This is a genomic window from Mesorhizobium sp. WSM3224, from assembly GCF_000427725.1.
GTDB lineage: Bacteria > Pseudomonadota > Alphaproteobacteria > Rhizobiales > Rhizobiaceae > Mesorhizobium.
The window spans coordinates 1-53,754 of the sequence record NZ_KE386577.1 but is presented as its reverse complement, the minus strand read 5'-3'; the positions used below and the strand labels follow the sequence as shown (position 1 = coordinate 53,754).

Genomic DNA, 53,754 nt, shown 5'->3' with positions numbered 1-53,754 from the left:
AGCTCGTCGGTCGCGACCAGGGCATGGCGATCCTGCGCCTCAACTCGGGAGAGCAGCGTGTCGTGCATGGCTCCTGCATGGCCACTGTCGGCGCGGTGTCGAACCCTGACCACGGCAACATCAACGACGGCAAGGCAGGCCGCACTGTCTGGCGCGGCAAGCGCCCGCACAATCGCGGCGTGACCATGAACCCGGTCGACCATCCGCACGGCGGCGGCGAAGGCCGCACCTCGGGCGGCCGGCATCCGGTTTCGCCCTGGGGCAAGCCGACCAAGGGCAAGAAGACGCGGTCCAACAAGGCGACCGACAAGTTCATCCTGCGCTCGCGCCATCAGCGCAAGAGCTAAGAAGAGGTAACGCCAAGTGACTCGTTCTATTTGGAAAGGCCCCTTCATCGACGGCTACCTTCTTAAGAAGGTGGACAAGGTTCGTGAAGGCGGTCGCAATGAGGTGATCAAGATGTGGAGCCGCCGCTCCACCATCCTGCCGCAGTTCGTCGGCCTCACCTTCGGTGTCTACAACGGCCAGAAGCACGTTCCCGTCTCGGTGAACGAGGACATGGTCGGTCACAAGTTCGGTGAGTTCGCTCCGACCCGGACCTATTACGGTCACGGCGCGGATAAGAAGGCGAAGAGGAAATAATCATGGGCAAGGCCAAAGCTCCGCGCAGGCTTGCTGATAACGAGGCGCGTGCCGTTCTGCGCACGATCCGTATCAGCCCGCAGAAGCTGAACCTGGTTGCCGCGCTGATCCGCGGCAAGAAGGTCGCGACCGCGCTTTCCGACCTCGAATTCTCGGCCAAGCGGATTTCCGGCACGGTCAAGAAGACGCTGGAATCGGCGATCGCCAACGCGGAAAACAATCACGACCTCGATGTCGACGCGCTGATCGTGGCGGAAGCCTATGTCGGCAAGTCGATCGTCATGAAGCGCTTTCACGCTCGTGGCCGCGGTCGCGCCAGCCGTATCGAGAAGCCGTTCTCGCACCTCACGATCGTCGTTCGTGAAGTCGAGGAAAAAGGGGAGGCCGCATAATGGGCCAGAAAGTCAATCCGATCGGGCTGCGTCTCGGCATCAACCGCACCTGGGATTCGCGCTGGTTCGCGAACACCGGCGAGTACGGCCAGCTGCTGCACGAGGACCTCAAGATCCGCAAGTATCTTGAGAAGGAACTCAAGCAGGCCGCGATCTCCAAGGTCGTGATCGAGCGTCCGCACAAGAAGTGCCGCGTCACCATCCACGCGGCGCGTCCGGGTCTCATCATCGGCAAGAAGGGCGCCGACATCGAGAAGCTTCGCAAGAAGCTGACCGAGATGACGAAGTCCGAAACGCACCTCAACATTGTCGAAGTGCGCAAGCCGGAGATCGACGCCACGCTGGTCGCCCAGTCGATCGCGCAGCAGCTCGAGCGCCGCATCGCGTTCCGCCGCGCCATGAAGCGCGCCGTTCAGTCGGCCATGCGTCTCGGCGCCGAAGGCATCCGCATCAACTGTGCCGGCCGTCTCGGCGGCGCCGAGATCGCGCGCATGGAGTGGTACCGCGAGGGCCGCGTGCCGCTGCATACACTGCGCGCCGATGTCGACTACGGCACGGCCGAGGCGAACACGGCTTATGGCATCTGCGGCGTCAAGGTGTGGGTGTTCAAGGGCGAGATCCTCGAGCACGACCCGATGGCTTCGGAGCGTCGCGCCACCGAAGGTGATGCCGCGCATGGCGGCGGTGGTGGTGAGCGTGAACGCGGCCGTCGTCGCGAGAACGCCTGAGACATTTGAGAATTTGGAGTTAGAACGATGCTGCAGCCAAAGCGCACAAAGTTCCGTAAGCAGTTCAAGGGCCGCATCCACGGTACCGCCAAGGGCGGCACCAACCTGGATTTCGGCGGTTTCGGGCTGAAGGCGCTTGAGCCGAACCGCGTCACCGCGCGCGAGATCGAGGCGGCCCGCCGCGCGATCACCCGCGAGATGAAGCGCGCCGGCCGCGTCTGGATCCGGGTGTTCCCGGACCTGCCGGTCACCTCGAAGCCGACCGAAGTCCGCATGGGTAAGGGCAAGGGCGCCGTCGACTACTGGGCGGCGCGCGTCAAGCCCGGCCGCATCATGTTCGAGATCGATGGCGTCAGCGAGGAGACGGCGCGTGAAGCGCTGCGTCTCGGCGCCGCCAAGCTCTCGGTCAAGACGCGCTTCGTACAGCGCATCGCAGAATAAGGACGGGCTGAATCATGAAAGCCGAAGACATCCGGACCAAGACCCAGGACCAGCTGACCGACGACCTGGCCAATCTGAAGAAGGAGCAGTTCAACCTGCGCTTCCAGAAGGCCACCGGCCAGCTCGAGAAGACCGCGCGCGTAAAGCAGGTCCGCAGGGACATCGCGCGCATCAAGACCATCGCCGCGCAAAAAGCCGCGGCCAAGAAGGGTTAAGACCATGCCAAAGCGCATTCTGCAGGGCACCGTCGTCAGCGACAAGAACGAGAAGACGGTCGTCGTCAAGGTCGAACGGCGCTTCACGCATCCCGTGATGAAGAAGACCGTGCGCATGACCAAGAAGTACAAGGCGCACGACGAGAACAACGCCCACAAGGTCGGCGACCAGGTGTTCATCCAGGAATCGAAGCCGATTTCCAAGGACAAGCGCTGGATCGTCGTCACTTCGGATCAGGCGTAAACAAACGAATTTTGGACAGACCGGGGAGGGGCTTTGCGCCTGTCCCGTTAGAAAAGAAGAAGGCGGCCAGTCATGATTCAGATGCAAACAAACCTCGACGTCGCGGACAATTCCGGCGCCCGTCGTGTCATGTGCATCAAGGTGCTGGGCGGCTCGAAGCGGAAGTATGCCTCCGTCGGCGACATCATCGTGGTGTCGATCAAGGAAGCCATTCCGCGCGGCCGCGTTAAGAAGGGCGATGTGATGAAGGCGGTCGTGGTTCGCACGGCCAAGGACATCCGCCGCCCGGACGGCAGCGTGATCCGTTTCGACAAGAACGCGGCCGTTCTCGTCGACAACAAGAAAGAGCCGATCGGCACCCGTATCTTCGGACCGGTTCCGCGCGAGCTTCGCGCCAAGAACCACATGAAGATCATCTCGCTCGCGCCTGAAGTGCTGTAAGGAGCCGGACCAATGCAAAAGATCAAAAAAGGCGACAAGGTCGTCGTGCTTGCCGGCAAGGACAAGGGCCGTTCGGGCGAAGTCCTGTCGGTGCAGCCGAAGGAAGACACCGCGCTCGTCCGCGGCGTGAACCTCATTCGCCGTCACCAGAAGCAGACCCAGGCCCAAGAGGGCGGGATCATCACCAAGGAAGCGCCGATCCACCTGTCGAACATCGCGCTGGCCGACCCCAAGGACGGCAAGCCGACCCGCGTCGGCTTCACCATCCAGAAGGATGGCAAGAAGGTGCGCGTCGCCAAGCGTTCGGGAGAAGTCATCAATGGCTAAGGCTGAAACCAAGCAGGCAACTGCCAAGAACGAGCCCCGCCTCAAGAAGGTCTACAACGAGACCATCCGCAAGGCGATGCAGGAGCAGTTCGGTTACGACAACGACATGCAGGTTCCGCGCATCGACAAGATCGTGCTGAACATGGGTGTCGGTGAGGCAACCGCAGACTCCAAGAAGCCCTCGGTCGCGGCCGAGGATCTCGCGATGATCGCCGGCCAGAAGGCCGTCGTCACCCGTGCCCGCAACTCGATTGCCGGGTTCAAGGTGCGCGAGAATATGCCGATCGGCGCCAAGGTCACGTTGCGCAAGGAACGCATGTACGAGTTCCTTGACCGCCTCGTGAACATCGCGCTGCCGCGCGTTCGCGACTTCCGCGGGCTGAACCCGAAGAGCTTTGACGGCCGTGGCAACTATGCCATGGGCATCAAGGAACACATCGTGTTCCCGGAGATCAACTACGACAAGGTTGATCAGGTCTGGGGCATGGACGTCATCGTTTGTACGACGGCGAAGACGGACGACGAGGCGAGAGCTCTGCTCAAGGCCTTCAACTTCCCCTTCCGCCAGTAACGGCAGCGAAAAAGGAAACATCTGAAATGGCAAAGACCAGCTCAGTCGAGAAGAACAACCGGCGCCGCAAGCTCGCCGATCAGTACGCCGCCAAGCGCACGGCGCTCAAGGCCATCATCATGGATCAGTCCCAGCCGATGGAAGAGCGTTTTCGCGCCCAGTTGAAGCTTTCGGCGCTGCCGCGCAACTCGGCCAAGATCCGTATCCGCAACCGCTGCGAAGTCACGGGCCGCCCGCGCGCCTATTATCGCAAGCTCAAAGTTTCGCGTATCGCGCTTCGCGATCTGGGCAATACCGGCCAGATCCCGGGCCTGGTCAAGTCGAGCTGGTAAGGAGACACTGAGATGTCATTGAGCGATCCTCTCGGCGATATGCTGACCCGCATCCGCAACGCCTATGGCCGTAAGAAGTCGAGCGTTTCGACCCCGGCCTCGCGTCTGCGCGCCCGCGTCCTCGAAGTGCTGAAGTCGGAAGGCTACATCCGCGACTACAGCCAGACCGATTTTGAAAACGGCAAGTCCGAAATCGAGATCGAGCTGAAGTATTTCGACGGCGCTCCGGTCGTGCGCGAAATTGCGCGCGTCTCGAAGCCTGGCCGCCGCGTCTATGTCTCGGCCAAGTCGATCCCGCACGTCGCCAACGGTCTCGGCATCGCCATTCTTTCGACGCCGAAGGGCGTCATGGCCGACCATGAGGCGCGCGAGCAGAATGTCGGCGGCGAGATCCTCTGCCAGATCTTCTGATCGGGCATGAGATTGAATGAATGGGCTTCGGTTCTTGGGACCGCGCCCGGGAACTGGAATTGAAACAAAAGAAGTGACGAGGACAACAAAATGTCTCGTATCGGAAAGAAACCCGTTTCGCTGCCGCAGGGTGTGACCGCGACCGTCAACGGCCAGACCGTGACGGCGAAGGGCCCCAAGGGTGAGCTGAAATTCGTGGTCAACGACGAAGTGCTGGTCAAGATGGAGGGCAGCGAGATTGCTGTCCAGCCGCGCGACCAGACCAAGGCGGCCCGCTCCAAGTGGGGCATGTCGCGCACGCAGATCGTCAACATCCTGCAGGGCGTGAAGGACGGCTTCGAGAAGAAGCTCGAGATCACCGGCGTCGGATATCGTGCGGCGCTGCAGGGCAAGAACCTGCAGCTCGCGCTCGGCTTCAGCCACGACGTGGTCTATGAGACGCCCCAGGGCATCACGATCACGGTGCCGAAGCCGACCGAAATCACGATCACCGGCATCGATAAGCAGCAGGTCGGCCAGGTCGCCGCCGAGATCCGCGAATATCGCGGTCCGGAGCCCTACAAGGGCAAGGGCGTGCGCTATGCCGGCGAGAAGATCGTCCGCAAGGAAGGCAAGAAGAAGTAATAGGCTTGGCCCCGAAAAGTTGCAGACTTTTCGGAAAGGGCCAGGCCAGAGAAGTGTAACGCCGCGGGGAGCGGCCGCGGGAGGCCTGGCCTACCGCACAGGGTTGCCCCCGTTTTCTGAAGGCAAGGAACTGACATTATGGCAAGCCCCAAAGAAACCATCCAGCGCCGCGCGCAGCGCGTGCGCCGCCAGCTGAAGAAGGTCGCCGGCGAGCGTCCGCGGCTTTCGGTGCACCGCACCTCGAAGAACATCTACGTTCAGGTCATCGACGATGCCAACGGCCACACGCTGGCCGCCGCCTCGACGCTCGAGAAGGACCTCAAGGGTTCGCTCAAGACCGGCGCTGACACCGCCGCCGCCGCAGCGGTCGGCAAGCTGATCGCCGAGCGCGCCACGAAGGCCGGCGTCAAGGAAGTCGTCTTCGACCGTGGCCCGTACATCTATCATGGCCGCGTCAAGGCGCTGGCCGAGGCTGCCCGCGAGGGTGGACTCAGCTTCTGATTTATCGCCGTCGGCGACCCGAATGAGGCGCCGGCAAACAGCAACCCGTGCTTCCGGAAAAGAACAAGGAACAGGATATGGCACAGGAACGTAGGGACGGCGGCCGCGGCCGCGAGCGTGAAGAGCGCGACGACGGCATGGTGGACAAGCTGGTCCACATCAACCGCGTCGCCAAGGTGGTGAAGGGTGGTCGTCGCTTCGGCTTCGCCGCTCTTGTCGTCGTCGGCGACCAGAAGGGCCGCGTCGGCTTCGGCCACGGCAAGGCGCGCGAAGTGCCGGAAGCGATCCGCAAGGCGACCGAGTCGGCCAAGCGCGACATGATCTTCGTGCCGCTGCGCTCGGGCCGTACGCTGCATCACGACGTCGAGGGCCGTTGGGGCGCTGGACGCGTTCTGCTGCGCGCTGCCAAGCAGGGTACCGGCATCATCGCCGGCGGCCCGATGCGCGCCGTCTTCGAGACGCTCGGCATGCATGACGTGGTCGCCAAGTCGATGGGTTCGTCGAACCCCTACAACATGGTTCGCGCCACCTTCGACGCGCTGAAGAGCCAGATGCATCCCAAGGATGTGGCTGCCGCGCGCGGCATCAAGTACTCGACCCTTCAGGCCCGCCGCGGCACCGCCGTTGCGGCTGAAGAATAGTCGACGCTGACCAGGGATTTCGACCATGGCCAAGAAAGCTACCAAGACCATCACCGTCGAGCAGATCGGCTCTCCGATCCGCCGGCCGAAAGAGCAGCGCGCGACGCTGGTCGGCCTCGGCCTGAACAAGATGCACAAGCGGCGCACGCTGGAAGATACCCCTTCCGTGCGTGGCATGATCGCTGCCGTCCAGCACCTCGTCCGCGTCGTGGACGAGGCCTGAACGGAAGCGCAGGAGAAGCAACATGAAACTCAACGATCTGCGTGACAAGGACGGCGCCACGCACTCCAAGAAGCGCCTCGGCCGCGGCATCGGCTCCGGCTCCGGCAAGACCGCCGGTCGCGGCGTCAAGGGCCAGAAGGCACGCTCGGGCGTTGCCATCAACGGCTTCGAGGGTGGCCAGATGCCGCTCTACCGGCGCCTGCCGAAGCGTGGCTTCAACAACATCTTCGCCAAGAGCTTCAACGTCGTGTCGCTGGCCAGGATCCAGGCGGCCATCGACGCCAAGAAGCTCGACGCCAAGGAGACAGTGACTGTCGAGGCGCTCATCGCTGCCGGCGTCATCCGCCGCGCCAAGGACGGCGTGCGCGTGCTGTCCGACGGCGAGCTCAAGGCCAAGCTCTCCTTCGACGTCGCCGGCGCCTCCAAGGCCGCGATCGAGAAGATCGAGAAGGCCGGCGGTTCGGTGAAGCTGCCGGAAGCGGCCGCCGCCGAGTAACGGCGATTTGAAGCGCGGCTGGCGGGAATGACTTCGCATTTTCCGTCGGAGCGCGCTTTGATCAGTTGAATTGGGCGGCCGCGTCGACGCGGCCGCTTGCATGTTCACGGTCCGGAGCTTATCTCGTGAGCTTCGGTGACACGCGCCGCCTGAGCTGCGGGCATCGAGCGTGATCTAGCGGAGAATCAGGCATGGCTTCGGCTGCTGAACAACTAGCCTCCAATCTGAATTTCGCGGCCTTCGCCAAGGCCGAGGATCTCAAGAAGCGCATCTGGTTCACCATCGGCGCGCTGCTTGTCTATCGCCTCGGCACCTATATCCCGCTTCCCGGCATCAACCCCGACGCTTTCGCCCAGGCCTTCTCCTCGCAGAGCAAGGGCGTACTCGGCATGTTCAACATGTTTGCCGGCGGCGCGGTGCAGCGCATGGCGATCTTTGCGCTGGGCATCATGCCCTACATCTCCGCCTCCATCATCATGCAGCTGATGACGTCGGTCATCCCGTCGCTGGAAGCGCTGAAGAAGGAAGGCGAGCAGGGCCGCAAGATCATCAATCAGTACACGCGCTACGGCACCGTGCTTCTGGCGCTGATCCAGGCCTACGGCATTTCGGTCGGCCTCGAAGGCGGCAACGGCATCGTCAACGATCCCGGCATGTTCTTCCGCATCTCGACCGTCGTCACGCTGGTCGGCGGCACCATGTTCCTGATGTGGCTCGGCGAGCAGATCACCGCGCGCGGCATCGGCAACGGCATTTCGCTGATCATCTTCTCCGGCATCGTCGCCGGCCTGCCGCGGGCGATCTCCGGAACGCTGGAGCTTGGCCGCACCGGCGCGCTGTCGACAGGCCTGATCCTGGCGATCATCGTGCTGGCGATCATCGTCATCGCGCTGATCGTTTTCTTCGAGCGCGCCCAGCGCCGCCTGCTCATCCAGTATCCGAAGCGCCAGGTCGGCAACCGCATGTTCCAGGGCGACACCTCGCACCTGCCGCTGAAGCTCAACACCTCGGGCGTCATCCCGCCGATCTTCGCGTCCTCGCTGCTGCTGCTGCCGGCGACGGTAGCGGGCTTCTCGCAGTCGACCAACCTGCCGGCCTGGGCAAGCACCATCCTGGCCTCGCTCGGCCACGGCCAGCCGCTCTACATGATCTTTTATGCAGGCATGATCGTCTTCTTCGCCTTCTTCTACACGGCGATCGTCTTCAACCCGAAGGACACGGCCGACCAGCTCAAGAAGCACTCCGGCTTCATCCCGGGCTATCGTCCGGGCGAGCGCACCGCCGACTATATCGACTATGTTCTGACGCGTATCACCGTCATCGGCGCCATCTACCTGGTGCTGGTCTGCCTGCTGCCGGAGTTCCTGATTTCGGCGACTGGCGTACCTTTCTACCTCGGTGGCACATCGCTTCTGATCGTGGTCAGTGTCACGCTCGACACGGTGGCGCAGATTCAGGGTCACCTGATCGCGCACCAGTATGAGGGCCTGATCAAGAAGTCGAAGTTGCGCGGGGGGAAGAGGAGCAGATGAGGCTGATATTGCTTGGGCCGCCAGGAGCGGGCAAGGGGACGCAAGCACAAAGACTGGTAGAAAAACATGGCATACCCCAGCTCTCGACGGGTGACATGCTGCGTGCCGCCGTCCAGGCCGGGACCGAGGTCGGCAAGCGCGCCAAGGCGGTGATGGATGCCGGTGAGCTGGTCTCGGATGCGATCGTCAACGCCATCGTCGCCGAACGCATCGATCAGCCGGATTGCGCCAGGGGTTTCATTCTCGACGGCTATCCGCGCACGCTGGTCCAGGCCGACGCGGTCGAAGCCATGCTCGCCGAGCGTGGCATCGCGCTCGACACCGTCATCGAGCTCGTCGTCGACGACAAGGCTCTGGTCGGGCGAATCGTCAAGCGCGCCGATGATGCCAAGGCCGCCGGCCAGCCGGTGCGCAAGGACGACAACCCGGCGGTGTTCGAAGGACGCCTGCGCGAATACTACAAGAAGACGGCGCCGCTGATTGGCTACTACTACGCCAAAGGCAAGCTCAAGACGGTCGATGGCATGGCGAGTATTGATGCCGTGACCGTCGAGATCGGCAAGGTGCTCGCGGCTGCGGTGAAGTAAGCCGGGCCGGCAATTAAAGATTGCGCTTGACTGGACTGGGCCGTTGGGGTATGGCGGCCCGTCTTCCTATCAGGCATGGACTTTGCTTGCCCTTGCGGGCAAAGCGGTCGCTTTGAACCAGGAAACCCTCGCAAGGGCCGGCCTCCACCGGACGCGGGGCAACTTCGATAGCGCCGGCATATCCGGCCCATATGGAGAAAGAGAAGAAAATGGCTCGTATAGCCGGCGTCAACATTCCGACCAACAAGCGCGTCGTCATTGCACTTCAGTACATTCACGGCATCGGCAAGAAGTTTGCCCAGGAGATCGTCGACAAGGTCGGCATCCCGGCGGACCGCCGCGTCAACCAGCTGACCGACGCGGAAGTGCTGCAGATCCGCGAGACGATCGACCGCGACTACCAGGTCGAGGGCGACCTGCGCCGCGAAGTCTCGATGAACATCAAGCGGCTCATGGACCTCGGCTGCTACCGCGGCCTGCGTCACCGCCGCTCGCTGCCGGTCCGCGGCCAGCGCACGCATACCAATGCGCGCACCCGCAAGGGCCCGGCCAAGGCGATCGCCGGCAAGAAGAAGTAATTTGGGGGAATAAGGGAGTAGGGGAGTAAGGCAGTAGGGAAAACCCGTAATCGGGTCGCACTTTCCCTACTCCCTTGCTGCCCTATTCCCCTGCTCCCTTACGAAGGGTGGAGCCGCTGGCATTACGGCGGTGTAGAGATCAACTGAAAGGACTATTATGGCCAAGGAAGCCGCTCGTGTTCGCCGTCGCGAACGCAAGAACATCTCGTCGGGCGTTGCCCACGTCAATTCGACCTTCAACAACACCATGATCACCATCACCGACGCGCAGGGCAATTCGATTGCCTGGTCGTCGGCCGGTGCGCAGGGCTTCAAGGGTTCGCGCAAGTCGACCCCGTTCGCTGCCCAGATGGCCGCCGAAGACGTTGCCAAGAAGGCGCAGGAACACGGCATGCGCATGCTCGAGGTCGAGGTCTGCGGACCCGGCTCCGGTCGTGAATCGGCGCTGCGCGCGCTGCAGGCCGCCGGCTTCACCATCACCTCGATCCGTGACGTGACGCCGATCCCGCACAATGGCTGCCGTCCGCGCAAGAAGCGTCGCGTCTAATTTTTAGAGCGCCGCGCGAACGCCAGGGCGTTCCTCCGCGGTTTTCCGTGTCGCTCGCCACGATTGGATGGTGGCGGGGCAAAGGAAGGAAACATTATGATCCAGAAAAATTGGCAAGAACTGATCAAGCCGAACAAGATCGAGTTCTCGTCGAAGAAGAAGACGCTGACCACGCTGGTGGCCGAGCCGCTCGAACGCGGCTTTGGCCTGACGCTGGGCAACGCGCTACGGCGCGTGCTTCTGTCTTCGCTGCGCGGCGCGGCTGTGACCGCCGTGCAGATCGACGGCGTGCTGCATGAATTCTCGTCCATCGCCGGCGTGCGCGAGGACGTGACCGACATCGTGCTAAACATCAAGGAAATCGCCATCCGCATGGAAGGCGATGGTCCCAAGCGCATGGTCGTGCGCAAGCAGGGCCCGGGCGCCGTGCTCGCTGGCGACATCCAGACCGTCGGCGACGTCGAGATCCTCAACCCCGACCACGTCATCTGCACGCTGGACGAGGGCGCCGAGATCCGCATGGAGTTCACCGTCGATACCGGCAAGGGCTATGTGCCGGCCGAGCGCAACCGCGCCGAGGACGCGCCGATCGGCCTGATCCCGGTCGATAGCCTCTACTCGCCGGTCAAGAAGGTCTCCTACAAGGTCGAGAACACCCGCGAGGGCCAGGTTCTCGACTACGACAAGCTGACCATGACCATCGAGACCAACGGCTCGATCTCGGGCGAGGACGCGGTGGCTTTTGCCGCCCGCATCCTGCAGGACCAGCTCGGCCTGTTCGTCAACTTCGACGAGCCGCAGAAGGAAGTCGCCACTGAGGCCGTCACCGAGCTCGCCTTCAACCCGGCGCTGCTCAAGAAGGTCGACGAGCTCGAGCTTTCTGTGCGTTCGGCCAACTGCCTCAAGAACGACAACATCGTCTATATCGGCGACCTGATCCAGAAGACCGAAGCCGAGATGCTGCGCACCCCGAACTTCGGCCGCAAGTCGCTGAACGAGATCAAGGAAGTGCTGGCGGCCATGGGCCTCCATCTCGGCATGGAAGTGCCGGACTGGCCGCCGGAAAACATCGAAGACCTCGCTAAGCGTTACGAAGACCAATATTGAGCATGAATTCCAAGGATCGGCGGCGCGAGCCGCTCGATCCGACGGTCATGCGGAAAACCATCAGAGGCGTGGCCTCTTGAACAACTGAAGAAGGAGAAGAGCCATGCGCCATGGTTTTAAGGGCCGCCGGTTCGCCCGCAGCATCAGCCATCGCAAGTCGATGTTCGCCAATCTCGCCGTCTCGCTGATCGAGCACGAGCAGATCGTCACCACCCTGCCGAAGGCGAAGGACCTGCGTCCGATCGTCGAGAAGCTGGTGACGCTCGGTAAGCGCGGCGACCTGCACGCCCGCCGCCAGGTGATCGCGCAGATCGGCAACGAAGGCGTCGTCAAGCGCCTGTTCGAGACCATTGCTCCGCGCTACGCCACCCGCAATGGCGGCTACCTGCGCATCATGAAGGCGGGCTTCCGCCATGGCGACAACGCCGCGATGGCCGTGATCGAGTTCGTCGACCGCGACACCTCGGCCAAAGGCGCCGGCGATCGCGCCCGCCTCGAAGCAGAAGGCGCCAATGAGGAAGCCGCGGCCGCCTAGGCCAAGCGTTTTCGTCAATGACTTCAAGGGGCCTACGGGCCCCTTTTGCGTTTATCGGAATAGGCGAGCAGCGGGCCGTTTTCGTCCTTGCGTGCATGCTTTTGCGCGACAAGTGTCGCATTTGTGTGCATTAGCCTTTCATTCTGCACAATCGTCGGGACAATGGCGCCCGATCTGGAAGGATTCGAAAAATGCACCTCAAACGACTGTTTCTTGTTGCGGTTTGCGCGCTGGCCGTCTTCGCCGCGGCACCGGCCGCAAGACAGGCGCTGGCAGAGGACGCCGCCAAGCCGGCCGATCCGGGCCTCTCCGATGTGCTGACCGATCTGCTGCATGGTGTGGAAGGCGAGAACGGCACGTCCGGCCCCGACAAGCGCGTGCCGTTCGGCCGCGAGGAGGTACAGCTCTCGTTTGCGCCGCTGGTCAAGCAGACGGCGCCGGCAGTCGTCAACGTCTATGCCTCGCAGACGGCAAAGGTGACTTCGCCCTTCGAAGGCGACCCGTTCTTCGAGGAATTCTTCGGCCGTGCCCAGCCCCGCGCGCAGTCTTCGCTGGGCTCGGGCGTGCTGGTCGATCCGAGCGGCGTGATCGTCACCAACTTCCACGTCATCAAGGACGCCGACGAGGTGAAGGTCGCGACCGCGGACGGACGTGAGTTCACCTCCAAAGTCATGCTCAAGGACGAGACGCTCGATCTGGCGGTGCTCAAGATTTCTGCCGACAAGCCGTTTCCGGTGATCGCGATCGGCGATTCAGACGCGCTCGAAGTCGGCGACCTTGTGCTGGCGATCGGCAATCCGTTCGGCGTCGGCCAGACCACCACCAGCGGCATTGTCTCGGCGCTCGCCCGCAGCCATATCGGCGTTTCGGATTCGGGCTATTTCGTCCAGACCGACGCTGCCATCAATCCCGGCAATTCCGGCGGCGCGCTGATCAACATGGGCGGCCAGCTGGTCGGCATCAATACGGCCATCTACAGCCGCAGCGGCGGCTCGATCGGCATCGGCTTCGCCATTCCCTCGAACATGGTGCGCGCCTTTGCCGACGCCGCCAAGGCCGGGCTCGATTTCTTCGAGCGGCCCTATATCGGTGCGGAATTCGAACTGGTGACGCCGCAGATCGCTGAATCGCTCGGCATGGAGAGGCCGACCGGCGCATTGGTGTCGGCCGTCGACGCCGCGGGACCTGCCGGCAAGGCTGGGCTGAAGGCCGGTGACGTCATCCTGTCGCTCAACAACACGCCCGTCGAAAGCATCGAAGCGCTCGACTATCGCATGGCGACGCTGTCGATCGGCACCAAGGCGACCTTCGCCGTGCTGAGCAAGGGTCAGCAGGCGACGCTGGAAATCCCGCTGGAGCGCGCGCCGGAAGGCGCCAAGCCCAGCGAGGTGATTTTGCGTGGCCGCAGCCCCTTTTCCGGCGCCAAGGTCGCGGAACTGTCGCCCAGGCTTGCCCAGCGGCTTGGCCTGCGCACCGATCTCAAGGGCGTCACGGTCGTCGACATCAACCGCGATTCGCCGGCCGCCGATTTCGGCTTCCAGTCCGGCGATATCGTGCGTGAGGTGAACGGGACCACCATCGACACCGCGGCAACGCTGGCACAGGTTGCCCAGCAGGACACGCGCTGGTGGCGCTTTACCGTCGAGCGCGGCGGGCAGATACTGCGCCAGGTACTGCGATATTGAGGCGATCCGAGCGATCGTCCTCCAGGTTCGAAGACGTGCATGGCCGATCTGTTCAGTTCCGATGAACCGGAGAAGGCGCCGCCCGGGCGGCCGCTGGCCGATCGCCTGCGCCCGAAGAACCTCGGCGAGGTCGTGGGGCAGGAGCATCTGACCGGCCCCGATGGCGCGCTGACCAGGCTGATCGATTCCGGCTCGCTCGGCTCGATGATCTTCTGGGGACCGCCCGGCACCGGTAAGACGACGGTGGCACGGCTCTTGGCCGGCGAGACCGATCTCGCCTTCGAGCAGATTTCGGCGGTATTTTCAGGCGTCGCGGATCTCAAGAAAGTCTTCGAGGCCGCCAAGCTGAGACGCACCAACGGCCGCCAGACGCTGCTCTTCGTGGACGAGATCCACCGCTTCAACCGCGCCCAGCAGGACGGCTTTCTCCCCGTCATGGAAGACGGCACGGTGGTGCTGGTCGGCGCCACGACGGAGAACCCGTCCTTCGAGCTGAACGCCGCGCTTCTGTCCCGCGCGCGCGTGCTGGTGTTTCGATCGCTGGGCGAAGAAAGCATCGCCAAGCTTCTGGCGCGTGCCGAAGAAACCGAGGGCAGGGCGCTCCCGCTCGATGAAGAAGCGCGCGCCATGCTCATCCGCATGGCGGATGGCGACGGCCGCGCCGCGCTGACACTGGCCGAGGAAGTCTGGCGCGCCGCCAAAAAGGGCGAGGTGTTCGGCCCGGAAGGCCTGCAGCGCGTCATCCAGCGCCGCGCGCCGATCTACGATAAGGGCCAGGACGGCCACTACAATCTGATCTCGGCGCTGCATAAATCGGTGCGTGGCTCCGATCCGGATGCCGCTCTTTACTACCTCGCCCGCATGTTCGATGCCGGCGAGGATCCGCTCTATCTGGGCCGCCGGCTGGTCCGCATGGCGGTCGAGGATATCGGGCTCGCCGATCCTCAGGCGCTTGTCATCGCCAACGCGGCCAAGGACGCCTATGACTATCTTGGCTCGCCGGAAGGCGAACTCGCCTTCGCCCAGGCTGCCGTCTACCTCGCCACCGCGCCCAAATCGAACGCTGTCTACACTGCCTTCAAGGCGGCGACCGCGGCCGCCAAGGAATTCGGCTCGCTGCTGCCGCCTAAACAGATCCTCAATGCGCCGACCAAGCTGATGAAGCAGGAGGATTACGGCGCCGGCTATCGCTACGACCATGACGAGCCGGACGCGTTCTCCGGCCAGGACTATTTTCCCGAAAAGATGGGCCGGCACACTTTCTACGATCCGCCGGAGCGCGGTTTCGAGCGCGATATCCGCAAGCGGCTGGAATACTGGGCAAAGCTGCGCGGCGAACGCAACAGCTAGTCGCCCCGGCGGTCCGCATGCTTCCCGCCCGCGGTGCAATGGCAATAAGTGGAGGTCTTCACTCCAAATATTTATGCTCGCCGACCGTCCGTACCATTCCACGGCATTGTGCCAGGAAACAAAAAATCCTATCAAGACGCACGGCTGGCGGGGGTTGCCGTGATTTGGCTCATGGAACAGGATCGCGCTCCCGCGCGTAACGCAATGACAAAGCAAACCGTCAAGACCCTTCGCAAGGCTGCGATTGCAGTCGTGGTTCTCGCGCTCGCCTTCTACTTCATCCCGATCCTGACCGCGATCTGGGTCGTCTGCGGCCTGATCGACGTCATGCGCAACGACCAGAAGAACCGGAACCTGTTCGAGCGCTACTTCCTCGGCAATGGCCTGTTCACATGGCTGCTGTCGCCGTTCAACCTGATCGTCGACCTTCTCTGCTACCGCAACCCCGGCGTCTGGAAGCCCGAGCAATTCCCCGAGGACTATCAGCGAGAGATCAACGAGGTCCTGGGCGTCTTCACGGCGCGCAAGGACGAGATCATCGCCGACATCGATGCCAATTTCGGCGCCGGCCGACGCGGCATGTATGTCTACCAGTGGTACGGCAAGCACAGAATTGACAACGTTCCCGAATTCAACAAGGACTACAAATACATCAAGACGATCGCGGTATCCGTTTTCAGCAAGCGTGAATCCACGTCCTGGCATTTCGGTCCGCTCCGGCTCAGCCTGCGCATCCTCTACAATCTGATTCCGGTGAAAGCCGAGATCTTCGTCCAGTGCGGCAGCAAGAAGAACTACTGGTACGACAACCCGCTGTTCATCTTCGACGACACGCTGTTCCATCGCTCGGTCAACGAATATGACGGCCGCCGCTACTGCGTCTTCGTCGATATCATCCGTCCGTCTCCATTCCCGAAGCTGATCACGGGCCTTCTCGCCGTCGTCTCGGTGAGCGTGGAGCGCATCAATTCCGTCTTCTACAAGAATTGGAAGATGATCGGCTCGTCCAAGCCGAAGGCCGCCGCCAACTGATCCTGGCGTCTGCTGTGCCAGACACGCCGTTTTGGCGTGATCTTTGTTCGAGTTTGGGTCTTTGGCTCGCAACCTGCCCGCCTTAGTGCTATGGCCCCGCTTTCAAATGGAAAAGCGAAGTCATGGCAGGTGTTGAACAGATCACGGTGGAGGCCGGCGAGGCGGGCATGCGGCTCGACCGCTGGTTCAAGGTCCACTATCCGGGCCTAGGCTTCGGCCACCTGCAGAAGCTCTTGCGCTCCGGCCAGGTCCGGGTCGACGGCGGCCGGGTGAAGGCCGATACCCGCGTCGAGCCTGGCCAGACAGTGCGTATCCCGCCGATCGAGGTCGACAAGAAGGGCGACGCTTCGCTCACCGGCCACTCGATCCGCAACCAGGACGATGCCGATGTGCTGGCCAAGATGCTGCTGTACGAAGACCCGAAAGTCTTCGTCTTCAACAAGCCGGCCGGCTTGGCGGTGCAGGGCGGCTCGGGTGTGACCCGCAATGTCGACGACATGCTGGAGGCCTGGCGCAGCCAGAAGGGCGAGAAGCCGCGCCTGGTCCACCGCCTCGACCGCGACACGTCCGGCGTGCTGGTCGTTGCCCGCACCCGTCTTGCCGCCATGAAGCTCTCCGAGGCTTTCCGGGCGCGCGAGACCAAGAAAACCTATTGGGCGCTGGTCAAGGGCGTGCCGCCCAAGCGCGAGGACAAGATCTCGACCTGGCTGATCAAGGAGCCGACTGAGGACGGCGACCGCGTGCGCGTTGCCGCGCATGGTGAAAAAGGCGCCGACCACGCCGTGTCCTTCTACCGCATCATCGAGCAGGCGGCGCAGACGATGACCTGGCTGGAGATGGAGCCTTATACCGGCCGTACCCACCAGCTTCGCGTTCATGCCGCCCATATCGGCTGCCCGATCATCGGCGATCCCAAATATTTCGAGGCCGACACCAACTGGGATTTCCCGGGCGGCATCCAGAACCGCCTGCATCTGCATGCGCGCCGCATCATCATTCCGCACCCGGACACACGCGTCATCGACGTCACCGCGCCCATGCCGCCGCATATGCGCCAGAGCTGGAACCTGATCGGCTTCGACGAGCAGAACGCGGAGGACTGACAGTGGCTGCTGCGCCAGCATTGGACCGCCGCGACGCTGTCGACATGGCGGCGGCGGCCATCATGGTCGGGCTGACCTTCTCCTGGGGGCTGAACTACGTCGCCGCCAAGATCTCCTATGCCGGCTACGACCCTGTCTTCGTCTCGATCGCACGCTCCCTTCTCGGCGGGCTTTGCGTGCTCGGCTGGTGCCGGCTGCGCGGCATCAAGCTGTTCGAAGCGGATGGAACGTTGACCGCCGGCATCGTCGTCGGCGTGCTCTTCGGTGTCGAGTTCCTGTGCCTCTATATCGGGCTCGAATACACGACCGTTGCCCGCAACACGCTGCTGGTCAACACCATGCCGTTCTGGGTCCTGATCGGTGGCCATTTCCTGCTCGGCGAACGCATCAACACACGCAAGCTCGCCGGTCTTGTTCTCGCCTTCTGCGGCCTTGTGGCTGTGTTCTCGGACGGCATCGTCGCCGGCACCGACACGACCCTGATGGGCGATCTGCTCAGCCTGGGTTCAGGCGTCCTGTGGGCAGCGACCAGCATCGTTATCAAGCGTTCGAAACTGGTAGAGACCAGTGCCGAGAAGTTGCTGCTCTACCAACTGGCCGGCGCTGCCGTTGTCGGTGTTCTGGTGATGCCCTTGGCCGGCCCGCCGATCCGTGCCGTCGCAGCCTTGCCGACGCTGGCGCTGCTGTTCCAGTCTTTCTATATCGTGGCCTTCACCTATGTATTGTGGTTCTGGTTGCTTCGGCGCTACCCGGCGTCCGGCCTGTCGAGCTTCGCCTTCCTGTCGCCGGTGTTCGGCGTCTTGTGCGGCGCGGTGGTTCTGGGTGAGGCGCCGACGACCAGGATATTCCTGGCTCTGGCGCTGATTGCCGCCGGCCTGATCATCGTCAACCGGCCGGCGCGCAGGCAGCCCGCACCCTAAAGAGTTTGACGCAATTCCGGACGGAAACGGCTTCACACTTTTCCTGGAATTGCTCCAAAGGAGTTCGACATGCGCGACATCCTCGAAGACCTCGAAGCCGGAAAACTGCTTTCCGATCCGGATCCGGTGCGCCGCGCCCAGATCCAGATGAAGACGGCGCTGCCGAAGCGTTTTTACAAGGCCGTTTCGGTTGCTCCGGTGGAAAACGGCTTTGCCGTGCATCTCGACGGCAGGCCGGTGCGGACGCCGGGCAAGGCAGTCATGGTGCTGCCGACCGAAAAGGCCGCCGCTCTGGTGGCCGATGAATTCAGCGCTCAGGGTGAGGTCATCGATCCCGTGACGATGCCGGTCATGCGCCTCGTCAACACCGCCATCGACGGCGTCGCCTCCGACCCGCAAGCGGTGCTGGAGGATATCCTGCGCTTCGCCTCGGCCGATCTGCTCTGCTATCGGGCCGACGCTCCGCAAGGCCTGGTCGACCGTCAGAACAAACTCTGGGATCCGGTGCTCGACTGGGTGCGCAGCCGCCTCGGCGCGCGCTTCAACCTCGCCGAAGGCGTCATCCATGTCGAGCAGCCGCGCGAAGCCATCGCCGTCATCGGCGCGCATCTTGGCCAGCGCTCCGAGCCGATGCGGCTGGCCGCCATCCATGTCATGACGGCGCTGACCGGTTCGGCGCTGCTGGCGCTGGCCGTCGATTTCGGCGAGCTCGACGGCGAGGAAGCCTGGGCCGCCGGCCATGTCGACGAGGACTGGCAGATCGAGCAGTGGGGCCAGGATGCAGAGGCCGTCGCGCGCCGCTCGGCCCGCAAACGCGACATGATGGCGGCGGTCAGCCTGATCGAGGCATTGCAGGCCTAGGCAAATCCAGGAAAGTGGGCAGCGGTTTTCCGCCCGACTCTATCGAACGCCGAATTGCTCTGAGCGCAGCGCCGCTTTCGCAGCGCACCTAATACCAAAGTCATAATCCCATTGTCGCGGTGCCTTTCGCCTGCCCTTTCTGTCATTTTTTCCCGCGATGGCTGCGTTTTTGAGTCCGCGTTCGGAGGAGCGCGAACGGTGGCGCGCAGCCATCGAGGACAGACGGGATCTCACGGGAGGATATATAAATGGCAATGGCTTCGACCGCCGGCGGGACCAGCCGCGGCATGACGCGGGAGGAGAAGAAGGTCATCTTCGCCTCATCGCTCGGCACTGTGTTCGAATGGTATGATTTCTATCTCTACGGTTCGCTGGCCGCCTTCATCGGCTCGACCTTCTTCAGTCCGGCGATTCCGGAGGCGACGCGCAACATCTTCGCGCTGCTGGCCTTTGCGGCCGGTTTCCTTGTGCGTCCGTTCGGCGCGCTGCTTTTCGGCCGCATCGGCGATCTCGTCGGCCGCAAGTATACCTTTCTCGTCACCATGACGATCATGGGTCTTTCGACCTTCCTTGTCGGCTTGCTGCCTGGCTACGCAACCTTGGGCATCCTGGCTCCCGTGATCCTGATCGGACTGCGCATGCTGCAGGGCCTGGCGCTCGGCGGCGAATATGGCGGCGCGGCGACCTATGTCGCTGAGCACGCGCCAAATGACCGCCGTGGCTACTACACATCCTGGATCCAGACCACGGCGACGCTCGGCCTGTTCCTGTCGCTGATCGTCATCCTGATCGTGCAGGGCTCGCTCAGCAAGGAAACCTATGCCGCCTGGGGCTGGCGCATTCCCTTCATCGTCTCCTTTGTCCTACTCGCCATCTCGATCTGGATCCGGCTGTCGCTCTCGGAATCGCCGACCTTCCAGCGCATGAAGGACGAGGGCAAGGGCTCCAAGGCGCCGCTGACGGAAGCCTTCGGGCAGTGGAAGAACGCCAAGATCGCGCTTCTGGCGCTGCTCGGCCTCACCGCCGGCCAGGCCGTGATCTGGTACAACGGCCAGTTCTACGCGCTGTTCTTCCTGCAAAACGTGCTGAAGGTCGAACCGCAGTCGGTCAACATCATGATCGCGATCGCACTTGCCATCGGCTCGATCTTCTTCGTCGTGTTCGGCTGGTTGTCCGACAAGATCGGCCGCAAGCCGATCATCATGGCCGGCCTGGCTTTGGGTATCGTCTGCACCTTCCCGCTGTTCAAGGCGCTCACCTGGGCCGCTAATCCGGCTCTGGCCACCGCCCAGCAGAACACCCGCGCGACGGTGACCGCAGCCCCCGGCGACTGCAGGTTCCAGTTCAACCCGGTCGGCACGGCGAAGTTCACGACATCCTGCGATATCGCGACCTCGTTCCTGACCAAGAACTCGGTGCCTTACGACGTCGTCACGACGGCGGCACCCGGAACGGCGGCAACGGTCAAGGTCGGTAACGAGACGGTGGAGTCCTATGACGCCGTTGCCGCTGGCGATCAGTCCAAGGCCAAGGAGGCCTCCTTCCAGAAGGCGGTGAACATGTCGCTGCGGGATGGCGGCTACCCGCTGAAGCGCGCCGCGGCCAAGGTGCCGGACCAGAAGCTCGACGCCTTCATCGCGGCCAATCCGGAGCTGAAGCTCGATGCCGCGGCGATCCGCGGCGGCGAGAAGACGACGGTTCCGGCCGACAAGGCGATCGCCGACAAGCTGCTGACGAAGGACGAGGCAGCCGGCGCGCCGGAAGTCACCGTCTACAACATTCCGGGCGGTGGTCCCTTCGCGATGGTCGCCGACCCGGCGGCCGTGAACTGGCCGATGACGATCGGCATCCTGTTCATCCTGGTGGTGTTCGTGACCATGGTCTATGGGCCGATCGCCGCGATCCTGGTCGAGATGTTCCCGACCCGCATCCGCTACACCGGCATGTCGCTGCCCTACCACATCGGCAACGGTTGGTTCGGCGGCCTGCTGCCGGCGACGGTGTTCGCGCTCAGCGCCTATAAGGGCGATATCTACTACGGTCTCTGGTATCCGGTGATCATCGCGGCAATGTCGCTCATCATCGGCATGATCTTCGTCAGGGATACGCTCGGCACCGATCTGCACGCCAAGCAGTAGTCGATCGGTCCTCTGCAACGAAAAGCCCGGCGTGGGTGATCACGCCGGGCTTTTTCATTCCGAACTGGAAGAAGCGGTCAGCTCTTGCGCTGCTGGTTCTCATCCTCGACCGCCGCTTCATGGTACCAGCCGTCGAAGTCGGCGTGCTCGCCGCGAAGTGCAGCAAGTTCTGCCGCGAATTTGGCCTTGGCGCCTAAATTTAAGGCAGACTTGCGAGCTGCAAGCGGGAACGTCAGGATTTTTGCCGACGGGCGCGGTTGCATGACTTGCATTGACTGCCCTCCTTGCTTTCCAGGGGCCTATCGATTCAGCTTTTCGTCAAGATAGGTTCTGCGATTCCTTTAGGCAATATGCCTACGAAAAGATCATCGTTTGCCTGTGCTTTAAGCAAAATCGGCGACTGAGCGATCCGGACGCATTTGCTGAGATGGCTCAGCAAAATCAACGCCTTGTGAGGATCATTTTGCCGCACCCGCCGGGAGGCGAGTGGCATACGATTTGCTTTTTAACGATCGGCAGGCCGGCCGGTCCGGCCATGCGTTGACGCCGCCCGCTTGCGGCGTCCAAGCAACGAGAGGCACTGGAATGACCAAATACAAGCTCGAGTATATCTGGCTCGACGGCTACACCCCGACCCCCAATCTGCGCGGCAAGACCCAGATCAAGGAGTTTGCCGAGTTCCCGACGCTCGAGCAGCTGCCGCTATGGGGCTTCGACGGTTCCTCCACCAACCAGGCCGAGGGCCGCAGCTCCGACTGCGTGCTGAAGCCGGTCGCGCTTTATCCCGATCCGGCCCGCACCAACGGCGCTCTGGTCATGTGCGAAGTTATGATGCCCGATGGCGTCACCCCGCATGCATCGAACAGCCGCGCCACCATCCTTGATGACGAGGGCGCCTGGTTCGGCTTCGAGCAGGAATATTTCTTCTACAAGGACGGCCGCCCGCTCGGCTTCCCCGAGAGCGGCTACCCGGCCCCGCAGGGTCCGTATTACACCGGCGTCGGCTACAGCAATGTAGGCGACGTCGCGCGCCAGATCGTCGAGGAGCATCTCGACCTCTGCCTGGCCGCGGGCATCAACCATGAAGGCATCAATGCCGAAGTGGCGAAGGGCCAGTGGGAATTTCAAATCTTCGGCAAGGGTTCCAAGAAGGCCGCCGACCAGATGTGGATGGCGCGCTACCTGTTGCTGCGCCTGACCGAAAAATACGGCATCGACATCGAGTTCCACTGCAAGCCGCTCGGCGACACCGACTGGAACGGCTCGGGCATGCATTGCAACTTCTCGACCAGCTACATGCGCGAAGTCGGCGGCAAGGCCTATTTCGAGGCGCTGATGGCGCAGTTCGAAAAGAACTTGATGGACCACATCGCCGTCTACGGTCCGGACAACGACAAGCGCCTGACCGGCAAGCACGAGACCGCGCCGTGGAACAAGTTCTCCTATGGTGTCGCCGACCGCGGCGCTTCGATCCGCGTGCCGCACTCCTTCGTCAAGAACGACTACAAGGGCTACCTGGAAGACCGCCGCCCGAACTCGCAGGGCGACCCCTACCAGATCGCCTCGCAGGTCCTGAAGACGATCTCGCAGGTTTCGACCGACGCGAAGGTCTCGGCCGCAGCCTGATATTTTCACGGCGCGGGCCTCGCCTGCGCTAAATGAGCTTCAAATCGTAAAAAGGCCCCGGCGCTCTCTCCGCCGGGGCTTTTTCGCGCGGCGACAACCGCCTGCTGCCGTCAGCCGGCGATAGGCGTCAGCCCTTCGACGACTGTCCATGCGAGAGTCCCGGCGGGGGTTCTTTTTGTCGGATGGAAGAAACGCCACCGAGCGCGAAACGCGCCTCCAAGAAATGAAAAGCCCTTGGAAGGGAGAACCTTCCAAGGGCTGAATTTTCTATCCGATCAGAAATTTAGACCGAATAGTACATGTCGTACTCGACCGGATGCGGGGTCATCTCGAAGCGCATCACCTCGGCCATCTTCAGCTCGATATAGCTGTCGATCTGGTCGTCGTCGAAGACGCCGCCGGCCTTCAGGAAGCCCCGGTCCTTGTCGAGGCTCTGCAGCGCCTCGCGCAGCGAGCCGCAGACGGTCGGGATCTTCTTCAATTCCTTCGGCGGCAGGTCGTAGAGATCCTTGTCCATCGGCTGTCCAGGGTGGATCTTGTTCTTGATGCCGTCGAGGCCGGCCATCAGCATGGCGGCGAAGCCGAGATAGGGATTCGCGCCCGGATCGGGGAAGCGGACCTCGACGCGCTTCGACTTCGGCGAGTTGCCGAACGGAATGCGGCAGGAGGCCGAACGGTTGCGCGCCGAATAAGCGAGCAGCACCGGCGCCTCATAGCCCGGCACCAGACGCTTGTAGGAGTTGGTGAGCGGGTTGGTGAAGGCATTGATCGCCTTGGCGTGCTTGATGATGCCGCCGATATAAAAGAGGCAGCTCTCTGACAGGCCCGCATATTCATTGCCGGCGAAGGTCGGCTTGCCGCCCTTCCAGATCGACTGGTGGACATGCATGCCCGAGCCGTTGTCGCCGAACACCGGCTTCGGCATGAAGGTGGCCGTCTTGCCGTAGGCATTGGCGACCTGGTGCACGACATACTTGTAGATCAGCATCTTGTCGGCGTTGCGCACCAGCGTGTCGAACTTGATGCCGAGCTCGTGCTGGGCGGCGGCGACCTCATGGTGATGCTTTTCGACCCGCACGCCCATCTCGGCGAGCACGGTCAGCATTTCGGAGCGCATGTCCTGGCAGGAATCGACCGGCGGCACCGGGAAATAGCCGCCCTTGATGCGCGGACGGTGGCCGAGATTGCCGGTCTCGTAGTCGGTGTCGTCGTTGGACGGCAGCTCGGTCGAGTCGAGGCGGAAGCCGGTGTTGTAGGGATCGGCCTTGTACTTGACGTCGTCGAACACGAAGAACTCGGCTTCCGGGCCGACATAGATGGTGTCGCCGATCCCTTCCGACTTCATATAGGCCTCCGCCTTCTTGGCGGTGCCGCGCGGATCGCGGTTATAGGCCTCGCCCGAGATCGGATCGAGGATGTCGCACAGGATGACCATGGTCGACTGGGCGAAGAACGGATCCATATGGACGGTATCGGTATCCGGCATCAGCACCATGTCGGACTCGTTGATCGCCTTCCAGCCGGCGATCGAGGAGCCGTCGAACATGACGCCGTCGGCGAACATGTCTTCCTCGACCTCGACGACATCCATCGTCACATGCTGCAGCTTGCCTCGCGGATCTGTGAAGCGCAGGTCGACGAACTTAACGTCGTTGTCCTTGATCTGCTTCATGATGTCTTTGGCTGTCGTCATGTCGTTTCTTCCCTGTGTGATGACGTCTGGAATGGATTGAAGGTCAGATGGCGTCGATGCCGGTCTCGCCGGTGCGGATGCGCACCACTTCCTCTATGTTGGAGACGAAGATTTTTCCATCGCCGATGCGGCCCGTTTGCGCCGCCTTGCGGATTGCTTCGATAGCGCCTTCGACGGCCTCGTCGCCGAGCACCACCTCGATCTTCACCTTGGGCAGGAAGTCGACGACATATTCGGCGCCGCGATAGAGCTCGGTGTGCCCTTTCTGGCGGCCGAAACCCTTGGCCTCGGTGACGGTGATGCCTTGCAGTCCGGCCTCCTGAAGCGCTTCCTTCACTTCGTCCAGCTTGAATGGCTTGATGATCGCTTCGATCTTTTTCATGTAAAAAGTGGCCTCCACTGCCAGGAAAACGGGTTGTGTGCCCCGCTTGCGCCTCCATCAAGCACGAAGCGTGCCAACCTATAGGAGTGGAGGCGGCATAGGGCGTTTTCGACTCCATGCCGCGTTCGGATGCAAATTCGCGTCATCCGCTGCATTGGATGCGCCATGGACGCCCAAACCCTATACATCGCTCCTCCTCACGTCTGCGCAGAAAATGGGCAGATAGCGCAATTTGCAGGCAGACCCCTCCCGGATGCGGCGCTTTTGCAAGACGATGCGCGGCCGCGGTGGTTTGCGTCAAACCGAAAACTGGACAATGCTTGATCGCATGCAGATCGGCAATCCCACGAGCAATGAACTTCTATCGCCGGCCGAAATGGCCCAGGCAGACAGACTGGCGATCGCGGCCGGACCGCTCGACGGTTATCGCTTGATGCAACGTGCCGGCGAGGCGGTCGCCGCCGTCGTGCTTGCACGCTACGCGGCGGCGACGAGGGTGCATGTGCTGTGCGGCCCCGGCAACAATGGCGGCGACGGCTACGTCGTGGCGCGCTTGCTCGCCGAGGCCGGCGTCGATGTGGCGCTGTGGGTGTTGGGCGAACCTCGTGCGGGCAGCGACGCCGCGCTCGCCGCCGTTGACTGCGCTTTGGAACGGCGCCCGCTGTCGGCTTTCACCCCTGAACCTGCCTCGCTGGTCGTCGACGCGCTCTACGGCGCAGGGCTCTCGAAGCCGTTGTCGGGCGACGCCAGGGGCGCGGTCGACGTCGCGACAGGAATGAACCTGCCGGTTGTCGCGGTCGACCTGCCTTCGGGCGTTTCGGGCGAGAGCGGCGAAGTTTTCGGCTCGGCATTTCGCGCGGTCCTCACTGTCACCTTCGCACGAAAAAAGCCCGGCCACCTGCTTCTGCCTGGCCGCGAGCGATGCGGCGAGGTCGTGTTGGCCGACATCGGCATTCGCGACGAGATCATCAACGAGGTCGCACCGCGAGCCTTCGAGAACCGGCCTGGGCTCTGGATCGCGAACTTTCCCGTGCCGGCGGTCGACGCGCACAAATACAAGCGCGGCCATACGAGCGTCTTTTCGGGCGGACCATCCGCGACAGGCGCCGCACGCCTTTCGGCGCTTGCGGCAGCAAGAAGCGGGGCAGGGGCCGTCACCGTGCTTTCGCCGGCGAACGCCATGCAGGTCAACGCGGCGCATCTCACCTCGATCATGCTGCGCAAGGTCGATGCGATCGAGGACGTGCATGAAATTATCGGCGACCGCCGGCCGTCGACCTTTGTCCTCGGCCCCGGCTTCGGTGTCGGCGACAAGGCGCGTGATTTCACACTTGCCGTGCTCGCCAGGAAGCGCCAGGACGGCGGCGTCGAGGGCCTCGTGCTCGACGCCGACGGCGTCATGTCCTTTCGCAATGCTGCCTCGACGCTGTTCGAGGCGGCCGGCAAGCCGGACGCGCCCGCGCTGATCATGACACCGCATGAGGGCGAGTTCGGCAGGCTGTTTGTGGACATCGCTGGCGACAAGGCTCTGTCGAAACTGGCCAAGGCGCGCGCCGCCGCGCAGCGCTCCAACGCCGTGATCGTCTATAAGGGCGCCGACAGCGTGATCGCGTCGCCGGATGGCCGCGCCGCGATCAACAGCAATGGCACGCCATGGCTTGCCACCGCTGGTTCGGGCGACGTGCTGTCGGGCCTCATCGCGGGCCTGCTTGCCCAAGGCATGCCGGCCTTCGAAGCGGCCTGCGCCGGGGTCTGGATCCATGCCGAAGCCGGCAGCCGTTTCGGGCCGGGCCTGATAGCCGAAGACCTGCCTCTGGCCATGGTGCCGGTTCTCCGCGACCTGATGGAGAGCACTGCAGGATGAAACGGCTGACGGCTCCTTATCGTGGTCTTTCAGCTGGCGGCTTCGCTACGACCAGAGATGAATGCCGGCTTTAACAGGGCCGCAGAGGAATGAGTTCAGGCTTCCTGCGTGCGGCGCGCCTGCGCGACGGCGTCGGCCAAAGCCGCGAGAACTCGCTCCTCGCTGACACCGCGTGTATCGAGCACCCAGCTCGGCGTCGAAATCGGCGGCTCGAGATAACGCACCTGGTCGTTTACGGGCCCGGTCTCATAAGAGCGATTTGATCCGAAGATAAGCACGCATGGTCCGCCCAAGGCTGCGGCAGCATGGCAGAGGCCGCCATCGACGCCGAGGAAGGCAGTCGACGCGGCGATCTGGCACATGGCGTCAGTCAGTTGCGGTGTCGATGTGAAATCCACCGCCTCCGGAAGCGCTGCCCGGACCTGCGCGGCGGCCTCGCGTTCTCGTGGGCCGCCGATGAGCCAAACCGACCAGCCGCGCCGGGCGTGATCCTTCGCTACCGAGATGAAACGCTCCGCCGGCCATGAGCGGAAGTTGGTGAAAGCGGACGTGTAAAGCGCCAGCGCCGGTCGCGCGGGATCGATTCCGTGTCGGGCGCGCCAATCGGAAAGCTCCGCGGCCGAAATAGCCATTTGTGGAGCAGGCAACCTCACGTCATCACCAGGCTTCTCGCCCAGCATCGCGATCGCGCAGACCTGCTCGAACAATCTCGTCTTGCGGGGCCCGAACGCCACGAAGCTCTTCGGCCAGCCGGCAGGCAGGCGGTTGATGATCCCGAACTGGAATTCCCGCGGATAGCCGATGCGTTCCGGTATGCCGGCCAGCCATGGGACCAGCGCGGCCTTGGTGCTGCTGGTGAGCATATAAGCCGCCTGGTAGTCCTCCTTGCGGATTTCTCGCGCCAGGGCAGCCCGTTCTTTCAGGCCGGGCTTCCAGTGCTTCTCGACGATCCAGGTCTTGCGAATGTGCGGCATCACCCGTGCCAGCGGCGCGGCAAGCGGCGAGGTGGCGACGTCGATCTGATGCCCGGGAAACTTCTCGGCCAGGATCTGGATTGCCGAATGGCAACGAATGAAGTCTCCGATCGCCGGCAAGCAGAAGACGAGGATGGGACGCAACAGGCGCTACCTTTAGATCCGGAACAATCGCCACCAATGGCTAATATGACTGTGATTTGTCACGGAAGCGCTTCGCCATCAAGGATGCGGGCATAGAGTTCCAGATAGGCTTTAGCCGTCTTCTCGATCGGGAACCTGTCCGCGGCTGATTGGCGGCATCGTTGCGACGACAGGTTTTCGATCCCGGCTAAGGCGCGCGCAAACTCCTCGTCGGTCTCGAAAAAGCGGCCGGTATCCGCATCCACGGTTTCCAGGAGCGCGCCGCGCGGCGTGGTCAGCACGGGCGTGCCGCATAGCATGGCTTCAACCTGCGCCATGCCGAAAGGCTCTTCCCAGGAGATCGGGTTGAGGAATGCCTTCGATTCCCCCAGCAGGCGCAACTTGTTCTGGCCGTCGACATTGCCGTGAAACCGGTAGCGGGCGGAAAGGCTCTTGAAGAACACGCCCTCGCGGCGGGTCTTGCTTCGGCCGAGCAGCTTCCATCGCGAACCGCCGGCGATGTCGAGGGTGAAGTCGAATTTCTTCGCCAGGTCCACTGCCCGGTTGAGCCCCTTTCCGGCGCGCGCGATGGCCGCCATGAAGAAGAGGTGGTCGTTCTTCGAAGGCGCCAGCCGGTAAGCGTCCACCGGAAACCCGTTGTAGACGAAGGTCTTGCGGTTATGCAGCGCGGCATGCCGGGCGCTGAGGAAGTTCCAGTTGGGCTGCGGCCGCGGATAGTCCGGAAGATGGCCGTGTTCGGTGTTGAGCGTCGGGAAGGGGACCTCGACCTTCCAGGCGTGGAGGTTGACGATTTGCGTGTCCCGCGGGATCGCAGCCCGGCATTCGGCATCGCTGACCGCATGCCTGACCTCGCACATCGGATGCGACGATCCCGGCGCGGCAACGAGGACGACATGGTGTCCCAACTTGACCAGCTCGGTGATCAGCCATTCGACCTGGCGCTGCGTCCCGCCATACCCCTTGGCTGGAATAAGGCTCTGAGCTGCAAGGGTTATTCGCATTTCTTATTGGTGCAGCTGTTCACAACGGGATGTTGTCGTGCTTCTTCCAAGGGTTTTGCATGTCCTTGTTGCGCAGCATGCGCAATGCTCGCGCCACGCGGCGCCGCGTCGAATGCGGCATGATCACCTCATCGACATAGCCACGCTCGGCGGCCACGAAAGGCGACAGGAAGCGATCCTCGTAAGCCTTTGTATGCGCGGCGATTTTCTCCGGGTCGCCGATGTCCTTGCGGTAGATGATCTCGACCGCGCCCCTGGCGCCCATCACCGCGATCTGCGCCGTCGGCCAGGCATAGTTCATGTCGCCGCGCAAATGCTTCGAGGCCATCACGTCATAGGCGCCGCCATAGGCTTTGCGAGTGATGACGGTGATCTTCGGCACGGTCGCCTCGGCATAGGCGAAGAGCAGCTTGGCGCCGTGCTTGATCAGCCCGCCATATTCCTGCGCGGTGCCCGGCAGGAAGCCCGGGACGTCGACGAAGGTGACGATGGGGATCGAAAAACAGTCGCAGAAACGCACGAAGCGCGCCGCCTTGCGGCTGGCGTCGGAATCGAGCACCCCGGCCAGCACCATCGGCTGGTTGGCGACGAATCCCACCGTGCGGCCCTCGACCCGGCCGAAGCCGGTGACAATGTTCTTGGCAAAATTCTGCTGGATCTCGAAGAAATCACCTTCATCGGCAACCTTCAGGATCAGTTCCTTGATGTCGTAGGGCTTGTTGGCATTGTCGGGAATCAGCCGGTCGAGCGACAGATCATGGTCCGTCACTGACTGGTAGCACTCGATCTCGGGAATCTCGGCCGTGTTGGACGCCGGCAGAAGATCGACCAGACGGCGCATCTGCAGCAACGCCTCGACGTCATTGTCGTACGCGCCGTCCGCGATGGAAGATTTTGTCGTGTGGACCGAAGCGCCGCCGAGACTTTCCGCAGTCACCGTCTCGTTGGTCACCGTCTTCACCACGTCCGGCCCGGTGACGAACATGTAGGAGGTATCGCGCACCATGAAGATGAAATCGGTCATGGCCGGCGAATAGACGTCGCCACCGGCGCAGGGGCCCATGATCAGCGATATCTGCGGGATGACGCCAGAGGCGAGCACATTGCGCTGGAAAATCTCGGCATAGCCGCCGAGCGCCGCCACGCCTTCCTGGATGCGCGCGCCGCCCGCGTCGTAAAGGCCGATGATCGGCGCGCGATTGCGCAGCGCCATCTCCTGGACTTTTACGACCTTCTCGGCATGCGCCTCCGACAGCGAGCCGCCGAACACGGTGAAATCCTTGGCGAAGATATAGATCGGCCGGCCGTTGACGGTGCCCCAGCCGGTGACCACGCCGTCGCCGGCGATCTTGGTCTTTTCCATGCCGAAATCGGTCGAGCGGTGCTCGACATACATGTCGAATTCCTCGAACGAACCTTCGTCGAGGAAGATCTCGATACGCTCGCGGGCAGTGAGCTTGCCCTTCTTGTGCTGGGCCTCGATGCGGTCTTTACCGCCACCCATACGGGCAATCTCGCGGCGGCGCTCGAGTTCCTTCAGCACGTCTTTCATCGACCGGTTCCTGAAATGGAATAAGTGGTTTGTGGTAATGATGCCTGCAGGCCAGCGCAAGCGCTGCATTTCTCCCGGTTCTCGAACTTGGTGCAAACCGGTAATGAGCGATCTTGGCAGTCAGGAGCCGGATATGGCAGAATGAAGCGATGAAGAACAACGTGGAAATATCCGAGGATTTAAGCCGTCGGATCGAAATACTGACCTCGCGCTCGACACTCACTCGCGATCAGATCATTGAGGATGCCTTGTCCCACGGCCGTTCGCTCGCGTGGCAGGAAAAGTGGGTTGCCGGCATTCAAGCGGGAATCGAGGCCGCCGATCGCGGCGACTTCGCAAATGAAGAAGAGATAGCGGCCGTTTTGAACAAATACGGTCAGGCGTAACGCTCTGTGCGAATTGTCTGGACCCGACACTATCTGATCGAGCTTGCATCAATCGGCGACTACATCGGCCAACACAACCCGCGGGCCGCAGCCCGAGTCGTCAACGAGATCCATTCAAAGACAGATCGGCTGTTGTCTACCAATCCCTTTATTGGGCGGGTTGGCGAGATCGGAGGAACCCGTGAGCTGGTGATTCCCGGTACGCCTATATCGTTGGGTATCGGGTGATGGACACTCAAATAGAGATTCTTTTCGTCCAACATGGCGCGCGCAAATGGCCCGATGAAGTCTGAGTGCGCATTCGTCGCGACTCTCTAGTTTTGCTGCATCGCAACATGCGGCCCTTGCTTTTCTGGCCGGACTCGTCCATATGCAGCCCCATAGGCGCTTGAGCCGGACCTTCCGGCTTTCTCCATGAATGAGACTGGTTGCGTCTGTTTTCCCTCTTTCCGGTGAATCGGCAAGGTGGCGAAGGAGCCCCGTGGCATGATGCCTGCGGGCACGACAGCGCAGCCGCGCGGACGCATCCCGTCCGCCGCCTTGTCGTTTCCTGACAATTTTTCGACGGCAGGTTGCGCCCTGCCGCCATCGATGTTTGCGGCCATGCGCCGCGTGAAAGAAGAATATTTTGACCAACGAAAACACTTTGCCCGGCACGGACACTGCGGAACTCTCCGGTTTCGCCGCGCTTGGCATCACGGGTGCGCTGCTCAAGGCGACCCATGCCGCCGGCTTCACCGATCCCAAGCCGATCCAGATGCAGGCGATCCCGCCGCAGCTCGAAGGCCGCGACATTTTCGGTATTGCCCAGACGGGTTCCGGCAAGACGGCCGCCTTCGCCCTGCCGATCCTGTCGAAGATCATCGGCCTCGGCACCAAGCGCCGGCCGAAGACGGCGCGTGCGCTGATCCTGGCGCCGACGCGCGAGCTGGCGGTGCAGATCGAAGAAACAATCAAGATCCTTGCCAAGGGCGCGCATGTCTCGACCGCGCTGGTTCTCGGCGGCGTCTCGCGCTTCAGCCAGGTGAAGAAGATCGCGCCAGGCGTCGATATCCTGATCGCCACGCCCGGCCGGTTGACCGATCTGGTGCGGGAAGGGGACCTCATGCTTGCCGACACCAAATGGCTCGTCCTCGACGAGGGCGACCGCATGCTGGACATGGGCTTCATCAACGATGTCAGGCGCATCGCCAAGGCGACCGCGCCGGACCGCCAGACGGCGCTGTTCTCGGCCACCATGCCGGATGAGATCGCCGAACTCGCCAAGGGCCTTTTGAAGAACCCCGTCCGCATCGAGGTCGCGCCGCAAAGCACGGCCGCCGCCGAGATCGTGCAGAGCGTGGTGCTTGCCCGCACCAAGCAGAAGCGCCAGGTGCTGTCCAAGATGCTGGCCGACGAGGCGATGCACTCGGTGATCGTGTTCTCACGCACCAAGCACGGCGCCGACCGCGTGACCAAGGACCTTGCGCGCGACGGCTTCAACGCCGCCGTCATCCACGGTAACAAGTCGCAGAACGCGCGCCAGAAGGCGCTCAACGATTTCCGCGAGGGTTCCGTGCGCATCCTGGTCGCGACCGATATCGCCGCGCGCGGCATCGACGTGCCCGGCATCAGCCATGTCGTGAACTTCGACCTGCCGGACGAGGCGGAAAGCTACGTCCATCGCATCGGCCGCACCGGCCGCAACGGCAGGGATGGCATTGCCATCACGCTTTGCGATCCTTCGGAGAACGCCAAGCTGCGGCAGGTCGAGCGCATCATCCGCGCCAAGCTGCCGGTCATCGCCGATCATCTCGGCAGCCCTGATCCGCAGCGCGACCCCAGGGAAAAGACCGAGCGCCATTTCGAGCCGGCCAATGACCGCGAGCATCACGGCGGCCGCCGCGATGGTCGCCGGCCGGCCAGCGGCGACAACAAGCGTTTCGGCGCCAAGCCCCATGGCGAGCGCGGACCGAAGCCGCAGGGCGAAGGCCCGGCGGCGGCCAAGCCGAATGGCTCGAGCAAGCCTGACGGCTTCAAGCGCTTCAAGGGCAACAACAAGCGCCGCTTCGGCGGTAAGCGTCCGGCGAGCAGAGCGGCTTAAGTCTCCAGCACGACCCGAAATAAAAATGAGAAACGGCCGGAGCAACGCTCCGGCCGTTTCTCATTTCACTGGCCTGATTGCTGCTGCATCAGCGCCTTCACCCACACCACGATGCGCTGGGTGAGAAAGGCCGTGGTCTGCGGCGACAGCACATCGCCGGCGATAACGTGATTGTCTGGATCGCCGGTGTCGTCGATCGGCACCAGCTCGTGCGGAGCGCCCCAGCGCCCGGCTATCTCGCGCGTCCGATCGGGCCGCACCACCTTGTCGGAATCCGAGAAGATGAACAGGGCGGGTATCGCCGCCTTCTCCACCGGCGCCTCATAGGCGAGATTGGTGAGCGCCGCCATCGGCAGCAGCGCGGCCATCGGGTATTTCGTGGTCCAGAGTTTTTCATGCAGTGCATTGCGCGGCGGAAAGCTGCGTTCCTTGCCGCCGACAAGCTCGGCGATCTGCTTGCCCCAGGGCATGGTGAGGATCTCGGCGCCCGAAGCCTTGACGCCAAAATTCGGCGAGATGAATGCAATCGCGGCGACATCATCGGATGCATTCGGCTGTGTTGCGGCCCACGCCGCCAGCGAGCCGCCGGTAGAGGTGCAGATTACGATCACCTTGTCGCCGATCGCCCGGCCAATGGCCAAAGCCTCTTCATAGTCGTTGATCCAGGCGTTGACGCTGCCTTCCGCCATGGCCGCGCCATCCTGGCCGTGCCCGGTCAGGCGCGTGTAGAAGAGGTTGGCGTCGAGTTCATCCGCAATGTCGTCCGGCAAGGGGCGAACCTCGCCCTTCGAGGCTGAAAAGCCGTGAATGTAGACGATAGCCAACGGCGTCTTGGCATGGACCATCGGATTCGCCCAGATGATCTCCTTGTCGAGCCCATCGCGGATGTTGGGCACGCCGGCCTCTTCACGCGCCAGATAGACCTGCGGATCGTCGCCGATCACCGACGGATTGAACCGGATCGTCGTGTCGACCTGCACGCGGGGGCCGAGGAAGAAACCGGCTATCAGGACGACGGCAAGGCCAAGCACAGCAAGCACGATCCGCCGCCCCATTACAGTCTCCAGGTAATGATTCTCAACCTATGGCCGTCCCTGCCGGCAGGCAATCGCCGTTCGCCGGCTTATGTCGCCTTGTCGCGGGACGGTGCCTTTTTGCCAGGCAGCTTGCGATCGAAATGCAATGGCCGCCCCCACCAGTTGGTGGTCAGGCCGATGACAAAGCGGCAAATCGGCCGCGGCAGCAGCCCAAGCAGCTTCAACGGTATGCTTATACGGTGCGGGAAGGTGACTTCGAAGCCGCCTTTCTTGATGCCGCGGGCCATGCGGCGCGATGCGCGATGCACAGGCATGAGGCCAGGCATCGGCAGCTTGTTCTTTTCCGTCAACGGCGTGTCGACGAACCCCGGATTGATGACCTGGACGCGGATGTTCATCTTGTCGAAGTCGTATTTCAGCGACTCCGCCAGTATGTTGATCGCGGCCTTGGTGCCACCATAGGCCGCCGTTGTCGGCCAGCCGGAATAGGCGGTGACCGATCCGACCAGAACGACATGGCCGCGCCCGCGCACGCGCATGTGCTCGACGACGGGCACCACGCCGTTGACGATGCCGAAATAGTTCACGGCGAAGGAGCGGTGGAAATCGCGCACAACCAGATTCTCGCCGGGAGTGGCGATATAGTTGCCGGCGTTGAAGACGGCGAGCACGATGGGGCCCATCTCCTCCTCGATCGCGGCGGCCGTGCGCGCCATGCCGTGCTCGTCGGTGACATCGCAGGGAAAGGACTTCACATGTCCGGACATTTGCGCCGTTTCGACGATCAGCGTGTCGGCCGGATCTTCAGCCAGCGAGGTCACCGCGACGGCATAGCCTTGATTGGCGAGATCCTTGGCCAACGCACGGCCAAGACCGCTGCTGCCGCCCGTGATCCAGGCGACACCGTCCTTCGGATTGGCCCGGTAGAGTGTCATGCAATGCCCCGCGAATGTCAGGGCTTGCTCTAGCGGTGAAGGAATCGAATGAAAAGAGCGGTTTTGCGCTTGGCGCTGAAATGGTCGCGAGCATTGCAGCGTCCGGAATGCGACTGGACCAGGCAAAATCTTGCCTTGAAACCGCAGCGCCCGGTTTCTAGGGTCTCGCCGCAACACATAGAGGAAATCCCGCATGCCCCGTTCTGTGATCGAAGCGATCGGCAACACGCCCCTGATCCGGCTCAACAAGGCTTCGGAAGCGACCGGCTGTGAGATCCTGGGCAAGGCCGAGTTCATGAATCCGGGGCAGTCGGTCAAGGATCGGGCCGGCCTGTTCATCATCCGCGATGCCGAACAGCGCGGGCTGCTGAGGCCTGGAGGATTTATCGTCGAAGGTACAGCCGGTAACACCGGCATCGGCTTGACGCTGGTCGCCAAGGCGCTTGGCTACCGTACCGTGATCGTCATCCCCGACACGCAGAGCCAGGAAAAGAAGGACGTGATCAAGGTGCTCGGCGCCGAGCTGATCGAAGTGCCGGCGGTGCCCTACAAGAACCCGAACAACTACGTGAAGCTGTCCGGCCGCCTTGCCGAGCAACTGGCGCGCTCGGAGCCGAATGGCGCGATCTGGGCCAACCAGTTCGACAATGTCGCCAACCGCGACGGTCATATCCGCACGACCGCGCAGGAGATCTGGGCCCAGACAGGCGGCAAGGTCGATGGCTTCGTCTCGTCCGTCGGCTCCGGCGGCACGCTCGCTGGGGTCGCGCTCGGGCTCAAGGGCAAGAGCAAGGACGTGAAGATAGCGCTCGCCGATCCGCTGGGCGCCGCGCTCTACAGTTTCTACACCAGCGGCGAACTGAAATCCGACGGCAGCTCGATCACCGAAGGCATCGGCCAAGGCCGCATCACCGCCAATCTGGAAGACTTCACGCCGGATTTCTCCTTCCAGATACCGGACGAGGAAGCGTTGCCGATCATCTTCGACCTGATCCAGGAAGAGGGGCTCTGCGTCGGCGGCTCGACCGGCATCAACATCGCGGGCGCCGTCCGGCTGGCGCGCGAGCTCGGACCCGGCCATACCATCGTGACAATCCTCGCCGACTATGGCACGCGCTACCAGTCCAAGCTCTTCAACCCGGAATTCCTGCGTGGCAAGAACCTTCCGGTGCCGGGCTGGATGGAAGAGAAGGCCGACATTTCGGTGCCGTTCGAAAAGGTGGCATGATGGTGCGAAAGACCGAGGCGCTGTTTCGCGACGATGCCTATCAGGAGACTGCGGAAGCCGAGGTCGTCGCGATCAACGACCGTGGCGGCATCCTTCTCGACCGTACAGTCTTTTATGCAACGTCCGGCGGGCAGCCAGGCGACTACGGAACGTTCGAGCGAGCCGACGGCGGCCGCATCGCGATCGCCGCCACCATCACCGGCGAGACCAAGGACGAGATCATCCACGTGCCGGCGCCAGATCAGGCGCTGCCCTCGGTCGGTGAAAAACTGAAGCTTCTGATCGACTGGAAGCGACGGCACCTTCTGATGCGCATGCATTCCGCCTGCCACCTCCTGACGGTCGTCTGCCCGTTCCCGATCACCGGAGCGGCCGTTGCCGAGGACGACAGCCGTGTCGATTTCGACATTCCCGACGCCGGCTTCACGAAGGAGGATGTGACGGCGAGGTTGATGGAGCTGGTGCGCGCCGACCATCCGATCTTCACCCGGCTGATCACCGACGAGGAGCTCGCCGCCAATCCCGGCCTGGTCAAATCGAAGAACGTCCGCCCACCCGTCGGTACCGGCAAGATCCGCCTGGTCTGCATCGGAGAGAACGGCTCGATCGACAGCCAGCCTTGCGGCGGCACGCATGTGAAATCGACCGGCGAGGTCGGCGAGATCCATATCGGCAAGATCGAGAAGAAGGGTCGGGAGAACCGCCGCTTCCGCATCCGCTTCGGGCCGATGCCGGCGAACTGACGCCAAAGCGCAAGCGCAGGGAGAAAAACAGTGGCGCAAGACAGTCCTTTCATCGTCGACGCCGATTGGCTGCAAAAGCGGCTTGGCGAGCCCGGCCTCACCATCATCGACGCCTCCTGGTATCTGCCGGCGCAAAAGCGCGATGCCCGCGCCGAATATGACGCCGCTCATATTCCCGGCGCCCGCTTCCTCGATCAGGACGCGGTTTCCGATCCGGATTCGAAGCTGCCGCACACGCTGGCGTCTCCGCAGCACTTCGCCCAATATGTCGGCGCCATGGGCGTTTCGGCTGACGACACCATCGTCGTCTATGATGGGCCGGGCCTGTTCTCGGCGCCGCGCGCCTGGTGGATGTTCCGGGTCATGGGCGTCTTCCAGGTCTACATCCTGAACGGCGGCATCGACCGCTGGAAGGCCGAGGGGCGACCCGTGACGGCTGAGCCGACGAAGATCGCGCCGAGCGTCTTCTATGCCGATTTCGATGTGGGCCGGGTCGTCAGCCTCGACGAGATGCGCAGGATCGTCGCTAGCCGGGAGAGCCAGATCGCCGACGCGCGCTCTCCCGGCCGCTTCGCCGGAACCGATCCGGAGCCGCGCCAGGGCGTCCGTTCAGGCCATATGCCGGGCGCGCATAATGTTCCGATCACGGCGCTTGCCGAAAACGGCGAGCTGCTGTCCAAGGACCGCTTGCGCAGTGTGATAGAAGGTGCCGGCATCGACCTGTCGAAGCCGGTTGTGACCTCTTGCGGCTCGGGTATCACGGCGGCGGCGATCACGCTGGCGCTGGAGACGCTGGGCCATACCGACAACCGGCTTTACGACGGTTCCTGGACGGAATGGGGCGGTCTCAGCGACACGCCGGTGGTGACGGGGAAAGAATGATGGAAGACGGCGTGCCACACGATATCGACGTCACCGTCACGTTCCTGGAGATGCATGCGGCACCTGCGGTTTCGCCACCAATCCCCTACAACCGCCAGATCGCGCTGTTGAAGACCAAGGATATCCCGCTCCACTTCTACCGCTATTTAATCGATCGCGTCGGGCGCAAATGGCATTGGGTCAATGTGCTGAGGCTAAGCGACGAGGAGCTTGCAGCCGGTTTGCACCGCGAGGACCGTGATATCCGGGTGCTCTATCTCGACGGCGCTCCCGCCGGCTTCTTCGACCTCAAGCCGCATCTGCCGGACGAAGTGGAACTCGCCTATTTCGGCATGATGGAGCACGCGCACGGCCAGGGCATCGGCCGCTGGTTCCTTGGCGCCGCGATCTCGGCAGCTTGGGCACACGGGCCGAAGCGCGTCACCGTGCAGACCTGCACGCTCGACCATCCGGCGGCTCTTCCGCTTTACCAGAAGCTCGGCTTCACGCCGGTGGCGCAGAAGAAGGAAGTCGTGCATCCGCTCACCTTCGCCGAGCGCTCTGCCAGCGTCATGCGGCCTTAGAGCTGTCTACAATTCGGGCGGAATTACTCTGGGCCTGAATGTCGCGTTCATCGCCGCTTCAGACTGTCTTTGCCATTGTCCGGCCGCATTACAAGGCCGAGCTTACAGGAGAGAGACATGTTGACCCGACGTACATTTGCACTGGCCATGATTGCGGCAATAGCCATGCCGAGCCTGGCATCCGCGCAGGCGACCACGCCTTCAGCCGCGACCATAGAGCGCCAGCTCGACGCCGCCCCCAGGAAAAAGCTGCGCCCTAATGAACGCGTCACCATTCGCGAGTTCAAGCGCCGGCCGGATCTGCGGCGCATGGCGCGTTCGATCGACATCCAGTCGATCAATTTCGAGTTCGGCTCGGCCGCCATTGCGCCCTCGCAATACGGCAAGGTCGAAATCATTGCCGACGCGCTCCGTCGCATCCTGCGCCGCGACCGCGGCGCGCGTATCCTGATCGAGGGCCACACCGACGCCGTGGGCTCTTTCGAATCGAACCAGGTCCTGTCCGAACGCCGCGCCGCTTCCCTGAAGCGCACGCTTGTAGGCCAGTTCGGCGTGCCCGCCTACGCGCTGGAGACCGTCGGTTATGGCGAGGAATTCCTGCTTGTGCCGACCCAGCAGGAGAACTGGCGCAACCGCCGCGTGACGCTGCGCCGCTTCGACGATTTCGTGCGGTAACGCCCAAGCCGACGATGCCGATAATCGAGAGCCCGGTTTCAAAGCGGCCGGGCTCTTTCATATGCGCGCGCCGCCAGTCAGGAATCGGGTGGGAGGCACTGTCGCCAAGGCGTAATTTCCGGACATCGACACCGGAGATCTTGCCATGAGCATCCAGTTCAAAGCCTTGCCGACCGAAGCCGTGCGCGCCTTGCAGCGGGGAGGGCCCGATGCCTATGGCCGCACACCGGAGCACCGGATTTCCGACGACGACGGCGTGCCATGCAGGCATTGCCTCAAGAACGTCGCCGAGGGTGACGGCTACCTGATCCTTGCCTACCGGCCGTTCCCGGACCTGCAGCCCTACGCCGAAACCGGCCCGATCTTCCTTCATGCCGAGGAATGCGAGCGCGCCACCGAGGGAGATGCGCTGCCGCAGATGCTCGAAAGCAGCGACTATATCGTCAGGGGCTATGGCGAGGACGATCGCATCGTCTACGGCAGCGGCGCGGTCACGCCGACAGGCGACATCGCCGCTCGCGCGACAACACTGCTTGAGCGCGACGACATCGCCTACATCCATGTCCGTTCGGCGCGGAACAATTGCTACCAATGCCGCATTGAGCGGGCGTGACCCCAAAAAAAAGCCCGCCGATGGTCGGGCGGGCCGTTGGAGGGTCTGTGACAGAAGCTGTCGGCAAGTGCTGCCGGGGCCGGACTTTGTCCGACCCGGCAAGCAGCTCAAGCCGCCAGGCAACGGCACATGTCTAGGCATCTTTGCCGCGGAGCGAATGTGAAGCACTTCACACAAGGACGCATAGTGGCCGGAAAGATGAAAACCGGGCGCATTTCAAGACTGTCGTATTCCCGTCGTACTACCGCGCTAAAAAGCAATCGTTGATGATTTGTCGACCGCGGATGGACCGGCGGCAGGTCGCAACAATCGAGGAAGCGGGGCTTTTGCTCCGCTTTTTTGTTGCCCGATTTCTCGACGGAACCAGTCTAGCACGCAAGAAAAAGCCCGCCGGAATTACCCGGCGGGCGACTGGATGAAGCTGCGAGCTCGTCAGGCGGCAAGCACCGCCTTCGGCTCGACCATTTCATAGCCGAGCGCTTCGGCGACGGCGCGGTTGGTGATCTTGCCCTTATGGACATTGAGGCCGTTGCGCAGGTGATGATCGTCGACCAGCGCCTTGAGGCCCTTGTCGGCGAGCTGCAGGCCATAATGCAGCGTCGCGTTGTTGAGCGCGTGCGCCGAAGTGACCGGCACGGCGCCGGGCATGTTGGCGACGCAATAATGGATGACGCCATCGACCTCATAGGTCGGGTCGGCGTGGGTCGTGGCATGCGAGGTCTCGAAGCAGCCGCCCTGGTCGATCGCCACGTCGACCAGCACCGAACCCTTCTTCATCCCGGACAGCATTTCGCGGGAGACGAGCTTGGGCGCGGCGGCGCCCGGGATCAGCACGGCGCCGATAACGACGTCGGCCGAGAAGCATTCTTCTTCCAGCGCCTCGACGGTCGAGTAGCGTGTATGCACGCGGCCGCCGAAGATGTCGTCGAGCTGGCGCAGGCGCGGGATCGAACGGTCGATAATGGTGACGTCGGCGCCCAGGCCAACCGCCATCTTGGCCGCATGCAGGCCGACGACGCCGCCGCCGAGCACGGTGACCTTGCCGGGCAGCACGCCGGGCACGCCGCCAAGCAGCACGCCACGGCCGCCATTTGCCTTCTGCAGCGCGGTCGCGCCGGCCTGGATCGACAGGCGGCCGGCAACTTCCGACATCGGCGCGAGCAGCGGCAGACCGCCGCGGTCGTCGGTCACGGTTTCATAAGCGACGGCGGTGACGCCCGAACCGAGAAGGCCCCTGGTCTGCTCCGGATCCGGAGCCAGGTGGAGATAGGTGTAGAGGATCTGGCCGTCGCGCAGCTGGACCCATTCGTTGGGCTGCGGCTCCTTGACCTTGACGATCATGTCCGACTTGGCGAACACATCCGCGGCCGTCTTGGCGATGGTGGCGCCGGCGGCGCGATAGGCGTTGTCGTCGGCGCCGATGCCGGCGCCGGCGCCGGTCTCGACCAGCACTTCGTGGCCATGCGCGACATATTCGCGGACAGAGCCGGGCGTCAGGCCGACGCGGTATTCATGGTTCTTGATTTCCTTGGGGCAGCCGACACGCATTCTTCTTCTCCTGTGCGCCCTTCAAGGGCGCTCTCCCTGTCATTGGTGCATGCCATCAGCTCCAAACGTGGAGGCGACACGCAGTAATCGCAGTCAACCACGAATCGTTCCGTATGTGTTTGCGAATGCACTTGCGGCAATGGTCGCTCTTCGATAATCGTTGCGCGAAATGGCTGGAAATTCGCAGGAACCACGGAAAATGCCGCTCGACAGGATTGATATCGCCATTCTGGAGACTTTGCAGAAGGATGGCCGGATACCCAACGCGGCACTAGCCGAGAAGGTCGGCCTGTCGCAATCGGCCTGTTCGCGCCGGCTCGACAATCTGGAGAAAACCGGAACCATCCGCGGCTATCACGCCAGGCTCTCCAACGCCGCGCTCGGCCACCAGATGACGGCGATCGTGCATATATCGCTGTCGGGGCAATTCGAGAAGACGCTGTCGGATTTCGAGGCGGCGATCAAGCGCTGTCCGAACGTGCTCTCCTGCCATCTGATGTCGGGCGAATACGACTACATCCTGCGCATCGCGGCGAAGGATCTTGTCGACTATGAGCGCATCCACAAGGAATGGCTGTCGGCCATGCCGCATGTGACGAAGATCAACTCGTCCTTCGCGCTGCGCGAGATCGTCGACCGCACGGCGGTCGGCTTGAGGCCGGAGATGGCTTAATGCATGTCGCCCAAAAGCGCACAGCGGTTTTGGGAGAACGACATGCATCAAAACAGAGACTTAAAGCGCATCGACTGGATCCGTTTCAGTGCGATGCGCTTTAACGCCAAAGGCACACCCGGACGTCCTTCCCGACATAGCATGCGCCTTCACGGCGAAGTTCTCCCCAATCCCCTGGCGCACCGTGCGTTGCGCGAATGTCCGAGTTCCCATAGCCTTCCCAAACATCGCCGTCCTTGTAGACAACCGCCCAGTAATCCATGGACATTTCACCGGCCCCGCTATGCGTATCGGGATAGTCGATACCCGCAAAAACTTGCCGGGGTCCCTGGATATTGAAATCGCCGCCCTTCTCGATTTGGTAGGAGCATCTTCCGGATATGCGGGTGTGACCGTCAACAACAAGCAGGCAGCGGCCCCATTTATAACCGCTCGGCAGACGATGCTGTGGTTGCGCATGCGAAGGCGAAAGGGAAAACGCAATTGCAAGGGCAGCCGCTATAGTTCGTACGACCATCTTGTCATCCGTTGTGAAGCAGCCCGTCTAGAAAACGATCGGACGCTGTTGGATCTACCCAGGGCGCATGTCGAAACGGTCCCGCGGCAAGGTCCCCTCGAAGATCATACTATTTATCCACCAAGGCTGCTACGCGGCGGGAGTATGGATCGATTGAACGCGTTGGTCCGTAGCTGAGGTTTTTGGTCGGAGAGTCCCGGCCAACCGGCCTCGCTGCTGTCGTGTCCACATTTCAATTGTGAATCATATTCGCAGCGAAACAGAAATCCGGCCTTAGGCCTCGGTGACGATCCGATCCATCGGGATATCGTGCGGCTGCGGATAGATGGTCGCGATACGCTGCAGTTCGTAGCCGACGCCGATGACCAGCGGCTTGAACGGCATCGCGGCAAGCGTGCGGTCGAAGAAGCCGCCGCCATAGCCCAGCCGATACTTGCCGGGATCGATGCCGACGATGGGCGAAATCACGATGTCGGGCAGTACCGGATCGCCCACGGCCGGGATCGGAATATTCCAGACGCCCTTTTCCAACCGGTCGCCCTGTTTGTAGGCACGGAAGATCAGGGGGTGCTCCTTCTCGATGACGACAGGCAGCGCGGTGCGGCCGCCGCGCGCATTGACGGACGCCATCCATGGCCGCAAATCCGGCTCGCCGCGGAACGGCCAGTAAAGGCTGACCATACGGCCGCTGATCTCGCCGATAATCGCGTCGAGCCCTTCGGCGATACGCTGAGACATGGCCGTTCGCGCATCGGCCGAAACAGCAAGGCGAGCGGCGATAAGTCGTTCGCGTTCGGCCTTGCGCCAGCGTCTCACATCGGTCCAGTCGGATAGCGGCGCCCGGAATTCCGGATCGAGCTCGTGCATGAAGCAGGGCGGCGAGGAATACCGCGCCGGATCCTGGTCGTCATCATAATTGGCCATGCTTTGCCTCATAAGCGTGTTCGATGACGCTATACCTCGCGACACGATACAACATGTGCATTCACGACATCGGACGGCGACTCCCGGGTACCGTCCTTCTGTTGTTGCATTGCACAAAAATACCTACATCTGGGATAGGAAATCCTGCCGTCAGGGGTGAGCAAAATGAACCAAGCCAGCCATCACGTCGTTGTCGTCGGCGCCGGGTTCGGCGGCCTCGAGCTCACCCGCGCGCTGGCGGGTGCCGCGGTGCGTATCACCATGATCGACAAGCGCAACCACCATCTTTTTCAGCCGCTGCTTTACCAGGTGGCGACGACGTCGCTGGCGACCTCCGAGGTCGCCTGGCCGATTCGCCATCTGCTGCGCAGGCGCAAGGACGTGACGACGCTTCTGGGCAATGTCACCGGCGTCGACCGCGCCGGCAAACGCGCGCTGCTCGAGGACGGCAGCTCGGTTCCCTACGACACGCTGGTGCTCGCCACCGGCGCGCGCCATGCCTATTTCGGCCATGACGAATGGGAGCCTTTCGCGCCGGGGCTGAAGACGCTCGAGGATGCCACGACGATCCGCCGCCGCATCCTGCTCGCTTTCGAGCAGGCGGAGCGCGAGACCGATCCCGCGAAGCGCCAGGCGCTGCTGACGCTGGTCATCGTCGGCGGCGGACCGACCGGCGTCGAGCTTGCCGGCACCATCATCGAGCTCGCGCATGACACGTTGCGCGGCGAGTTCCGCAACATCGACACGCGGCAGGCGCGCGTCGTGCTGATCGAGGCCGGCGACCGGATCCTGGCCAATTTCGCGCCGCAGCTTTCCGACTATGCCCGCAAGGCCCTGGAACGGCTTGGCGTCACGGTCGAACTCGGGCGTCCGGTCACGCAACTGGATGCCGAAGGCGTCGTGTTCGGCGACAAGCGCCTGCCGGCAAGGACGATCATCTGGGCGGCCGGCGTGGCCGCTTCGCCGGCGGCCGAGTGGCTGGGGGTGCCGTCCGATCGGGCTGGCAGGGTGCTGGTCGAACCCGACCTCACCGTGCCGGGCAGCCCCGACATTTTCGTCATCGGCGACACCGCGCTTGTATTGCGGCCGGATGGAAAGCCGGTGCCCGGTGTGGCGCCGTCCGCCAAGCAGGAGGGGCGCCACGTCGCGGAGACGATCAAGGCGCGGCTTGCCGGCGACACCACGACGCGTCCCTTCCAATACCGGCATGCCGGGGACCTGGCGACAATCGGCAAGCGCGCCGCCGCGATCGACTTCGGCTGGATCAAGCTCACCGGCTGGCTCGCCTGGTGGCTCTGGGGCATCGCGCACATCTACTTCCTGATCGATTTCCGCAACCGCCTGGCGGTCTCGCTTAGCTGGCTATGGATATATTTTACCGGCCAGCGCAGCGCGCGCCTGATCACGCAAGGCGACGACGACAAGAACTGATTTCCTCGCGTCGTCCGCCACAGCGGATGCGGCCACACGCTCGTGAGGCGACGTGATGAGACCGCAATCGAGCATTTCCGCTGTGGCGGACGGCGGCGCGGATGGAAAAGCGACCCTCGCGCAAAAAGTGGTGAACTGGAACAATCGCCCCCGCTCCCGCACTGGTTCCGGCCGTTCACATGGGGTAGTTTTAGCCATGCGTTATGTGATCGTCATCGCCGCCGTCACCTTCTTCCTGTTCTGGGACGGCCTCTACAATCATGGCTATTACCTCGATGCGACCGTACGGGAAGTGTCGCGCATCGTACGCTACGTCACCGGGTAAAGGTCTCGCCAATTTTGCATTGCGGGCGCGACATCGTTGCCGGTTGACGCCCAGGCCTTGCTCCCACAGAAACACCGCTGAATCGACGATCAGGGAGGCTGGATTGATCCGGCACATCGTTTTCTTCAGCGTGCGGCGCAAGGAAGATGTCGAGGCTGTGCGCTCGGGCCTGCTGGCGCTCGGCAAGATTCCCCACTCGAGCCATTTCGAGGTGACGCTCAACACCAAGGTCGATCTGTTCTCCAACGCGATCGATGTGGTCGTCTATGCCGAATTCGAGGACGAGGCGGCCCTTGCCGCTTACAAGGCGCATCCGATCTATGCCGATACGACCCGCAAGGTGAAGCCGCTGCGCGATCTGCGCTATTCGGCGGATGTCGTGGCCGCGGCCTGAGCTTGCCGATCCGCTCCGCTTTGCTTGGTGCCTGAAGTTCGGACCTTGAACCGGTTTGCGGAATGAGGCACACCGCGCCGGTATGATCAAAACCTCGACCCATCCGCTCGACCATCTTGTATTACCGACACGGAGCCTCGATGTGGCGCGAGCGCGTTTGACCTCGCTCGGCTTTGTTGTCGCGGCGACCGGCATCCATCCTTTCGGAACCGAAAACGCCTGTGTCTTTTTCGCCGACGGCACTTATTTGGAGCCGCTGGCAGTGGGCGACGGACAGGTGGCTGAACGCGCGATAGGCGAGGGCAATGTTTTCATAGCGCGCGACCGCCTTTATCGCGAGCGGCTAGGCGAGGAGGGTTTTTCCGCTGTCGCGCTTGCAACCGCCAATGCCGATGCCGACCATATGCGCTTTGTCGAAGCCGGCCTTTCGGCCGGCGACATCCTGAGTTTTTCACGAGCGTTCACCGACACGAACGGAAAGAGCGATACAGCGTCGTTCAAGCTGGCCTTCGCGGCCGGCAAGGAGGCGCCGGATGCCTTCCTCTTCGCCTGCGAGCGCGTCAATGCGCCGAAGATCGATCGCACGGCGCTGCAGGCGCATGCCAATGGCGTAACCGGCATCGTCGAAGTGATCGCGGTCAGCGATGCGCCTTCCGCGCAGATCGGGCTGATCTCGACCGCCGCCGACGCGATTGCCGCCGGGGCGGGCGACGACACGGTGCGGCTGCCGAATGCAATCCTGAGTGTCGTCACGCCCGAAAGCTACGCCCAGCGCTTTGGTTTGCCGGCCGCGCCGTCGCCGCGTTTGCGGTTTCAGGCGATTGTCTTCTCGATCCGCGACAAAGCTTCGGCAGCACGCGCGCTTGCGGCCGGCGCGGTCGATCACAACATGAGCGGCAATGATATCGTCATTCCGCCGGCGCCCGGGCAGGGCGCCGCCTTCATCTTCCGGGAGATCCCATGAGCAAGCCCCAGGCGCCCAATTCATCGGTAACCGTCGGCAAGGTCGTCTTCGCCAACGATGCGCCGCTTTCGCTGATCGCCGGCCCGTGCCAGCTTGAATCGCGCCAGCATGCTTTCGACATGGCCGGCGCGCTGAAGGAACTGACGGAGAGGCTGGGTATCGGCCTCGTCTACAAGACCAGCTACGACAAGGCCAACCGCACCTCGCTGTCGGCGACGCGCGGCGCCGGGCTCGATGCGGCGATGCCGATCTTCGACGATCTGCGCAAGGCGTTCTCGCTACCGGTGCTGACCGACGTCCACACCGAGGAGCAATGCGCTATCGTCGCACCGCATGTCGATGTGCTGCAGATCCCGGCCTTCCTGTCGCGGCAGACCGACATGCTGGTCGCCGCGGCCAGGACCGGAAAGGTCATCAACGTGAAGAAGGGCCAGTTCCTCGCGCCCTGGGACATGAAGAACGTGGTGGCCAAGATCACCGGTTCCGGCAACCCGAATGTCCTGACCACCGAGCGCGGCGCCTCCTTTGGTTACAACACGCTGGTCTCGGACATGCGCGCGCTGCCGATCATGGCCGAGATCGGCGCTCCGGTGATTTTCGACGCCACCCATTCCGTGCAGCAGCCGGGCGGGCAGGGCGGTTCTTCCGGCGGCGAGCGCCGGTTCGTCGCGACACTGGCTTGTGCGGCAGTCGCAGTCGGTGTTGCCGGCGTCTTCATCGAAACCCATCAGGACCCGGACAATTCGACGTCTTCCGACGGACCCAACATGCTTCCGCTGAAGGACATGCCGTCGCTACTGGAAAAGCTGATGGCCTTCGACCGCATCGCCAAAGGCCGCTGATCCCGGCGGAGCAGGCCGATTCTGCGCTGCCTTGTGGTTGTACCGCGCCGGCGATACGCTCGTTTCCGCAACTGAGCGTCTTGGCAGGAGGAAGCCATGTCTGTCGCCCGCGTCACCGAAATCACGTCATCGTCCAGGAAGAGCTTTCAGGATGCCATCGAGACGGGCATCGCGCGCGCCGCGAAAACCTTGAAGAACGTCGAAGGCGCCTGGATCCAGGACCAGAAGATCGTTGTCCAGGACGGCAAGATTGCTGCCTACCGCGTCAACATGAAGGTGACGTTCATCCTGACGGACAGCTGAGCAAAAGTCGGGAACCTTCACCCACTCCTCTCATTGTCAATGCAGGGCATTCAACCGAGAGGAGCACCGCCATGACCACCCCGTCCGGGCATACCGAAGCCATTGCCGCCTCGCGCGTCATCGGCACGTCGGTCTACAACACCGAAGGCAAGAGCATTGGCAGCATCGAGGATGTGATGCTCGACAAGATGTCGAATGGCATCATGTTCGCCGTGATCGGTTTCGGCGGCTTCCTCGGCATGGGCGAGAAGTACCACGCGGTTCCGTGGGCGACCCTCGATTATGACGAGGACAGAGGCGGCTACGTCGTGCCCTTCACCAAGGATCAGCTGCAGGCCGCACCCGCATACTCGATCAAGGAGTTGACCGGAGCCGACGGCGAAGCGGCACGAGACGCCTCATTCCAATACTACCACGTGAAGCCCTACTGGCATTGACCGCTTGATCGGCGCGCGGAAATCAAGGGCCCCCGACGGAAAGCAGGGGGCCCTTGATGTTTGAACTACTCCGCCGCGTTGACAGTGGAGAGCTCCACCGAGCTTTGCTGGGGTTTCTGATCGTCGCACGATGTCAGGAACGCCGCCGCGATCAGGAACAAACTCACGATACCGCTCAACTGGGACATGGCGAAACTCCTCCTGTTTCGCCCCGCGCGAAGGCGACCATAGATGAGAAGACCGCGCAACGCGCATGACTTATGATGACAGAGATTTGCGCTTCGTGAATCGTGCCCGCGGCAATAATTGCGGCCCCGCCGATTGCCTTTTGCTCCGCTTTGGCTAAGAGGGGCGCGACGCTTCAATCGATCAATCGGGGACATCGCAAATGACCGCCATCATCGACATTGTCGGGCGTGAAATCCTGGACAGCCGTGGCAATCCAACCGTCGAGGTCGATGTGGTGCTGGAGGACGGCTCGATGGGCCGCGCCGCGGTGCCGTCGGGCGCATCGACCGGCGCGCATGAGGCGGTCGAGCTGCGTGACGGCGGGCCGCGCTATCTCGGCAAGGGCGTCCAGCGCGCCGTCGAGGCGGTGAACGGCGAGCTGTTCGAGGCGATCGGCGGCATGGAAGCCGAGAACCAGATCCATATCGACCAGACGATGATCGAGCTTGACGGCACGCCGAACAAGAGCCGCCTCGGCGCCAACGCCATCCTCGGCGTGTCGCTGGCTGTCGCCAAGGCCGCGGCGGAAGCCGCAGGCCTGCCGCTCTACCGCTATGTCGGCGGCACCAAGGCGCACATCCTGCCGGTGCCGATGATGAACATCATCAATGGCGGCGCCCATGCCGACAACCCGATCGACTTCCAGGAATTCATGATCCTGCCGATCGGCGCGCCGACGCTGCGCGACGGCGTGCGCTGGGGCTCGGAGATTTTCCACACGCTGCGCAAGAAGCTCAAGGATGCCGGCCACAACACCAATGTCGGCGACGAAGGCGGCTTCGCCCCCAATCTGAAGAGCGCGCCGGCAGCGCTGGATTTCATCATGGAATCGATCGAGAAGGCCGGCTTCAAGCCGGGCGAGGATGTCGCGCTCGGCCTCGACTGCGCCGCCAACGAGTTCTTCAAGGACGGCAACTATGTCTATGAGGGCGAGAAGAAGACCCGCGATCCGAAGGCGCAGGCCAGGTACCTCGCCAAGCTGGCTGCCGACTACCCGATCATCACCATCGAGGACGGCCTCGCCGAGGACGACTGGGAAGGCTGGAAGATCCTGACCGACCTGATCGGCAAGAAGATCCAGCTCGTCGGCGACGACCTCTTCGTCACCAACACAGCGCGGCTGCGCGACGGCATCCGCATGGGCGTCGCCAATTCGATCCTGGTCAAGGTCAACCAGATCGGCTCGCTGACCGAGACGCTCGACGCCGTCGAGACCGCGCACAAGGCCGGCTACACCGCCGTCATGTCGCACCGCTCGGGCGAGACCGAGGATTCGACCATCGCCGACCTCGCCGTCGCCACCAATTGCGGGCAGATCAAGACCGGCTCGCTGTCGCGCTCCGACCGCATGGCCAAGTACAACCAGCTCATCCGCATCGAGGAAGAGCTCGGCAAGCAGGCGCACTATGCCGGCAAGTCAGTGGTCAAGGGCTGATCCAGTCTGTTCGAGCAATCCGAAGGGGCGGGTCGATCCCGCCCTTTTTTGTTTCCGGCCATCCTGGACCAGGCCGCCCGTAACCGTCCATTAAGCACAATCGGGCGAAATACGATTCATGGTCGCTTGCGTTCGCGGCCGCGAGGGTTCGGGTCATGTGGACACGTCAGCATAAGCAGAGAAACACCGGCAGGCTGATCATCCCCTCGCTCTGCGTGCTCTTCCTGGCCTATTTCGGCTTCCATGCCTATCACGGCGAGTTCGGCATCTACTCCAAGTACCGGCTTGAAGCTCGAAAGGTCGAGTTGCAGACCCAGCTTGATGCCGTCAAGGCGCGCCGGATCGACTTCGAGCGCCGCGTCCAGCTGATGCATGAAGGCACGCTGGAGAAGGATATGCTTGACGAGCAGGCCCGAAAGGCGCTCAATTTGTCCCAACCCGACGAAATCACCATCATGTTGCCCGCCTCGACGAAATAACCGAGTTTCGGTTAATCGCCTTTATTTGCAACGATTCTAATCGCTTAGATGCATGCCAGCCATGCATTTTTCAGCATGGCGGAATGCATCCTTGCGTGTTAGCTTCCTTTAAATCGGTGGGGAGGCGATCGATCTCCCTGAATGTCCGCAAAGAGACGCCAACAGGGAGTGACGCATGGCCACCGCCGCCAAAAAAGCGCCCGCCAAATCCAGATCCGACAAACAGCCTAATCTGTCAGCGCCCAAGCCGGCGGATTTCACCAAGGAAGAAGAGCTTTCCGCCTACCGGCGCATGCTGCTGATCCGCCGCTTCGAGGAAAAGGCCGGCCAGCTCTACGGCATGGGCTTCATCGGCGGCTTCTGCCACCTCTATATCGGCCAGGAGGCCGTCGTCACCGGCATGAAGATGGCGCTGGTCGAGGGCGACCAAATGATCACCGCCTATCGCGACCACGGTCACATGCTGGCGATGGAGCTGTCGCCACGCGGCGTCATGGCCGAGCTCACCGGGCGCCGCGGCGGCCTGTCGAAGGGCAAAGGCGGCTCAATGCACATGTTCTCCAAGGAGAAGCATTTCTATGGCGGCCATGGCATCGTCGGCGCACAGGTGTCGCTCGGCACCGGCCTCGCCTTCGCCAATCGCTACCGCGACAACAAGAACGTTTCGCTGACCTATTTCGGCGACGGCGCCGCCAACCAGGGCCAGGTCTATGAAAGCTTCAACATGGCCTCGCTGTGGAAGCTGCCGGTGATCTACATCATCGAGAACAACCGCTACGCCATGGGCACGTCCGTGTCGCGCTCGTCGGCCGAGACCGATTTTTCGCATCGTGGCGCTTCCTTCAAGATACCGGGCATCCAGGTCGACGGCATGGACGTCCGCGCCGTGAAATCGGCTGCCGATCTCGCCACCGAATGGTGCCGTGCCGGCAACGGCCCGCTGATCCTCGAAATGCAGACCTACCGCTATCGCGGCCACTCCATGTCCGACCCGGCGAAGTACCGCTCCAAGGAAGAAGTGCAAAAGATGCGCTCCGAGCATGACCCGATCGAGCAGGTCAAGGCACGCCTGACAGCCAAGAAATGGGCTAGCGAGGACGAGCTCAAAGCCATCGACAAGGAAGTCCGCGACATTGTCGCCGACGCCGCCGAATTCGCCCAGCACGACGCAGAGCCGGATCCGTCCGAGCTCTGGACCGACATCGTACTCTAAGGAGAGGGCAAGGACATGCCGATCGAAATTCTCATGCCCGCGCTCTCGCCGACGATGGAAGAGGGCAATGTTTCCAAATGGTTGAAGAACGAAGGCGACAAGGTCGTCGCCGGTGACGTCATCGCCGAGATCGAGACCGACAAGGCGACGATGGAAGTCGAAGCCGTCGACGAAGGCACGCTCGCCAAGATCGTGGTTCCCGCCGGCACCGAAGGCGTCAAGGTCAATGCGGTGATCGCCGTGCTTGCCGTCGACGGTGAAGACGTCGACAAGGCCGGCGAAGGCATCGGCGAAGAGCCGGCCAAGGGTGAGGCCGCCGCGCCGGCGCCCGCCGCTGCCAAGAGCGACGCTGCCGCCCCCGTTGCCGCCGCGCCGAAGACGGAAGTCGCCGCCGACCCGGACATCCCCGCCGGTACCGAAATGGTTTCGACCACGGTGCGTGAAGCGCTCCGCGACGCCATGGCCGAGGAAATGCGCCGCGACGGCGACGTCTTCGTCATGGGCGAGGAGGTCGCCGAGTACCAGGGCGCCTACAAGATCACGCAAGGCCTGCTGCAGGAATTCGGCTCGCGGCGCGTGGTCGACACGCCGATCACCGAGCACGGCTTTGCCGGCGTCGGCGTGGGTGCCGCGATGGCCGGGCTGAAGCCGATCGTCGAGTTCATGACCTTCAACTTCGCCATGCAGGCGATCGACCAGATCATCAATTCGGCCGCCAAGACGCTCTATATGTCGGGTGGCCAGATGGGCGCGCCGATCGTGTTCCGTGGTCCGAACGGCGCGGCGGCCCGCGTCGCCGCCCAGCACTCGCAGTGCTATGCAGCCTGGTACAGCCACATCCCGGGTCTCAAGGTGGTGATGCCTTATACGGCGGCCGACGCCAAGGGCCTGCTCAAGGCTGCGATCCGCGATCCGAACCCGGTCATCTTCCTCGAGAATGAAATCCTTTACGGCCATTCCTTCGACGTGCCCAAGCTCGACGATTTCGTGCTGCCGATCGGCAAGGCGCGCATCCACAAGCAGGGCAAGGACGTCACCATCGTCTCCTTCGGCATCGGCATGACCTATGCGCTGAAGGCGGAAGCCGAATTGCGCGGCATGGGCATCGATGCCGAGATCATCGATCTGAGGACCGTCCGGCCGCTCGACTTCGACACCATCATCGCCTCGGTGAAGAAGACCAACCGGCTGGTGGTGGTGGAAGAGGGCTATCCGCAGAACTCGGTCGGCGACCACATCGCCAGTCAGGTGTCGCAGCGCGCCTTCGACTTCCTCGACGCGCCGGTGATCACCATTGCCGGCAAGGACGTGCCGATGCCTTATGCGGCGAACCTCGAAAAGCTGGCGCTGCCAAACGTCGGCGAGGTCGTCGAGGCGGTCAAAGCAGTCAGCTATCGCTAGGAAACAGCTCGTATGCCGTCCTTCTGGGTTCTGGCTGCCGTCATCATACCTACCGTCGCGGTGGCCTTTTTCGTGCGCCGCATGACCGGGAAGTTCGATGCGGTTCTGCTGATGCTCAGCGGCGCCGCTTCGCTTGTCCTTGCAATTGTTGCAACCGGCGCCGCACAGCTTGATCAGACCGGTGGCATGATGAGCCTCGAAATGAGCAAAACCAGCTTCCATTTCGGGTTCTTGCCACCCGTCTTCATTGTCGCCACGCTGACCGTCATGCGCGGCCTGTTCAAATTCATTCAGGAGTGAGCGATGCCTATCAACATCACCATGCCGGCGCTCTCGCCCACGATGGAAGAAGGCAATCTTTCCAAGTGGTTGGTCAAGGAAGGCGACAAGGTTGCGCCGGGTGACGTGATCGCCGAGATCGAGACCGACAAGGCGACGATGGAAGTCGAAGCCGTCGATGAAGGCACGGTCGCCAAGCTGGTGGTTCCCGCCGGCACCGAAGGCGTCAAGGTCAACGCGCTGATCGCCATCCTGGCCGGTGAAGGCGAGGATGCCGGCGCCGCGGCCAAGAGCGGCGCCGCCGCTGCGCCCAAGGCTGAAGCTGCGAAAGCGGATGCCCCGAAGGCCGAGGCGCCCAAGGAAGCGCCCAAGCCGGCAGCAGCCGCTGCGGCGCCCGCGCCGGCGAAGGCCGAGCCAGCTCCCGCCGCCAATGGCCACGCCGCTGGCGATCGCGTCTTCGCATCGCCGCTGGCTCGCCGCATCGCCAAGGATGCCGGCGTCGATGTCGCGGCGGTGATCGGCTCCGGCCCGCATGGCCGTGTGGTGAAAGTCGATGTCGAGGCGGCGATCGCTTCCGGCGGCGCCAAGGCCGCTCCGGCTGCGAAGGCGCCTGCCGGCGCTCCGGCCCTTGCGCCGAAGCCGATGTCGGACGACCAGGTGCTGAAACTGTTCGCCGAAGGCTCCTATGAACTCGTCCCGCATGACAACATGCGCAAGACCATCGCGCGCCGCCTGGTCGAGGCCAAGTCCACCATCCCGCATTTCTATCTGACGCT

At 62.8% G+C, this 53,754-nt stretch carries 65 protein-coding genes and 1 pseudogene (1 of these 66 only partly in view); 55 read left to right on the top strand and 11 right to left on the bottom strand.

Annotated elements, in window-relative coordinates:
• The 30 genes from rplB to YU3_RS0134140 form a co-directional block, all read left to right on the top strand.
• Positions 1-347, top strand: the final stretch of a protein-coding gene (gene rplB, locus YU3_RS0134290) for a 50S ribosomal protein L2 (protein ID WP_027170366.1). The gene continues 487 nt to the left of window position 1, outside the view; 347 of the gene's 834 nt are visible here — the last part of the coding sequence; the start codon falls outside the window, past its left edge; it ends in the stop codon at positions 345-347.
• Positions 348-363: 16 nt separating this feature from the next.
• Entirely contained in the window at positions 364-642 is a 279-nt protein-coding gene (gene rpsS / locus YU3_RS0134285) for a 30S ribosomal protein S19 (RefSeq protein ID WP_015317982.1), read from the top strand.
• A 2-nt stretch (positions 643-644) separates the two neighbouring features.
• Positions 645-1,034 carry a 50S ribosomal protein L22 gene (gene rplV / locus YU3_RS0134280; protein WP_006205462.1) on the top strand — a complete coding sequence of 130 codons (390 nt, stop codon included), beginning with the start codon at positions 645-647 and terminating at the stop codon, positions 1,032-1,034.
• Complete coding sequence (rpsC, locus tag YU3_RS0134275; RefSeq protein WP_027170365.1) at positions 1,034-1,762, top strand: 30S ribosomal protein S3; 729 nt, start codon at positions 1,034-1,036, stop codon at positions 1,760-1,762. Before rplV ends, rpsC begins: the two co-directional genes overlap by 1 nt.
• 27 nt (positions 1,763-1,789) lie before the next feature.
• Positions 1,790-2,203 carry a 50S ribosomal protein L16 gene (gene rplP, locus YU3_RS0134270; protein ID WP_027170364.1) on the top strand — a complete coding sequence of 138 codons (414 nt, stop codon included), beginning with the start codon at positions 1,790-1,792 and terminating at the stop codon, positions 2,201-2,203.
• A 14-nt stretch (positions 2,204-2,217) separates the two neighbouring features.
• The gene (gene rpmC / locus YU3_RS0134265) at positions 2,218-2,418 is read left to right on the top strand and encodes a 50S ribosomal protein L29 (RefSeq protein WP_027170363.1); all 201 of its coding nucleotides are present in this window, start codon (positions 2,218-2,220) and stop codon (positions 2,416-2,418) included.
• Between the two features lie 4 nt (positions 2,419-2,422).
• Positions 2,423-2,662, top strand: coding sequence for a 30S ribosomal protein S17 (gene rpsQ, locus YU3_RS0134260; protein ID WP_027170362.1), 240 nt, complete (start codon positions 2,423-2,425; stop codon positions 2,660-2,662).
• 72 nt (positions 2,663-2,734) lie between these two features.
• A complete protein-coding gene (gene rplN, locus YU3_RS0134255) occupies positions 2,735-3,103 on the top strand; it encodes a 50S ribosomal protein L14 (protein WP_006205457.1) in 369 nt (122 codons plus the stop codon).
• Positions 3,104-3,115: 12 nt separating this feature from the next.
• A complete protein-coding gene (rplX, locus tag YU3_RS0134250) occupies positions 3,116-3,430 on the top strand; it encodes a 50S ribosomal protein L24 (protein ID WP_027170361.1) in 315 nt (104 codons plus the stop codon).
• Positions 3,423-4,001 (top strand): 50S ribosomal protein L5, encoded by a 579-nt coding sequence (gene rplE / locus YU3_RS0134245; protein ID WP_036260373.1) that lies wholly within the window; start codon positions 3,423-3,425, stop codon positions 3,999-4,001. Before rplX ends, rplE begins: the two co-directional genes overlap by 8 nt.
• Positions 4,002-4,027: 26 nt before the next feature.
• On the top strand, positions 4,028-4,333 hold the full coding sequence (rpsN, locus tag YU3_RS0134240) for a 30S ribosomal protein S14 (RefSeq protein ID WP_027170359.1): 306 nt from the start codon (positions 4,028-4,030) through the stop codon (positions 4,331-4,333).
• 12 nt (positions 4,334-4,345) lie between these two features.
• Entirely contained in the window at positions 4,346-4,744 is a 399-nt protein-coding gene (rpsH, locus tag YU3_RS0134235; RefSeq protein WP_027170358.1) for a 30S ribosomal protein S8, read from the top strand.
• A gap of 90 nt (positions 4,745-4,834) precedes the next feature.
• Positions 4,835-5,368: a 50S ribosomal protein L6 gene (gene rplF / locus YU3_RS0134230; RefSeq protein ID WP_027170357.1), complete on the top strand. Its 534-nt coding sequence runs from the start codon at positions 4,835-4,837 to the stop codon at positions 5,366-5,368.
• A 138-nt stretch (positions 5,369-5,506) separates the two neighbouring features.
• Positions 5,507-5,869 (top strand): 50S ribosomal protein L18, encoded by a 363-nt coding sequence (gene rplR / locus YU3_RS0134225; RefSeq protein ID WP_027170356.1) that lies wholly within the window; start codon positions 5,507-5,509, stop codon positions 5,867-5,869.
• A 77-nt stretch (positions 5,870-5,946) separates the two neighbouring features.
• Positions 5,947-6,510 carry a 30S ribosomal protein S5 gene (rpsE, locus tag YU3_RS0134220; protein WP_036260404.1) on the top strand — a complete coding sequence of 188 codons (564 nt, stop codon included), beginning with the start codon at positions 5,947-5,949 and terminating at the stop codon, positions 6,508-6,510.
• A 25-nt stretch (positions 6,511-6,535) separates the two neighbouring features.
• Positions 6,536-6,733: a 50S ribosomal protein L30 gene (gene rpmD, locus YU3_RS0134215; RefSeq protein WP_027170355.1), complete on the top strand. Its 198-nt coding sequence runs from the start codon at positions 6,536-6,538 to the stop codon at positions 6,731-6,733.
• 22 nt (positions 6,734-6,755) lie between these two features.
• The gene (gene rplO, locus YU3_RS0134210; RefSeq protein ID WP_027170354.1) at positions 6,756-7,229 is read left to right on the top strand and encodes a 50S ribosomal protein L15; all 474 of its coding nucleotides are present in this window, start codon (positions 6,756-6,758) and stop codon (positions 7,227-7,229) included.
• A 191-nt stretch (positions 7,230-7,420) separates the two neighbouring features.
• Positions 7,421-8,761, top strand: a complete 1,341-nt coding sequence (gene secY, locus YU3_RS0134205; protein ID WP_027170353.1) for a preprotein translocase subunit SecY — start codon at positions 7,421-7,423, stop codon at positions 8,759-8,761.
• Positions 8,758-9,348 (top strand): adenylate kinase, encoded by a 591-nt coding sequence (locus YU3_RS0134200; RefSeq protein WP_027170352.1) that lies wholly within the window; start codon positions 8,758-8,760, stop codon positions 9,346-9,348. Before secY ends, YU3_RS0134200 begins: the two co-directional genes overlap by 4 nt.
• A 209-nt stretch (positions 9,349-9,557) precedes the next feature.
• Positions 9,558-9,926: a 30S ribosomal protein S13 gene (gene rpsM / locus YU3_RS0134195; RefSeq protein WP_027170351.1), complete on the top strand. Its 369-nt coding sequence runs from the start codon at positions 9,558-9,560 to the stop codon at positions 9,924-9,926.
• A gap of 157 nt (positions 9,927-10,083) precedes the next feature.
• Positions 10,084-10,473, top strand: coding sequence for a 30S ribosomal protein S11 (gene rpsK, locus YU3_RS0134190; protein ID WP_006205444.1), 390 nt, complete (start codon positions 10,084-10,086; stop codon positions 10,471-10,473).
• A gap of 96 nt (positions 10,474-10,569) precedes the next feature.
• On the top strand, positions 10,570-11,580 hold the full coding sequence (locus tag YU3_RS0134185; RefSeq protein WP_027170350.1) for a DNA-directed RNA polymerase subunit alpha: 1,011 nt from the start codon (positions 10,570-10,572) through the stop codon (positions 11,578-11,580).
• Between the two features lie 103 nt (positions 11,581-11,683).
• Positions 11,684-12,115: a 50S ribosomal protein L17 gene (gene rplQ / locus YU3_RS0134180; protein ID WP_027170349.1), complete on the top strand. Its 432-nt coding sequence runs from the start codon at positions 11,684-11,686 to the stop codon at positions 12,113-12,115.
• 191 nt (positions 12,116-12,306) lie between these two features.
• Positions 12,307-13,800 (top strand): DegQ family serine endoprotease, encoded by a 1,494-nt coding sequence (locus YU3_RS0134170; RefSeq protein WP_027170348.1) that lies wholly within the window; start codon positions 12,307-12,309, stop codon positions 13,798-13,800.
• Positions 13,801-13,839: 39 nt separating this feature from the next.
• Positions 13,840-15,150 (top strand): replication-associated recombination protein A, encoded by a 1,311-nt coding sequence (locus YU3_RS0134165; protein WP_027170347.1) that lies wholly within the window; start codon positions 13,840-13,842, stop codon positions 15,148-15,150.
• Between the two features lie 204 nt (positions 15,151-15,354).
• Positions 15,355-16,182: an aspartyl/asparaginyl beta-hydroxylase domain-containing protein gene (locus YU3_RS0134160; protein ID WP_027170346.1), complete on the top strand. Its 828-nt coding sequence runs from the start codon at positions 15,355-15,357 to the stop codon at positions 16,180-16,182.
• Between the two features lie 122 nt (positions 16,183-16,304).
• Positions 16,305-17,285 carry an RluA family pseudouridine synthase gene (locus YU3_RS0134155; protein ID WP_027170345.1) on the top strand — a complete coding sequence of 327 codons (981 nt, stop codon included), beginning with the start codon at positions 16,305-16,307 and terminating at the stop codon, positions 17,283-17,285.
• Between the two features lie 44 nt (positions 17,286-17,329).
• Positions 17,330-18,205 (top strand): DMT family transporter, encoded by an 876-nt coding sequence (locus YU3_RS0134150; RefSeq protein WP_051334216.1) that lies wholly within the window; start codon positions 17,330-17,332, stop codon positions 18,203-18,205.
• Positions 18,206-18,274: 69 nt separating this feature from the next.
• Positions 18,275-19,066: an ATP12 family chaperone protein gene (locus YU3_RS0134145; RefSeq protein WP_027170343.1), complete on the top strand. Its 792-nt coding sequence runs from the start codon at positions 18,275-18,277 to the stop codon at positions 19,064-19,066.
• Positions 19,067-19,314: 248 nt separating this feature from the next.
• Positions 19,315-21,204, top strand: coding sequence for an MFS transporter (locus YU3_RS0134140; protein ID WP_027170342.1), 1,890 nt, complete (start codon positions 19,315-19,317; stop codon positions 21,202-21,204).
• A 77-nt stretch (positions 21,205-21,281) separates the two neighbouring features.
• Here YU3_RS0134140 and YU3_RS40245 read toward each other — a convergent pair whose 3' ends face one another.
• Positions 21,282-21,476: a DUF2735 domain-containing protein gene (locus tag YU3_RS40245; protein WP_084508514.1), complete on the bottom strand. Its 195-nt coding sequence runs from the start codon at positions 21,474-21,476 to the stop codon at positions 21,282-21,284.
• A 313-nt stretch (positions 21,477-21,789) separates the two neighbouring features.
• On the opposite strand from YU3_RS40245, the gene YU3_RS0134130 reads away from it, so the two are divergent.
• Positions 21,790-22,830, top strand: coding sequence for a glutamine synthetase beta-grasp domain-containing protein (locus YU3_RS0134130; protein WP_027170341.1), 1,041 nt, complete (start codon positions 21,790-21,792; stop codon positions 22,828-22,830).
• 283 nt (positions 22,831-23,113) lie between these two features.
• On the opposite strand, the gene glnA is transcribed toward YU3_RS0134130, so the two are convergent.
• Both glnA and YU3_RS0134120 read right to left on the bottom strand, forming a co-directional pair.
• Positions 23,114-24,523, bottom strand: a complete 1,410-nt coding sequence (gene glnA / locus YU3_RS0134125) for a type I glutamate--ammonia ligase (RefSeq protein WP_027170340.1) — start codon at positions 24,521-24,523, stop codon at positions 23,114-23,116.
• A 43-nt stretch (positions 24,524-24,566) separates the two neighbouring features.
• Positions 24,567-24,905: a P-II family nitrogen regulator gene (locus YU3_RS0134120; protein ID WP_018428041.1), complete on the bottom strand. Its 339-nt coding sequence runs from the start codon at positions 24,903-24,905 to the stop codon at positions 24,567-24,569.
• Positions 24,906-25,221: 316 nt separating this feature from the next.
• On the opposite strand from YU3_RS0134120, the gene YU3_RS0134115 reads away from it, so the two are divergent.
• The gene (locus YU3_RS0134115; RefSeq protein ID WP_245273742.1) at positions 25,222-26,769 is read left to right on the top strand and encodes an NAD(P)H-hydrate dehydratase; all 1,548 of its coding nucleotides are present in this window, start codon (positions 25,222-25,224) and stop codon (positions 26,767-26,769) included.
• Positions 26,770-26,864: 95 nt separating this feature from the next.
• Here YU3_RS0134115 and waaF read toward each other — a convergent pair whose 3' ends face one another.
• Genes waaF through YU3_RS0134100 form a run of 3 tightly spaced genes read right to left on the bottom strand, consistent with a single transcriptional unit; the run spans position 26,865 to position 30,440 of the window.
• The gene (waaF, locus tag YU3_RS0134110; protein ID WP_027170338.1) at positions 26,865-27,887 is read right to left on the bottom strand and encodes a lipopolysaccharide heptosyltransferase II; all 1,023 of its coding nucleotides are present in this window, start codon (positions 27,885-27,887) and stop codon (positions 26,865-26,867) included.
• A 59-nt stretch (positions 27,888-27,946) separates the two neighbouring features.
• A complete protein-coding gene (locus YU3_RS0134105; RefSeq protein ID WP_027170337.1) occupies positions 27,947-28,888 on the bottom strand; it encodes a glycosyltransferase in 942 nt (313 codons plus the stop codon).
• Between the two features lie 19 nt (positions 28,889-28,907).
• Positions 28,908-30,440: an acyl-CoA carboxylase subunit beta gene (locus YU3_RS0134100; protein WP_027170336.1), complete on the bottom strand. Its 1,533-nt coding sequence runs from the start codon at positions 30,438-30,440 to the stop codon at positions 28,908-28,910.
• A 149-nt stretch (positions 30,441-30,589) separates the two neighbouring features.
• Here YU3_RS0134100 and YU3_RS0134095 point away from each other — a divergent pair, with 149 nt between their 5' ends.
• From YU3_RS0134095 to YU3_RS0134090, 3 genes and pseudogenes are all read left to right on the top strand, one after another.
• Positions 30,590-30,826 (top strand): transcriptional regulator, encoded by a 237-nt coding sequence (locus YU3_RS0134095; protein ID WP_027170335.1) that lies wholly within the window; start codon positions 30,590-30,592, stop codon positions 30,824-30,826.
• 6 nt (positions 30,827-30,832) lie between these two features.
• A pseudogene (locus tag YU3_RS40235) lies at positions 30,833-31,119 on the top strand (type II toxin-antitoxin system RelE/ParE family toxin).
• Between the two features lie 335 nt (positions 31,120-31,454).
• Entirely contained in the window at positions 31,455-32,909 is a 1,455-nt protein-coding gene (locus YU3_RS0134090; protein ID WP_027170334.1) for a DEAD/DEAH box helicase, read from the top strand.
• A 65-nt stretch (positions 32,910-32,974) separates the two neighbouring features.
• Here the strand turns inward: YU3_RS0134090 and YU3_RS0134085 are convergent, their stop codons facing one another.
• Positions 32,975-33,964: an alpha/beta fold hydrolase gene (locus YU3_RS0134085; protein ID WP_027170333.1), complete on the bottom strand. Its 990-nt coding sequence runs from the start codon at positions 33,962-33,964 to the stop codon at positions 32,975-32,977.
• Between the two features lie 68 nt (positions 33,965-34,032).
• Positions 34,033-34,881 carry an SDR family oxidoreductase gene (locus tag YU3_RS0134080; protein WP_027170332.1) on the bottom strand — a complete coding sequence of 283 codons (849 nt, stop codon included), beginning with the start codon at positions 34,879-34,881 and terminating at the stop codon, positions 34,033-34,035.
• A gap of 193 nt (positions 34,882-35,074) precedes the next feature.
• Between YU3_RS0134080 and YU3_RS0134075 the strand changes: the two genes are divergently transcribed.
• From YU3_RS0134075 to YU3_RS0134050, 6 genes are all read left to right on the top strand, one after another.
• Positions 35,075-36,109 carry a cysteine synthase A gene (locus YU3_RS0134075; RefSeq protein WP_027170331.1) on the top strand — a complete coding sequence of 345 codons (1,035 nt, stop codon included), beginning with the start codon at positions 35,075-35,077 and terminating at the stop codon, positions 36,107-36,109.
• The gene (locus YU3_RS0134070) at positions 36,109-36,852 is read left to right on the top strand and encodes an alanyl-tRNA editing protein (protein WP_027170330.1); all 744 of its coding nucleotides are present in this window, start codon (positions 36,109-36,111) and stop codon (positions 36,850-36,852) included. Before YU3_RS0134075 ends, YU3_RS0134070 begins: the two co-directional genes overlap by 1 nt.
• Before the next feature lie 30 nt (positions 36,853-36,882).
• The gene (gene sseA, locus YU3_RS0134065) at positions 36,883-37,734 is read left to right on the top strand and encodes a 3-mercaptopyruvate sulfurtransferase (protein ID WP_027170329.1); all 852 of its coding nucleotides are present in this window, start codon (positions 36,883-36,885) and stop codon (positions 37,732-37,734) included.
• Positions 37,734-38,297 carry a GNAT family N-acetyltransferase gene (locus tag YU3_RS0134060; protein WP_027170328.1) on the top strand — a complete coding sequence of 188 codons (564 nt, stop codon included), beginning with the start codon at positions 37,734-37,736 and terminating at the stop codon, positions 38,295-38,297. Before sseA ends, YU3_RS0134060 begins: the two co-directional genes overlap by 1 nt.
• Before the next feature lie 117 nt (positions 38,298-38,414).
• Positions 38,415-38,972 (top strand): OmpA family protein, encoded by a 558-nt coding sequence (locus YU3_RS0134055; protein WP_027170327.1) that lies wholly within the window; start codon positions 38,415-38,417, stop codon positions 38,970-38,972.
• Positions 38,973-39,117: 145 nt separating this feature from the next.
• Positions 39,118-39,585 (top strand): DUF1203 domain-containing protein, encoded by a 468-nt coding sequence (locus tag YU3_RS0134050; protein ID WP_027170326.1) that lies wholly within the window; start codon positions 39,118-39,120, stop codon positions 39,583-39,585.
• Positions 39,586-40,017: 432 nt separating this feature from the next.
• On the opposite strand, the gene ald is transcribed toward YU3_RS0134050, so the two are convergent.
• Positions 40,018-41,133 (bottom strand): alanine dehydrogenase, encoded by a 1,116-nt coding sequence (gene ald / locus YU3_RS0134045; RefSeq protein WP_027170325.1) that lies wholly within the window; start codon positions 41,131-41,133, stop codon positions 40,018-40,020.
• 199 nt (positions 41,134-41,332) lie between these two features.
• Here ald and YU3_RS0134040 point away from each other — a divergent pair, with 199 nt between their 5' ends.
• Entirely contained in the window at positions 41,333-41,806 is a 474-nt protein-coding gene (locus tag YU3_RS0134040; protein ID WP_027170324.1) for an Lrp/AsnC family transcriptional regulator, read from the top strand.
• A 790-nt stretch (positions 41,807-42,596) separates the two neighbouring features.
• On the opposite strand, the gene YU3_RS0134035 is transcribed toward YU3_RS0134040, so the two are convergent.
• Positions 42,597-43,247, bottom strand: a complete 651-nt coding sequence (locus YU3_RS0134035) for a 5-formyltetrahydrofolate cyclo-ligase (protein WP_027170323.1) — start codon at positions 43,245-43,247, stop codon at positions 42,597-42,599.
• Between the two features lie 165 nt (positions 43,248-43,412).
• Between YU3_RS0134035 and YU3_RS0134030 the strand changes: the two genes are divergently transcribed.
• From YU3_RS0134030 to YU3_RS0134000, 7 genes are all read left to right on the top strand, one after another.
• A complete protein-coding gene (locus YU3_RS0134030; RefSeq protein WP_027170322.1) occupies positions 43,413-44,678 on the top strand; it encodes an NAD(P)/FAD-dependent oxidoreductase in 1,266 nt (421 codons plus the stop codon).
• A gap of 196 nt (positions 44,679-44,874) precedes the next feature.
• Positions 44,875-45,003: a hypothetical protein gene (locus tag YU3_RS42200; RefSeq protein ID WP_280798889.1), complete on the top strand. Its 129-nt coding sequence runs from the start codon at positions 44,875-44,877 to the stop codon at positions 45,001-45,003.
• Between the two features lie 103 nt (positions 45,004-45,106).
• The gene (locus YU3_RS0134020) at positions 45,107-45,397 is read left to right on the top strand and encodes a Dabb family protein (protein WP_027170321.1); all 291 of its coding nucleotides are present in this window, start codon (positions 45,107-45,109) and stop codon (positions 45,395-45,397) included.
• An 82-nt stretch (positions 45,398-45,479) separates the two neighbouring features.
• Complete coding sequence (locus tag YU3_RS0134015; RefSeq protein WP_027170320.1) at positions 45,480-46,361, top strand: VOC family protein; 882 nt, start codon at positions 45,480-45,482, stop codon at positions 46,359-46,361.
• Positions 46,358-47,203 carry a 3-deoxy-8-phosphooctulonate synthase gene (gene kdsA, locus YU3_RS0134010; RefSeq protein WP_027170319.1) on the top strand — a complete coding sequence of 282 codons (846 nt, stop codon included), beginning with the start codon at positions 46,358-46,360 and terminating at the stop codon, positions 47,201-47,203. Before YU3_RS0134015 ends, kdsA begins: the two co-directional genes overlap by 4 nt.
• A 96-nt stretch (positions 47,204-47,299) precedes the next feature.
• On the top strand, positions 47,300-47,506 hold the full coding sequence (locus YU3_RS0134005) for a dodecin family protein (protein WP_027170318.1): 207 nt from the start codon (positions 47,300-47,302) through the stop codon (positions 47,504-47,506).
• Between the two features lie 71 nt (positions 47,507-47,577).
• On the top strand, positions 47,578-47,943 hold the full coding sequence (locus YU3_RS0134000) for a PRC-barrel domain-containing protein (protein WP_027170317.1): 366 nt from the start codon (positions 47,578-47,580) through the stop codon (positions 47,941-47,943).
• 65 nt (positions 47,944-48,008) lie between these two features.
• Here YU3_RS0134000 and YU3_RS42195 read toward each other — a convergent pair whose 3' ends face one another.
• Entirely contained in the window at positions 48,009-48,131 is a 123-nt protein-coding gene (locus YU3_RS42195) for a hypothetical protein (protein ID WP_280798885.1), read from the bottom strand.
• Between the two features lie 200 nt (positions 48,132-48,331).
• Between YU3_RS42195 and eno the strand changes: the two genes are divergently transcribed.
• The 6 genes from eno to YU3_RS0133965 form a co-directional block, all read left to right on the top strand.
• Positions 48,332-49,606: a phosphopyruvate hydratase gene (gene eno, locus YU3_RS0133990; RefSeq protein WP_027170316.1), complete on the top strand. Its 1,275-nt coding sequence runs from the start codon at positions 48,332-48,334 to the stop codon at positions 49,604-49,606.
• 155 nt (positions 49,607-49,761) lie between these two features.
• A complete protein-coding gene (locus YU3_RS0133985; protein WP_027170315.1) occupies positions 49,762-50,085 on the top strand; it encodes a septum formation initiator family protein in 324 nt (107 codons plus the stop codon).
• A 175-nt stretch (positions 50,086-50,260) separates the two neighbouring features.
• On the top strand, positions 50,261-51,298 hold the full coding sequence (gene pdhA, locus YU3_RS0133980) for a pyruvate dehydrogenase (acetyl-transferring) E1 component subunit alpha (RefSeq protein ID WP_027170314.1): 1,038 nt from the start codon (positions 50,261-50,263) through the stop codon (positions 51,296-51,298).
• 15 nt (positions 51,299-51,313) lie between these two features.
• Positions 51,314-52,699, top strand: coding sequence for a pyruvate dehydrogenase complex E1 component subunit beta (locus tag YU3_RS0133975; protein ID WP_027170313.1), 1,386 nt, complete (start codon positions 51,314-51,316; stop codon positions 52,697-52,699).
• A 12-nt stretch (positions 52,700-52,711) separates the two neighbouring features.
• Positions 52,712-52,999: a hypothetical protein gene (locus tag YU3_RS0133970; RefSeq protein ID WP_027170312.1), complete on the top strand. Its 288-nt coding sequence runs from the start codon at positions 52,712-52,714 to the stop codon at positions 52,997-52,999.
• A gap of 3 nt (positions 53,000-53,002) precedes the next feature.
• Positions 53,003-53,754 (top strand): biotin/lipoyl-containing protein (locus tag YU3_RS0133965; RefSeq protein ID WP_027170311.1); only part of this gene is annotated, 752 nt, incomplete at its 3' end.

Excerpts from the sequence above, each read along its gene's own strand:
- YU3_RS0134070 (WP_027170330.1), top strand. The coding sequence starts at position 36,109 with ATGGTGCGAAAGACCGAGGCGCTGTTTCGCGACGATGCCTATCAGGAG.
- rpsE (WP_036260404.1), top strand. The coding sequence starts at position 5,947 with ATGGCACAGGAACGTAGGGACGGCGGCCGCGGCCGCGAGCGTGAAGAG.
- rpsN (WP_027170359.1), top strand. The coding sequence starts at position 4,028 with ATGGCAAAGACCAGCTCAGTCGAGAAGAACAACCGGCGCCGCAAGCTC.
- YU3_RS0134035 (WP_027170323.1), bottom strand. The coding sequence starts at position 43,247 with ATGGCCAATTATGATGACGACCAGGATCCGGCGCGGTATTCCTCGCCG.
- YU3_RS0134185 (WP_027170350.1), top strand. The coding sequence starts at position 10,570 with ATGATCCAGAAAAATTGGCAAGAACTGATCAAGCCGAACAAGATCGAG.
- rplN (WP_006205457.1), top strand. The coding sequence starts at position 2,735 with ATGATTCAGATGCAAACAAACCTCGACGTCGCGGACAATTCCGGCGCC.
- YU3_RS0134150 (WP_051334216.1), top strand. The coding sequence starts at position 17,330 with ATGGCGGCGGCGGCCATCATGGTCGGGCTGACCTTCTCCTGGGGGCTG.
- eno (WP_027170316.1), top strand. The coding sequence starts at position 48,332 with ATGACCGCCATCATCGACATTGTCGGGCGTGAAATCCTGGACAGCCGT.
- YU3_RS0134200 (WP_027170352.1), top strand. The coding sequence starts at position 8,758 with ATGAGGCTGATATTGCTTGGGCCGCCAGGAGCGGGCAAGGGGACGCAA.
- rplP (WP_027170364.1), top strand. The coding sequence starts at position 1,790 with ATGCTGCAGCCAAAGCGCACAAAGTTCCGTAAGCAGTTCAAGGGCCGC.
- rpmD (WP_027170355.1), top strand. The coding sequence starts at position 6,536 with ATGGCCAAGAAAGCTACCAAGACCATCACCGTCGAGCAGATCGGCTCT.
- rplR (WP_027170356.1), top strand. The coding sequence starts at position 5,507 with ATGGCAAGCCCCAAAGAAACCATCCAGCGCCGCGCGCAGCGCGTGCGC.
- rpsQ (WP_027170362.1), top strand. The coding sequence starts at position 2,423 with ATGCCAAAGCGCATTCTGCAGGGCACCGTCGTCAGCGACAAGAACGAG.
- YU3_RS0133970 (WP_027170312.1), top strand. The coding sequence starts at position 52,712 with ATGCCGTCCTTCTGGGTTCTGGCTGCCGTCATCATACCTACCGTCGCG.
- rplX (WP_027170361.1), top strand. The coding sequence starts at position 3,116 with ATGCAAAAGATCAAAAAAGGCGACAAGGTCGTCGTGCTTGCCGGCAAG.
- rpsM (WP_027170351.1), top strand. The coding sequence starts at position 9,558 with ATGGCTCGTATAGCCGGCGTCAACATTCCGACCAACAAGCGCGTCGTC.
- YU3_RS0134145 (WP_027170343.1), top strand. The coding sequence starts at position 18,275 with ATGCGCGACATCCTCGAAGACCTCGAAGCCGGAAAACTGCTTTCCGAT.
- rpmC (WP_027170363.1), top strand. The coding sequence starts at position 2,218 with ATGAAAGCCGAAGACATCCGGACCAAGACCCAGGACCAGCTGACCGAC.
- YU3_RS0134105 (WP_027170337.1), bottom strand. The coding sequence starts at position 28,888 with ATGCGAATAACCCTTGCAGCTCAGAGCCTTATTCCAGCCAAGGGGTAT.
- rplO (WP_027170354.1), top strand. The coding sequence starts at position 6,756 with ATGAAACTCAACGATCTGCGTGACAAGGACGGCGCCACGCACTCCAAG.
- YU3_RS0134075 (WP_027170331.1), top strand. The coding sequence starts at position 35,075 with ATGCCCCGTTCTGTGATCGAAGCGATCGGCAACACGCCCCTGATCCGG.
- rpsC (WP_027170365.1), top strand. The coding sequence starts at position 1,034 with ATGGGCCAGAAAGTCAATCCGATCGGGCTGCGTCTCGGCATCAACCGC.
- kdsA (WP_027170319.1), top strand. The coding sequence starts at position 46,358 with ATGAGCAAGCCCCAGGCGCCCAATTCATCGGTAACCGTCGGCAAGGTC.
- YU3_RS0134005 (WP_027170318.1), top strand. The coding sequence starts at position 47,300 with ATGTCTGTCGCCCGCGTCACCGAAATCACGTCATCGTCCAGGAAGAGC.
- YU3_RS0134100 (WP_027170336.1), bottom strand. The coding sequence starts at position 30,440 with ATGAAAGACGTGCTGAAGGAACTCGAGCGCCGCCGCGAGATTGCCCGT.
- YU3_RS0133985 (WP_027170315.1), top strand. The coding sequence starts at position 49,762 with ATGTGGACACGTCAGCATAAGCAGAGAAACACCGGCAGGCTGATCATC.
- YU3_RS42200 (WP_280798889.1), top strand. The coding sequence starts at position 44,875 with ATGCGTTATGTGATCGTCATCGCCGCCGTCACCTTCTTCCTGTTCTGG.
- ald (WP_027170325.1), bottom strand. The coding sequence starts at position 41,133 with ATGCGTGTCGGCTGCCCCAAGGAAATCAAGAACCATGAATACCGCGTC.
- YU3_RS0134130 (WP_027170341.1), top strand. The coding sequence starts at position 21,790 with ATGACCAAATACAAGCTCGAGTATATCTGGCTCGACGGCTACACCCCG.
- YU3_RS0134000 (WP_027170317.1), top strand. The coding sequence starts at position 47,578 with ATGACCACCCCGTCCGGGCATACCGAAGCCATTGCCGCCTCGCGCGTC.
- YU3_RS0134060 (WP_027170328.1), top strand. The coding sequence starts at position 37,734 with ATGGAAGACGGCGTGCCACACGATATCGACGTCACCGTCACGTTCCTG.
- YU3_RS0134030 (WP_027170322.1), top strand. The coding sequence starts at position 43,413 with ATGAACCAAGCCAGCCATCACGTCGTTGTCGTCGGCGCCGGGTTCGGC.
- pdhA (WP_027170314.1), top strand. The coding sequence starts at position 50,261 with ATGGCCACCGCCGCCAAAAAAGCGCCCGCCAAATCCAGATCCGACAAA.
- rpsH (WP_027170358.1), top strand. The coding sequence starts at position 4,346 with ATGTCATTGAGCGATCCTCTCGGCGATATGCTGACCCGCATCCGCAAC.
- YU3_RS0134055 (WP_027170327.1), top strand. The coding sequence starts at position 38,415 with ATGTTGACCCGACGTACATTTGCACTGGCCATGATTGCGGCAATAGCC.
- YU3_RS0134140 (WP_027170342.1), top strand. The coding sequence starts at position 19,315 with ATGGCAATGGCTTCGACCGCCGGCGGGACCAGCCGCGGCATGACGCGG.
- YU3_RS0134165 (WP_027170347.1), top strand. The coding sequence starts at position 13,840 with ATGGCCGATCTGTTCAGTTCCGATGAACCGGAGAAGGCGCCGCCCGGG.
- glnA (WP_027170340.1), bottom strand. The coding sequence starts at position 24,523 with ATGACGACAGCCAAAGACATCATGAAGCAGATCAAGGACAACGACGTT.
- YU3_RS0133975 (WP_027170313.1), top strand. The coding sequence starts at position 51,314 with ATGCCGATCGAAATTCTCATGCCCGCGCTCTCGCCGACGATGGAAGAG.
- rplV (WP_006205462.1), top strand. The coding sequence starts at position 645 with ATGGGCAAGGCCAAAGCTCCGCGCAGGCTTGCTGATAACGAGGCGCGT.
- YU3_RS0134085 (WP_027170333.1), bottom strand. The coding sequence starts at position 33,964 with ATGGGGCGGCGGATCGTGCTTGCTGTGCTTGGCCTTGCCGTCGTCCTG.
- YU3_RS42195 (WP_280798885.1), bottom strand. The coding sequence starts at position 48,131 with ATGTCCCAGTTGAGCGGTATCGTGAGTTTGTTCCTGATCGCGGCGGCG.
- YU3_RS0134155 (WP_027170345.1), top strand. The coding sequence starts at position 16,305 with ATGGCAGGTGTTGAACAGATCACGGTGGAGGCCGGCGAGGCGGGCATG.
- YU3_RS40245 (WP_084508514.1), bottom strand. The coding sequence starts at position 21,476 with ATGCAAGTCATGCAACCGCGCCCGTCGGCAAAAATCCTGACGTTCCCG.
- secY (WP_027170353.1), top strand. The coding sequence starts at position 7,421 with ATGGCTTCGGCTGCTGAACAACTAGCCTCCAATCTGAATTTCGCGGCC.
- YU3_RS0134015 (WP_027170320.1), top strand. The coding sequence starts at position 45,480 with ATGATCAAAACCTCGACCCATCCGCTCGACCATCTTGTATTACCGACA.
- YU3_RS0134040 (WP_027170324.1), top strand. The coding sequence starts at position 41,333 with ATGCCGCTCGACAGGATTGATATCGCCATTCTGGAGACTTTGCAGAAG.
- rplQ (WP_027170349.1), top strand. The coding sequence starts at position 11,684 with ATGCGCCATGGTTTTAAGGGCCGCCGGTTCGCCCGCAGCATCAGCCAT.
- rplF (WP_027170357.1), top strand. The coding sequence starts at position 4,835 with ATGTCTCGTATCGGAAAGAAACCCGTTTCGCTGCCGCAGGGTGTGACC.
- rpsK (WP_006205444.1), top strand. The coding sequence starts at position 10,084 with ATGGCCAAGGAAGCCGCTCGTGTTCGCCGTCGCGAACGCAAGAACATC.
- YU3_RS0134050 (WP_027170326.1), top strand. The coding sequence starts at position 39,118 with ATGAGCATCCAGTTCAAAGCCTTGCCGACCGAAGCCGTGCGCGCCTTG.
- YU3_RS0134095 (WP_027170335.1), top strand. The coding sequence starts at position 30,590 with ATGAAGAACAACGTGGAAATATCCGAGGATTTAAGCCGTCGGATCGAA.
- rplE (WP_036260373.1), top strand. The coding sequence starts at position 3,423 with ATGGCTAAGGCTGAAACCAAGCAGGCAACTGCCAAGAACGAGCCCCGC.
- YU3_RS0134080 (WP_027170332.1), bottom strand. The coding sequence starts at position 34,881 with ATGACACTCTACCGGGCCAATCCGAAGGACGGTGTCGCCTGGATCACG.
- YU3_RS0134160 (WP_027170346.1), top strand. The coding sequence starts at position 15,355 with ATGACAAAGCAAACCGTCAAGACCCTTCGCAAGGCTGCGATTGCAGTC.
- YU3_RS0134120 (WP_018428041.1), bottom strand. The coding sequence starts at position 24,905 with ATGAAAAAGATCGAAGCGATCATCAAGCCATTCAAGCTGGACGAAGTG.
- YU3_RS0134115 (WP_245273742.1), top strand. The coding sequence starts at position 25,222 with ATGCTTGATCGCATGCAGATCGGCAATCCCACGAGCAATGAACTTCTA.
- YU3_RS0134170 (WP_027170348.1), top strand. The coding sequence starts at position 12,307 with ATGCACCTCAAACGACTGTTTCTTGTTGCGGTTTGCGCGCTGGCCGTC.